The following is a 56,450-nucleotide window of genomic DNA, read 5'->3' on the forward strand; positions in this document are numbered from 1 at the left end:
ACGCCGGATGGCAGACTGCAGGTATACAATGCCATCCTTCCTTTTGAACCTGGTATCAGGAAACCCACGGAAGTGAAAGCAGAAAACGAAGTGTTTAATAACCGCTCCCTGGATAAACCTGTATTGCTGAACAGTACGTTGCTTACCACATCTTCGGTAGAAAATAAAAACAACAGCATTGTTATCCACGTGGGTCCTTTACTGGGTGGTAATATGCCGGTTGACATCCCGCTTCCGCCGGGCGATCTTCCTGTGCAGATCACATTTCCCTATTACCAGGAAAAACGCGTGATTGTGCCGGTGCCGGCGGGTTATAAAGTAGCGAATAAGGGAGATTTTTCGGCAGAAATAAGTGATAAAGGAGCCGATCCTGCGCTAGGTTTTAAAATGCGGTGTGAACAGGACGGCAACCAGCTGCGCATTTTTGTACTGGAGTGGTACAAACAGACTGATTTCTCCGGAAGCAGTAAAGCGGTATTCGGTCAATTGCTGGAAAGGATCCATACACTCCAGCAGCAGGACCTGATACTGGTGAAAGAATAATTTTATACGCCGTCTACATCCGGTATGATCACTACCGAACGGAACCTTTTTTCCGTTTTCAGCTGGATAATAAACTCCTGTAATACTCTTTTGATATGAGTGATCAGCCTGGCTTCACGTGGCAGTTTGATCAGCATTTCCTGTAAATAATTATTACGTACCCTTGCTACCAGCGGAGCTGCTGGTCCTACCAGTTGTGCACCGATATGCGGCTGCAGCCAGCTGGCCAGGATCTGCGCCGCCTGTTCAGCTGTTTGCTGGTTTTTATGCCGGATAGTAAGCTTCAGTAAACGGAAAAAGGGTGGGTAACCAAATACCTGCCGTTCAGCGATTTCTGCTTCAAACATGCCTTTATAGTCGTGCGCCATTACATAATGCAATACCGGGTGCCGGGTGTTGCTGGCCTGGATCAATACTTTTCCCAGCCCGTTTTTACGGCCGGCACGGCCGCTTACCTGTTCCATCATCTGGAAGGCCCTTTCATTCACCCTGAAATCGGGGAAGCCCAGGAGGTTGTCGGCGCTGAGGATGCCTACCAGGTTCACGTTTTCAAAGTCCAGCCCTTTTACCACCATCTGCGTGCCTACGAGTATGTCTATACTGCGATCCTCCAGCAGCTGGATGAGCTTATTGTGGCTGTCTTTGTTCCTCACCGTATCCACGTCCATACGGGCGATACGAGCTTCCGGGAAGGCCACCTGGAGGTCGTCTTCTATTTTCTCGGTACCAAAGCTTTTGGGTTCAATGGTTTGCGAGCCGCAGGCTGCGCAGGTATGTACGTATGGGTACCTGGTGCCGCAATAGTGGCAGTGCAGTTTATCCTGGTTTTTATGATAGGTGAGGGAAACATCGCATTGTTTGCAATGCGGGATCCATCCGCAGGTAGTACATAGCAGGAAAGGTGCATAACCACGGCGGTTCTGGAACAGGATCACCTGTTTACCATCGGCGATAGTTTGTGTGATGGCTGCTTTCAGGGCGGAGGTAAAATGGCCGTCCATTGTTTTTTCCGCCATTTCTTTTTTGATATCCACTATTTCTATCGCCGGCATTTCTACACCACCGAAGCGTTCTTTCAGTTCAACAAGCCCATATTTTCCCTGTTGGGCGTTAAAATACGATTCCAGGGAAGGTGTGGCGGAGCCGAGGAGCACTTTGGCCTTAAAGAGGCCGGCATAATAAATAGCGGCATCCCTTGCATGGTAACGGGGAGCCGGGTCCTGTTGTTTATAGGAGGCATCGTGCTCTTCATCGAGGATAATAAGGCCCAGGTCGCGGAAGGGCAGCAACAGGCTGGAACGGGCGCCCAGTATGATTTGCAGCTCCCCTGTTTTCACCTTGTTCCATATTTCCACGCGTTCGTTGTTATTGAACCGGGAGTGATAGATACCAATGCTGGTGCCGAAATGCTTCTGCAGGCGGCGGATGATCTGCGCTGTGAGTCCTATTTCGGGCAACAGGTACAGCACCTGTTTGCCCGCAGCCAGGCATTCTTCCATCATCTTCACGTATACCTGTGTTTTACCACTGGAGGTAACGCCGTGAAGCAGGGTTACCTGTTTATCTTTGAAGTGTGTTTGTACTTCTGCGAAGGCAGCTTCCTGTGCAGGGCTCAGGTCAAAATCGATCTGTGTATCTACCTTACCGGTGGGAATCCGGTCTACCGTGCGTTTTTCTATCCAAAGGATATTTTTATCTACCAGTCCTTTTAACTGGGCGGTGGTGGCGCCGGATTTTTTCAGCAGTTCTTTCTGCAGTACCACGCCCTGTGTTTTGAGCAGGTGGAGATAAGCGAGCAGCAGCTCCATTTGCTTGGGTGCGCGGCCCATATCGTTGAACAATGCAGCCAGTTGTTCTTCTTCCTGGTAGTCCGCATGCAGCTGTACATAATTCTCCTGTTTCTCGCGGTATACTTCTTTCAGTTCTTCATATACCAGCAATACTTTTTTCTCTATCAGGGATTTGATAACAGAGTAAACTTCTGATTTATCGAGAATCAGCTGTACTTCTTCGATGCGCAGTTCCTTGCGGATGAGGAGGGCTTCCGCGATGAGGTATTCATCATCGTTGAGGGAAGTGAAGTCGTCACCGAAGGCATCGTTGAAGAGCAGGAGTGTTTCGCTGGACAGCTTGAGATGGGCTGGCAGGGCGGCATTCAGCACTTCCCCTTCCGTACACATATAGTAAGCGGCCACCCATGTCCAGAAGGCTAACTGTGTGGGATACACGATAGGTTCTGCATCCAGCATATCCAGCAGCGGCTTGGTTTTATACAGGGGGGCCTGTTCGTGAATGGCTTTCACAATACCGGCGTACTTTTTTTGTTTCCCTAGCTGAACGGCTACCCGGCTTCCTACCTTGAGGGTGGACATATTTTCGGGAACCGCGTAAGTATAATTTTTTGGTAACGCCAATGGCAATATTACGTCTGCGTACTTCATCCTATTGGCTGCAGGGTTGGATATTTGTGATACTTGCGTAATTCGGTGTCCATTGCATCAAACACCTGTTGTTTGAGGGTGTTGATATCATCGAGTGTCATTCCTGTTACGGGTATTGGTGGCAGGAATACCACGCGGCATTTGCCGGGGGAGATGTGCATAGGTCCTTTATGTGGTAAGCGGTGGCCTGCATCGAGGTAGAGCACCGGTTTGATTGGTTTTTGCAATTCGATGGCCATACGGAATGCACCGTTATGAAAGGGGCGTAATGGCTGATCGGTATCGTTGGTGGTGCCTTCCGGGAACACGAGGATGGAAATACCTGCTTTGAGGGCGGTCATCATTTCCCGTACGCTGCGGGCCCTGGCGGCTGCGCTGGAACGGTCCACCGGTACTACTGAATTTTTATAGATAAAACCGAAGAAAGGAATTTTAGACATTTCTACTTTTCCCAGCGGGCGGAAAGGGAGGCGCATTACTTTTACGGCGATGGCTGCATCAAGATAAGAGCGGTGGTTTACCACATAGATGCAGGGTTCATTGTCGCGTTCGCATAAATATTTGCGGGTAACCCACATGCCTACCAGCGGAAACCAGGTATGTGCCCAGAAGCGCAGGAAATAAAATATGATGTTACCTCCTTTTTGCCGGCCCAGTAAAGAGGCCAGGAAAATGGGGGGCAGTATCAGGAACATGATGCCCAGGAAAGTAGCGGCGGCGTATATCACATAAATAACACGCAACGGTTTCAGTAAAAAATTCATAAACGCCTCGAAAGGTTTAATATGGCGGAAAACTACGAAGAAAATTACTAATTACACCGAACCGGTGGCCGATTTAATCGCAGTGGCAGACCCAGTCCTTATCCAGGTCGATGCAGGTAATTACTTTGGCGTGCTGTGAATCGCAGGGCGCAAAAACGATCCGCAGGTGCTGGCCTTCACTGGAATAACCTTCCAGGGCATACGTTGGGCAGGGGCGGTCTTCCGGGTTAGACTTTTCCGCGTTGATCTTGCCTTCCGCCAGGATCTCCTCCACTTCTGCGGTTGTCACCTGACGGCAATCCATCCGACAAATGGCATGTTTGGTATATTCAAGATGGGCATGCCTGTTAATTACCTCATTGGCGATAGCGGGACTGCTGGAGTTATTGCGAACCACTACAGGGCGGCTGCCTGGGGAAGGAGCTGCGGGCGCGCTTTTCCACCACTTCTGCTGCCAGCCGGCAAGCAATAAGATGGACAACAGGAAGACGGGCAGGTATTTTTGCATTGATTTCATAAAACAATAGAACGCCGCGCAAAATAGTCAAAAATTCCTTACCTAACTATGACATAAAAAGTTCCTACCTTTGCCTCCCTTTATGGAACAGGTAAAAACAGTAGCATTTCATACTCTCGGCTGTAAGCTGAATTTCTCAGAAACCTCCTCAATAAGCAGGTTGCTGGAACAGGATGGGTTTGTAAAAACGGATTTTGACGGAACAGCGGATGTGTATGTAATCAACACCTGCTCTGTAACAGATAATGCTGATAAAGAGTGCCGTATGCTGGTGCGCCGCATACAGCGCCGCGCACCCGGCAGCATGGTAGTAATCACCGGCTGCTATGCCCAGCTGAAACCTGAGGAAATTGCTTCTATTGAAGGGGTGGACCTGGTACTCGGCGCCGCTGAAAAGTTCAACATCGCCGAACACCTGAAAACGCTCACCAAAGGCGACAGCGCTAAAATCTGCTCCTGCGATATTGACGAGGTGAATAGTTTTCGTGCTTCCTATTCTCTTAACGACCGTACCCGCACCTTCCTGAAAGTACAGGATGGCTGTGATTATACCTGTGCCTTTTGCACCATTCCAATGGCGCGGGGCAAAAGCCGCAGCGACAGTGTTGCCAATGTAGTAAAACATGCGCACGACCTGGCCGCTACCGGCGTAAAGGAAATTGTGCTCACGGGTGTAAACCTGGGTGATTTTGGAAAAGGCTTTGAAGGCGGCAAGAAAAGGGAAGAAACCTTTTTTGAACTGGCACAGGAGCTGGATAAAGTAGAAGGTATTTCCCGGTATCGCATTTCTTCTATAGAACCTAACCTGCTCACTAACGAGATCATTGAATTTGTGGCCAACAGCCGCAGGTTTATGCCTCATTTCCATATTCCACTGCAAAGCGGCAGTAATGAGATCCTTGGCCTGATGCGCCGCCGTTACCGCCGTGAGTTGTATGCAGAGAAAGTAGCGCTGATCAAACAATTTATGCCACATTGCGCCATCGGTGTAGATGTGATCGTAGGCTTCCCGTCTGAAAGCGATGCGCATTTCCGTGAAACGTACGACTTTCTGCATGAACTGGATGTATCTTATCTGCACGTATTTACCTACTCAGAACGCGCCAACACTGGTGCGCTGGATATTAAACCGGTAGTACCTGTGCATATCCGGAACGAACGCAATAAAATGCTGCGTAACCTCAGCCACAAAAAACAGCAATACTTTAATGAGCAACACCTGCATCAAACCAGGAAGGTGCTGTTTGAATCGCTGGGAAAAGATGGTATGATGGAAGGTTACACCGATAATTACATCAAAGTAACAACTCCTTTCCGCCAGGAATGGCACAATCAGCTGATCGACTGGGATCTGCGCTAACCGGATTTTCTGCGGAGTAAAAATCCGCGGAAATGGTCATGCCACGAAATCAGGTTGCCGATCAGGTAATAATCTTTCAGGTTATTTTTAATACTGCTGCGCATAATGCGTACGACTATACTTTTGCCCACTTCTCCCTTTTCCTGCACCAGCAGCAGCAGTTCCAGTGATATCAACGACAGGATGGCGCTAATGAGGAACAGGAAATTCCATTGATGCAGGGCCAGCAGGTGCAGCACCTTTGATTTGTGTGGACCCGTGAATGTTGCATCAATCTGTATATGTCTTAACTCAAAAAAGTCGGCCAGGATACCACCAACCAGCGGCGCCAGGGCGGAAAAAACGGCGGTAATGATGTTCCTGGCGGATAAGTATACCACCGCATCCTTTACCGGGGCCAGTTTAAGCCCGATATTGGTTAACGAGAGATTGATACCTGCATTGGCAATACCAGTGAAAATATGGATGAGCACCAGCAGGATTATATTAGCATACATCTCCGAATAAATTCCAACAAAACACCACCCGATCACGCAAAAAATATATAACGGACCGCTGATGGCCAGGATGGTTTTATTGCTGTACCTGTCTGCAAACACGCCCCACATCCGGAAAGTAAATACTCCTGTGAGCTGGCTTACCATCAGCAATATGGTGATAACAGACAGGGACAAATGCATCCCCTGCATCATGAATACCGTAAAAAAAGGTGTGGCAATATTCAGGGCAAACACCCAGGCTGAATTGAAAACGAGCAGCCGGAGAAAATTATTGTCGCGCAACGGGCGCAGCAATAATTTGAAAAAATTTTCCTTGTCCATATACGACTGTGGTTCCGGCGCTCCTGCCAATATAAAAGCCCCCGCGATGCCGGCAACACCGGCAGCAATAAACATACAGTAATAGGTAGTAAGTTCATATGCGGGGTAATGCCTGCGGATATAATCCACGCCAAAAGCGGCTGCCAGGCTCAGTACTACGTTTAGTCCCTGCGTATAGCTGCTTCGTTTGGCAAAATAGGTGCCCATGATCTGTTCCGGGATAAGGTCTTTTATCCAGGCGTTCCAGCTGGGGCCGGCGATAGAGCCAAAGAAGTAGAAAAAGAAAAGAAAGAAGATGAGGAAATTGATATTGCCTGTTTGCGGGAACATCAGAGGAATAGCGCCTATCAGTAACAGCGGTATCCTTGCCAGCAGGGAACACAGCACTGTTACCATTCTCCGGTTGTTGGTGCGCCGCACCAGCCAAATGGATATTAATTGAAACACGTTGGTGAAAGTGGGTAAGGCAGACAACAATCCTATCTGCAGATTATTGGCGCCCATGAGCAGTGCCATTGCAATCAGGAAGGCGCCGCCGGTGAGTGTGATCATGGCTTCCGCCGCCAGCCCGTCGCCTATGATCAGCCTCATGCCAATTTTCCTTTCGGGTTCAGTAATGTCGGTGCGCGGTCTCAGATTCATACTTTTGTATTTCAGTATAAACAGATACACGTGCACCGGCAATGATTATACCATGCCAACAGCAGGGATGGCTATATTACTTCGGAAAACCGGGATCAGCTTTTACTTCTTCCAGCTGTTGTGTGTGCCGGTTAGTATGCGCCGCATCCAGCAATAGTAACTGGTAAGCATCTACTGGTCCCAGTGCCGGGTGATCCATAATATGATCCCGCAACGCATCTTTTGTGTTGGTGACATATTCAATCAGTTTATCCCGCTGGTCTGTAAAAGCTTTTATAGTTTCTGCATTAGAGGAATAAGTGTGTTTTGGAACACCATATTCGGGCGCCTTTACTTTATGGCTGCGGTCTTCCACATTCTTAATAATCTGTTCGTCGGTGGCTTTAATATCCTTTTTTCTTTCAGGATTGGCAGGTTGTTGTATGAGGTGTTGTTCCCCTTCCATAATTGCTTTTTCAATCAGGGTAATATGCTCCACGCACTCAATCACTGACCAGCGATCGGCGGCGGGCTTATATTCCAGCTGTGCATCGGTAAGTCCCTGCACATCTTTGAGGAGCTGTTCCTTTGTTTGTTGCAGTTGATTGAGCAGAAGGGACCTGTCTTCCCTGGCGCTGGTTACAGGCTGGAATGCGGTAACAGCAGAAAAGACTGCAATAGCAAACAGCAGCGATAGCTTTTTCATCGTGGATTACATTTAGGAGTTAAAAAGAAGATAGGTAAGTTACGAAAAACCAATGATCTCCAGAAATTCCTCGCGGGTAATAAAACCTGCGCCCAGCGAGGCCAGGTGGTCGGTATGCACCTGGCAGTCGATCATTTCCAGTTCGTGTGCATAAGTTTGCACAAAGGTGATAAAAGCTGCTTTGGAGGCGTTGCTCACAGTGGCAAACATCGACTCGCCAAAAAAGAAGGGACCTGTTTTAACACCATAAAGACCGCCCACCAGTTCGTCGTTTTGCCAGCACTCCACCGACATCGCGTAGCCGGCGTGGTGCAGCCGGATATAGGCTTCCTGCATTTCGGGCGTGATCCAGGTACCGGTTTGCCCCTCCCTGGGAATGCTGCTGCACCGGGCAATTACGCCTGCAAAATCTTCATTGAAGGTAATCCGGAACTGTTTTTTGCGCAGTACCTGTTTCATGCTGGCGGATACCTTTAATTCATCCGGAAATAATACGAAGCGGGGATCAGGGCTCCACCATTGGATAGGCGGTTCATCGTACCAGGGAAAGATCCCGGAACGGTAAGCGAGCAGCAATCTTTCTACCGACAGATCACCGCCCACGGCGAGTAGTCCGTCCGGCTCCGAAAGCTGAACAGGGGGGAAAATCAGTTGTTTGTTAAGACGGAAAACGGACATATCAGGAATCAGCTGCCTGCCATTTCTTCAATAGTAACGCTTAGTCCTCTCTCCTGCAGGGCTTCACACAGGGGACGCAGTTTCAGGTATTCTCCCTGTTTTACGGCATACTTTCCATTAAAATGAATGATCAGCGCGCACTGCTCTGCCTGTTCATGCGTGTGACCACATACCTCCATCAGTGAAGCAATGACCCAGTCGAATGTATTCACCTCATCATTCCAGACTACCAGGCTGAACGGAAACTGTTCATCTTCCGCCACCAGCACATCTACCTCTTCCTCCGGTAATCCTTTTGTACTTGTACGATCGCTCATCTTTAATAAAAGCTTTATGCAAAATTACATGGATTATTCGTTAATTTATCCATATTTAGCAGAGATCTGTTGATTTCAGGATACTTCCGAATTTAAAAAATGGTTATGATGAACGGACTGGTTTTATTGATGAATACAAATTTACCGCTGAAAGATCCGGTGCCTATCTTTTCGCTGGTGTTGTTTATAATATTGCTGGCGCCCATCCTGTTACGTAAACTGCGGATACCGAGTATCATAGGGCTGATTATTGCCGGTATGCTGATCGGCGATCATGGTTTTAAAATTATACAGAAAGACAGTATTGACCTCTTTGCCAAAGCCGGGCTATTGTATATTATGTTTCTCGCGGGGTTGGAGCTGGACATGACAGAATTCCGTAAGAACCGCTACCGCAGCATGGTTTTCGGCGCTTTTACCTTCTTTATTCCTCTTACAATGGGGTTTGTGGTATGCACCTATGTACTGCAATTTAACTTCATGGCTACCCTGCTGGTATCCAGCATGTTTGCTACTCATACGCTGGTGGCATATCCGCTGGCAAGCCGGCTAGGTATTACAAAAAACGAGGCCGTTACCGTAGCCGTGGGTGGTACCATTATCACCGACACTGCGGTGTTGCTGATACTGGCCGTGATCACCGGTGCGCAGGCTGGCAACCTGAATACTTATTTCTGGGTGCGGCTTGGCATTTCACTGGCCATTTTTGCCGCCATCATCCTCTGGCTGATGCCTATGCTTGGCCGGTGGTTTTTTAAAAAGATTAAAGACGATAAAACTTCACATTTCATTTTTGTGCTGGCGCTGGTATTTGCATCCGCATTCCTGGCCGAGCTGGCCGGCGTAGAAGGTATTATCGGCGCCTTCCTGGCGGGGCTTGCGCTTAACCAGCTGATCCCACATACTTCCCCGCTGATGAACCGGATTGAGTTTGTGGGCAACGCTATTTTCATCCCGTTTTTCCTCATCAGCGTAGGTATGCTGGTAGATTTGCGGGTATTACTGAAAGGCCCTGAAGCCCTGATCATTGCCGGCGCGCTTACCCTGATGGCGCTTAGCAGCAAATGGCTGGCCGCCTTGTTTACACAACTGGTTTTCAAGTACAGCGCCAACCAGCGCAAAGTGATCTTTGGACTCAGCAGCGCGCACGCCGCTGCTACCATTGCGGTAATACTGATTGGGTACAACATGCATATCGTAGATGAACATGTGCTGAATGGCACCGTGATACTCATTCTCATTACCTGCCTGGTGGGCTCTTTTGTAACCGAAAATGCCGGCCGCCGGCTGGCCATACAGGAAGCTGAAGGCAAACCGGAAGTGGACGATCAGCCAGAGCGCATACTGGTGCCGGTTTCCAACCCCGACCGTATTGAGGCCCTGCTTGACTTTGCAGTAATGATCAAAGACAGTAACGCCCCTACTCCTATTTACCCGTTGGCGGTAGTTCAGGATAATGAAGAGGCGAAAGAGAAGATCCATCTCACCAACAAGATGCTGGAAAAAGCGGTGATACATGCCGCTGCCACGGAAAGTGACGTGCAGGTGGTGACCCGCATAGACCTCAACGTTTCCGATGGCATTACGCGTGCCACTAAGGAACTGCTGATCAGCGATGTGATATTGGGCTGGACGGATAAAACAAGTACCACCGACCGTTGGCTGGGCAACATCTTTGGTACCACCCTCGATAACGTGTTACAGCGGGTATGGGAAACCGTGTATGTGTGCAACTTCCACTCACCGCTGAATACCACCAAAAAAATGGTGCTGGTGATGCCGCCCAACGCTGAATACGAGCTGGGCTTCCTGCATTACATGCAGAAAATGTTTATGCTGGCCAAACAGGCAGGCGCCAGGTTGCTGGTTTTCTGTAATGAAAAAACACAAACGATCACCACCGCTTTTGCAGAGCAAACGAAGATGAGCGTGGACCTGGGTTTCCGCCAGTTTGATACCATCGAGGACTTTCTGGTTCTTTCCAGGGAAATTACCCGGGACGACCTGGTAGTGGTGGTTACCGCGCGTAAAAGCACGCTCTCCTATCATGCATATATGGATGGTATTCCTGCTAAATTAGAGCGGCATTTTAAGGACAATAATGTAATCCTGCTGTACCCGGAGCAAAGAGAGTTTGATTCACTGGAAGCGGGCCTTCAATCGGAAGATCTGACGCTGGCGCCTATACAGGAACAAATTGCCAACCTGAATAAACTGGGTAAAGCGGTAAAACGGATATTTAAGAAATAACTATTACAGTCCTTAGTGGCTAAACGCAAAAAGGTCCCGCATTGCTGCAGGACCTTTTTATTTGTGTGTAGTGTGGGAGCTACTGGATTCGAACCAGTGACCCTCTGCTTGTAAGGCAGATGCTCTGAACCAGCTGAGCTAAGCTCCCGTAAAGATCTTTTGGAGGTAGGTGTAGTGTGGGAGCTACTGGATTCGAACCAGTGACCCTCTGCTTGTAAGGCAGATGCTCTGAACCAGCTGAGCTAAGCTCCCTCTTTAAGATCTTTGGAAATATGTCAAATTACTATTGTGTGGGAGCTACTGGATTCGAACCAGTGACCCTCTGCTTGTAAGGCAGATGCTCTGAACCAGCTGAGCTAAGCTCCCTCTTTTGTTTCTTTCCTATCGTCCCTTTCGTTCGATTGGATCGCAAAGGTATAAACTATTTTTATTCTACCAAATATTTTTTAAAAAAACGCGGGGATCGCCTTCGGCGATTTTAAATTGTCTTGGGCACTGATTACGCCGATTATACTGATTTGCTTGATTTTTGTTCATTGGATTTTTTGGATTTTTTTTAAAAGATTCCTAAAAAGATTTGGGAAGATACAAGCAAATCTATTCGCTTATATCTTCCCAAATCTTTTTAAAAATCCTTTATAAAATCAAAAAAGTAAAATCAAACGAATCAGTATAATCAGCGAGAAAGACAACATCCGCGTTATTTCTTTTTCTTCTTCTCCGCCTTCTTCGCGAAGCCGCCTTCAAAGAAGCATTTGATGCCGCGATAAGCGCCGCAGCCGCCTATTTCGCGGATATTCACCCGGTTGCCGGTGAACTGGAAGGCGATACCACAGGAAGATTCCTTGTCTTTGTATTCGCCCCGGTTGCCACCAATATAATGTCCCCGGCCGCTCAGTTCTCCCTTGCAGTTACCGTTATCTTTTGAGAAGGTGATGAAGAACTGGAAGGATTTTGGATCATCACCATCCCTGATGGATACAATGCTCATGTCGCCGGCTGTATAATCGCCGGAAAATTTGTGTTTGCGGGGTAATGTATCAATCGGGTTGAAGATCTGGCCGGCGTTCGTAGGTCCGTTGGAGTTAGTCATGATAAGTGTTACCGATCCATCAGGATTCACCATGTAAAAATCTTCTTTCAATGCGCTCCGGCTGCCCGACAATTTTGTTTCGCTGCTGATCTTCACTACATTTTTACTGTCTATCAGCAGGGAGGTAACTGTACCGTCCGCACTACCTGTGTTGGCTACACGGATCCGGTTGAGATACTTGCCTTTTTTATCCAGGAAGCAGAGATAACCTACCGATTGTGACCTGCCGGCAGCTTTTATAGTCATATAGTTCACAGTGTTGCCGGGAATCCGCTGCAGCGGGAAATATTTCACCGGTTCGTTTTTACCGAAATCACCTTTCGTCAGCGTATCTGTTAAAAACCGCATGGCGGCTGTATCCAGTCGCAGTGAATCCGGTTGTTTCAGTTGGAGCGTATCCGGTGTAAGCCGGTATGGCAGGGTACCAGGTGTAAACAATGCCTGGAAGTCTTCAAATGTCATGGGCTCAGTGCCGCTGCCTGATTTCTTCTTCGATTTGCAGGCTGCTAAAACTCCGATTGCCAGTAATAATAAAAGGAAACGCTTCATTAGAAAAGTTAATTCTGGGCGAAAAGTTAGATATAATTTTTATATGTGCGCGTTAAAAATCAAAAAACATACCGGATAGAGAAATGTTCAGAATTATTATTTAGATTTGTCTAAATAATATTTTAGATAGCATGAATTTATCTATCGCAGAGGAAAACCATATTAAGTCGATATATAAGCTGCAGGAAGGCGACGCTGTTGTAACCACCAACGCGCTGGCTTATGAACTGGAAACCAAGCCTGCATCGGTAACAGACATGGCCAAGAAGCTGAAAGAGAAAAAGCTGATTGAATATGAAAAGTACAAAGGCATCACACTGTCGGCAGACGGCAGGAAAGCAGCCCTGCAAATTGTGCGGCGACACCGCCTGTGGGAGTGTTTCCTGGTAGATAAGCTCTCCTTCAGCTGGGAAGAAGTGCATGAGCTGGCGGAAGAACTGGAACATGTGCGCAGTGAAAAGCTCACCAACCGGCTCAGCGAATTCCTGGGCAATCCCGTGATAGACCCGCACGGCGACCCGATTCCCGACGCCAATGGCAAACTGGCAAAACCTCGCCCCCAAACTTCGCTGGATCAGGCCAACGCCAAACGGCTGGTGGTAACAGCCGTATCAGATCAATCTACCGCGCTGCTGGCCTTTCTCAACGCCAAAGGGATTAAGCTGGGTACTCAGCTGGAAATAGTGGCGCATTACGAGTACGACAATTCTATTGAAATAAAAGTAAAAGGACAACCGGCCATCACCATCAGTGAACAGGTTGCAAAAAACATTATGGTCAGACCCGTTTAATTATCAGCAATATACTATGAGCATCGAGCATACACATTCATCAGCATCGTTAAGTGAGGTACATCAGAGTGTAGAAACGAGTGGAAAATCCAGGTGGAAAAAGATCTTCGCCTTCTTCGGCCCCGCCTATCTCGTAAGCGTTGGTTATATGGACCCTGGCAACTGGGCCACCGATCTGGCCGGCGGCAGCCAATACGGCTACAAATTATTGTGGGTATTACTCATGAGTAACCTCATGGCCCTGCTGCTGCAAAGCCTGAGTGCCCGGCTGGGCATTGTGCGCGGCCGCGACCTGGCACAGGCTAACCGGGAAACCTATCCGCCGGTAGTGAATTTCATCTTATATGTGCTGGCGGAAATCGCCATAGCAGCTACCGACCTGGCAGAAGTACTGGGGATGGCCATTGGTATTCAACTGCTGACGGGGCTGCCACTTGTATGGGGCGTAAGCTTAACCGTACTCGACACTTTTCTGCTCCTCATATTGCAACGTTATGGCATCCGCAAAATGGAAGGATTTATTATCAGTCTCGTTGCCATTGTGGGCGCTTCTTTCCTCGTGGAGCTGATCCTCGTGAAGCCGCAAATGCATGAAGTAATACGGGGCTTTATCCCAGGCATCCCCGATAACACCGCGTTGTATATTGCCATCGGTATTATCGGCGCCACCGTAATGCCGCACAACTTGTACCTCCATTCGGCACTGGTACAAACACGGAAAATAAAAAGGGACGATGCGGGTATCAGGCAGGCCATTAAAATGAACTTTATCGACAGCACCATTGCACTGAACCTGGCGTTCCTGGTAAATGCTGCTATCCTGATCCTTGCTGCCGCCGTATTTTTCAAAAGTGGCAGAACAGATGTGGCGGAGATCCAGGATGCACACCGCCTGCTGGATCAGCTGCTGGGAAGCAAACTGGCTCCCATCCTGTTTGCCGTGGCATTGATTGCGGCCGGTCAGAGTTCCACAGTAACCGGCACCCTGGCCGGGCAAATTGTAATGGAAGGCTATCTCCGCCTGCGTATCAACCCCTGGCTGCGGCGATTGATCACCCGGCTGCTGGCCATCATCCCTGCCCTGCTGGTAATCCTTATTGCCGGCGACGAAGAGGTAGGTGCGCTCCTGGTGTTCAGCCAGGTATTGCTCAGCCTGCAACTGGGCTTTGCTATCATCCCCCTTATCCATTTTGTAAGCGATAAAAAAACGATGGGCACGTTTGCCATTAAACCTGTTACCAAAATTTTCAGCTGGCTGGTCACCAGTTTATTGGTGTACCTTAATATGCGGATGGTATTATCAGAAGCCTTTGATTATATGTCTGGTACCGGGAATATTTTTGTAGACGGATTAATTATGGCCGGCTGCCTCGGCTTCGTGGTGTTGCTACTTATCACCATTGTATACCCGCTGCGCCGCCGTTACCGCGAAGATGCTGCGGCAGGCATCCATACTACCCAGGTTACACTGGGAGAAATGGAAAAGCCCACCTATCAGTGTATTGCCATGGCCCTCGATTTTTCGCAACGCGATAAAGATATTGTAACCAACGCTATCGCTCACGGTAACGAACACACGCAATATATCCTCATTCATATCGTGGAAAGCGCTTCCGCCAAATACTTTGGAAAAGAGTCGGACGACCTGGAAACACGCCGCGACCAGGAACAGCTGGACACCTACATTGCGCTGCTGAAAAGCCGCAACATCAGCGCCAGAGGCGTGCTCGGCTTCCGCAGGCGCGCACGTGAAATTGCCCGCATCGTACACGAAGAAAAAGCAGACTTCCTGGTATTGGGCGGCCACGGCCACAGGGGCTTTAAAGACTGGCTGTATGGTGAAACAGCTAACCAGGTAAGACACCAGGTAAAGATCCCGGTACTGGTAGTGCAATAAAATTTAAAAAGTATGCTTCCGTTATTCAAACCCGGTGATACCAAACATTTCAGCCGCACCGTGCGGCAGGAAGACTGTGCCTCTTTTGACAGCGGCCAGGTTCATCCCGTATATGCCACCTTCGCACTGGCGCGGGATGCAGAATGGTGTTGCCGCCTGTTTGTGATGGAAATGAAGGAAGCACAAGAAGAAGGCATTGGCACCCGCCTTACCGTGGAACACCTCTCCCCCGCTTTAGCCGGCAGCCAGGTGGACTTCACCGCAGTGATCACTGAAATACAACACCACGAAATCACCTGCAGCTACGAGGCCGTTTGCAATGGCCGCGTGATTGCTACAGGCATACAGGTGCAGAAAATTCTTCCCAAAGCAAAGCTGGATCGGTTGTTTGCTGGATTGTAGCGAGTTTTGTCTTTCCCGCTACAATCCCAGCGCCGCCTTCAGTCGCGGGTAACCGGTTTTGCTCACCAATACCCTCGCGCCACTGCGGAGAATGGCCAGGTGGTTTTCTTTTTCGTAGGGGTCTATACGGGTTACCTGGTTTACGTTGAGTATGTAAGAGCGGTGTACCCGTGTGAATTGTTGCGGGTCCAGCATTTTTTCGAAGAACGACATGGTTTTATTTTTCAGGAAGCTGCCTTCCTGAGTTACTATTTTTACGTAGTCGTCTGCTGCTTCCAGGTAGTGGATATCCTGTACCGGGATAATTTTAATTTTACCGTTAATCTTTATTACCACGCGGTTGCTTTGCAAAGGGGTGGTGGCGGCGGTTTCCAGCAGGGCTTCTGTGTTGGTGGCGGCGGGTGTTTGAAAATGATCCAGCCATTTTTGTACGGCCTTATCAAAGCGATCGCTGGAAAAAGGTTTCAGCAGATAGTCGACCGCATGTACTTCAAAGGCCCTGATGGCATGTTCTTCAAAGGCCGTGGTAAAGATCACTGCGGGCATATTTTCCACGAGTTCCAGCATTTCAAAACCGGTGATCTTTGGCATCTGTATATCCAGGAAGATGATATCCGGCTGATGCTGTTGTATGGCCTTTAGTCCTTCAAACCCATCATTGCATTCCTGCACCACTTCTATTTGCGGGAAGCTTAACAGGTATTCCTTCACCACTTCACGGGCCAATGGTTCATCATCAATTAATACTGCTTTTATCATGCGATTGTGGTACTTTAATAATGGTAGTAAAAATATTGTCAATGGCGGTGGTTTCCAGCAGGTCTTGCCGTGCAAACAGCAGGTACAGCCTGCGTTGTATGGAAGTTAAGCCGAAACCGGTTCCTTTGTTTGGCTGTTGCAGTTCGTTGTCGAACGGATTTTGTATGGCGATATACAACATGTTATCCTGCAACCATGACCTTATGCTGATGGTGATATCACCGGTGGTATCGTATAGTCCGAATTTAATTGCATTTTCTACTACGGGCTGCAGCAGCATTGGCGGCATCATCATTTTATCCGCTTCTTCGTAAGGGATAACGTTGGTGGTTAAACGATGCCCGAAACGCACTTTCTCTATATCCAGGTACAGCTGCAAATAGTTTAGTTCGTCGGCTAGTGTGATCCATTGATCATCCTCGCGCTTCAATGACCCTCTTAAAAAATCGGAGAGCTTCAATACCATCTCGCGAGCTTCTTTTGGCCGCAGCATGATGAGTGCGTTGATGGAGTTGAGGCTGTTAAACAGGAAATGCGGCTGCAGTTGCTGCCGCAGTTTAAAGAGCTCTGCTTCTCTCACTATCTTTTCCGTAGCTTCCTGGCGCTGGCGGTATTCCTGTTGTTCTTCCGCATCGTACCACATCTGGCTTCTGAAGCCGATACCTGCAATCAGCATGCACCCTACGATGGCGTGAACGGGGATGGCGTTGTTCAGCCAATTGAGATACAGCGGATCAGCGGGAAATGCGGATACCAGTATCCAGCGGCTCAGGCATACCCACAAAACAGACAGGGCAAAGCTTACTATAGCTACGTAGCCAAACTTCATGGTGCCGTCTGCCGGGCGGTAGTAAGCCACGTTATGGCTTATTACAATACCGGCGGCCCCCAGGAGTATAACGTGCACTGCACTGTCTGTGGCCGATAGCCAGATGGGAAGGTCGAACCAGTACCACAGCAGCCCGCCATAAAGGAACATCCAGATGGCGAAGGATGCGAGGAAAGCCCACCAGGCGTTACCTTTAATCATTTGTTTTACCAAAGAAGGTGATTTATCAGTTATACGTTAAGCTCAAAGTATTGTTGTCCCTGTAACTGGGCAGATTTCATCTGCAACCAGGCGATGTAGGAATTGGGGTCTCCCGGTTCTTCAATGCGGGAGTACAGTTCCATGCCGTCTGTCAGCTGATCCAGGGTATATACTTCCGGTACGTTGATGAACTTCCATTGTACCAGTTCCTGTTGTTGATTTTTAAAAGCATATTGTTCCTGCATACCAATTTCGCGGGCTTTATCGCAGGCGTCTTTCTTGGTAACAGCGCTGATTAATCTTAATTGTTCATCAAATTGCGGGGTATGATTGCCTTCACCGCAGATGATCTGGTATACAACTTTCGCAACAAACCAATGCATAAAATTAAAATTTAAAAGTTGGAGAAGATAGAATACAGGTTGAGAGATATGGATGTTTTATGATCAGTAACTTTTTATTTCTACACCACCGAATACGCAGGATCCTTTCAGGACCAGCAGTTTCTCAATGGATCCGTTAGACATCATGCCGGTGTGACGTTTGTCTTCCACCCCGCCGAGCACAACATCAATATCCACCTGAACTTTCCAGTGGGCCGGCACAATGATTTCACAACCACCGAAAACGGCTGAAACATCCATCACAGCGGTGCCATTGATATCTGCATTCATGAAGTTGATAACGGCGCCTCCAAAGACAGCGCTTACATCGCCTCCTTTAAAGTTTTTAGACATCACCATTTTATTCACACTGCCAAAGATAGCGTTGGCACTCAGCGTATCCTCGCCACTGGCAAATTCCTGGCTGGAGCCGAAGGCGTGTTTTTTGAATGTCCAGCCCGTACCGTGATAACTCTTTTTAAAGATCAGCACCACACCTACCAGGATCAGCACTACCGGCCATATAAACTGGGCGGTGGCGTATGGCAGCTCGAGTATTTCGTTTGCCATGAAAATTCCGCCTACCAGGACCATCACAATCCATCCCCCGAACCTGAATTTATGTTTTGCCCCTACAACGATACCGATAGCGATCAGGATCATTTGCCAGGAGAACAGCCAGTGGGGCAGATTAAGATCCAGGCGTTGCAATAACAGGCAGGCACCAACGATGATGAAAACTGCACCGCCTATAAAGCGGCCTTTTCTTTTTGATGCTTCGATATCCTCGTTTTTCATTTGTTTTACTATTTATGATACAAATGTAGAACGGCGCACTGTTATTGGAAACAGGGTTTAGGCTAATAAAGTACCCTTACCGGTAAAAAGCAGGAAATCGCCGGTGAAAACGGCGGGCTATATTTCTACCGTTACCAGGGCATCGTTTCCGGCCAGTTTTACCAGGATGGCTTTCAACTGCTGTACCATAGGATCGGGGCCACAGATATAGAAATGTTGGTTGAAATCACTGATCTTCTCTTTCAGGTAGCTTTCATCGATGGTGTGGTGGTCGTAGCCCGGCACTTCCTGTGCTGTCAGCGTATTAATAAAGCGGTTGCTCAGCATGGCTTCAAATTCATCTTTCAGAATAATATCCGACAGGGTTTTATTAGAGCAGATCAGCTGGTTGCTGCCCAGTTGGCCTTTGTGCTGCAGGTCACGCAGGATGGCGATGAAAGGGGTAACGCCTGCGCCGCCGGCGATGAAGGTGCCTTCTCCTTTATACTGAATGGTCCCCCATACATCGTGCAGGATAAGTTGATCGCCGGCTTTCAGGTGCCCGAGTTCGCGGGTAACGCTGTTATGGTCGTCGTAGCTCTTGATCGTGAATTCCAGGTGATCCCATTCGGTGAGACTGGTAAAGGTAAAGGGGCGTCTTTCTTCTTCCCATCCGGGTTTATTAACGGCTACTTCTGTAGCCTGACCGGGTACAAAGGTATATCCGGCGGGCTTTTCCACGGTGAATTGACGGACGTTGTGTGTTACGGGGGTAACGGCCAGGATTTTTACAATATGGCTTTCCATTGGTTCAGGTTTTCTTTAAGATGAATGTAGGATATTTTTTTTCTCAGTGCAACGCTTGTAGCAACAAAGGCAGCAGGGCTTTGGCCCAGCGGCTGTAGTCCTTTCCGGAAGGGTGCAATCCGTCGCCTGCCAGCAGTTCGGGATCCTGAGCGGCTTCCCTGGTAAAGTGCGTGATATCCAGGTAAGGCACCAGCCACTCTTCCGCAATGGCTTTATTGACCGCGTTATACGCATCAATTTCCCGGCGGATCAGTTCCCGGTCGCGGCCGGTGGCAAATGGCGTTACGCCCCAGTCGGGAATAGACAGCACTACCACATGTGAAGGATTGTTGCCGGCAAAAACGATGGCCTTTTGCAAAAGGGCGGTAAATGCTGTTTCATACTCTTCCACGGAACGGCCACGGTATTGGTTATTTACACCTATCAACAGTGTTACTATATCGTAGGTTTTACTTATATGTGCTGCGGCAATGCCGGCTTCCAGTTCGTCGGTGGTCCACCCGGTGGTGGCGATGATCTGCGGATCTGATACGTCAAAGCCTTGTTCCCGCAACAAAGCGGCCGCCTGCACAGGAAAACGTTCGGAGGGGGAAACTTGTTCACCTATAGTATAACTATCGCCGAGGGCGAGGTACGTAACAGGAATCATGATGGTATGTAAGATTTTGTTGCTGCGAAAAATGACCAGCAAAATAACATTAATCCTAACATAAGCAAAAAGTTATATGTAGGTGTTAAATTTGGGGAATAAAGGGTAAATGTTCCCCCTGCGTAAACGGAAAAGCCTTACCTTTGCCCGCGATTACAACAATTACGTAACGCATAAGAAACCGTTTTATGCCGGCAGAAAAAATATCGATGAACAATGGCCTGTTACAGGTCCCTGCACACCCCATCATTCCATTTATAGAAGGCGACGGAATAGGTCCGGACATCTGGAGAGCCAGTGTACGTGTATTCGACGCAGCTGTAGAAAAGGCTTATGGCGGTGACAGGAAAATTGAATGGAAAGAAGTACTGGCAGGTGAGAAAGCCTTCCAGCAAACAGGTGAATGGCTGCCAAAGGCTACACTGGATGCGCTGAAAGAATACCTGGTATCTATCAAAGGTCCCCTGTCTACTCCCGTTGGCGGTGGCATCCGCTCCCTGAACGTTGCCATGCGCCAGGAGCTCGACCTCTACGCCTGTGTAAGGCCTGTACGCTGGTTCAACAAAGTACCTTCCCCGGTGAAACACCCGGAGAAAGTGGACATGGTGATTTTCCGCGAAAATACGGAAGACATCTATGCCGGCATTGAATATATGACGGGTACGCCTGAAGCAAAGAAACTGCTCGATTTCCTGCAAAATGAAATGGGCGTTAAAAAGATCCGGTTCCCGGAAACCTCTTCCCTGGGTATTAAACCGGTATCTATTGAAGGTACGGAAAGACTGGTACGCGCCGCTATCAGCTATGCGCTGGAGCACAAACGTCCGTCGCTCACCCTGGTGCACAAAGGCAACATCATGAAATTCACCGAAGGTGGTTTCAAAAACTGGGGCTATGCACTGGCAGAAAGAGAATTCGGTGATAAAGTATATACCTGGGAACATTGGGAAAAAACCAAGAAAGACCTTGGCGAAGAAGAAGCCAACAAAGAACTGAAAGTAGCCCTGGCAAAAGGAAAGCTGCTGATCAAGGATGTAATTGCGGATAACTTCCTGCAACAGATCCTGCTGGCACCACAGGATTATTCTGTAGTAGCCACACTGAACCTGAACGGCGACTACATTTCTGATGCACTGGCCGCTGCGGTAGGCGGTATTGGTATTGCCCCAGGCGCCAACATCAACTACCTGACCGGCTATGCTGTATTTGAAGCCACACACGGTACTGCACCCCGCTTCGCCAACACCAACACCATGAACCCATCCTCCGTGATCCTGAGCGGCGTAATGATGCTGGAATACATGGGCTGGAAAGAAGCGGCTGAAATCATTGTTCACGGCCTCAGCACCGCCATCATGCGCAAACGTGTTACCATCGACTTCTACAACCTGATGGACGATGCCACCCTGGTGAAAACCAGCGAATTTGCGGATGAAGTGATCAAGCAGATGCTGCATTAAGCGCGAATTTTGTCTTTCGCGAATTTTGTCTTTCCCGCTGATTACGCTGATTTTACTGATTTAGGGATTTGATCATTTTAGATTTAAAATGATTTGAGGAGATATCAGCGAGTGGATTTAAAATAATTCCGAGAAAATATAAGTGATATTTTTTTTGGGGAGATGTAAACGGATATATCCGCTTATATCTCCCCAAATCATTTTAAATCTAAAATGATCAAATCCGGGTAATCAGTAAGATCAGCGTAATCCTGAAAAAGACAAAATTCGCGAAATTTTGTTTTTTTCACAGCTATTCGTATTTTTCGTGATTATCCCAATTGGGACTCGCTTGAATAATTGTTGTGAAATGCTTTTAATTTAATTTTAAAAAACCCGAAATGGCAGAAAAAATTAAAGTTGCTAATCCGGTAGTTGAACTGGATGGTGATGAAATGACACGAATCATCTGGAAATTCATCAAGGATAAACTGATACTTCCATACCTGGATGTTGAAATTAAATATTACGACCTTGGCATGGAGCACCGCGATGCTACCAACGACCAGGTTACCATTGATGCCGCCAATGCTATCAGGGAAGTAGGCGTAGGTATCAAATGCGCTACCATTACGCCCGATGAAGATCGCGTAAAGGAGTTCAACCTGAAGCAGATGTGGAAGTCCCCCAACGGCACCATCCGTAATATCCTGGATGGCACTGTATTCCGTGAACCAATTGTAATGAGCAATGTTCCCCGCCTGGTGCCTAACTGGACTGCCCCGATCTGTATTGGTCGTCATGCTTTCGGTGATCAGTACCGCGCTACCGATTTCGTTACAAAAGGAAAGGGTAAACTTACTATTAAGTTTGAAGGCGAAAATGGCGAAGTGATCGAACACGAAGTATACAACTTCAAAGGCGATGGCGTTGCATTAGCCATGTATAACACCGACGAATCTATCAAAGGCTTTGCCCGTGCATGTTTCAACCAGGCACTGATGAAAAAATGGCCTTTATACCTGAGCACCAAGAACACCATCCTGAAAAAATATGATGGCCGTTTCAAAGATATCTTCGAAGAAATCTATCAACAGGAGTTTAAAGCTGAATTCCAGGCAAACGGCTTAACTTATGAACATCGTTTAATCGATGACATGGTGGCCAGCGCACTGAAATGGCATGGTAACTTTGTATGGGCCTGTAAAAACTACGATGGCGACGTACAATCTGATACCGTTGCACAAGGCTTTGGCTCTCTCGGCCTGATGACTTCTACCCTCATTACCCCCGATGGTAAAACAATGGAAGCAGAAGCCGCACATGGTACTGTAACCCGTCACTACCGCGATCACCAGGCAGGTAAACCTACCTCCACCAATCCCATCGCTTCCATCTTTGCATGGACCCGCGGTCTGGAATTCCGTGGTAAACTGGACAACAACGAGCAACTGATCAAATTCTGCCAGGCACTGGAACAGGTTTGTATTGAAACCGTTGAAAGTGGTAAAATGACCAAAGATCTGGCTGTTTGTATCCACGGTAACAAAGTAGAACATGGTAAACACTACCTGTATACAGAAGAATTCCTGGAAGCACTGGATACTGCGCTGAAAGCGAAACTGGCGTAAGTTCATAAAGACAATAAAAAAAGCAGCGGATAAAGTATCCGCTGCTTTTTTATTTTAACCAGATGGGTTGCTTACAACTTCATCCTCTTTCTTAATATTTTATCTTCTCCATAAATATCATCGTAAAAAACAAGATTACCATTTTGTCCTTCTGCAGTAAAATACCGCAGGTAAATAGGAATATGTTTAGGCAGATCTACCTGTTTCTTTTCCTCCCTCGCCAGCCATACGCGAACACTGTCTCCAACATGCCGTAAGCTATCCGCCCGCACCAGGTACTGCGCCAGGCTATCCCATTGCTGCACCCGCACACAACCATGACTCATGGCGCGCATGGAATTTTTAAACAGTCCGCGGTTATTGGTATCATGCAGGTATACGCTGTACTTATTCCTGAAGTTAAATTTCATGATGCCCAGTGAATTATCTATTCCATCCATCTGGCGTAACACATAAGGAAAATGCCCTTTACCGAGTTTCGACCAGTCGATGGTATAAGGATCTACTGCATTGCCATCTCTATCTATTACTTCCAGGTTCTTAGCCGCAAGATAGCCGACATTCTTTTTAATAGCCGGCAGCATTTCCTTAAATACAATACTGTAAGGTACCCGCCAGTAAGGGAACATCATGAAGTTGGTCATATAGGAATTGAGCAACGGCGTGCGGGTACGGGGTGTACCCACAATTACGCGCGATTCCAGCACCACTTCCCCACTATCCACTACCTTCAGATTGTAGCCGGGCAAGTTTACCATGATATACCGGGACGGCAATGTATCCGGCAGCTTACGCCATCGGTCGAGGTTTACAGCGGCCTGCATGATCCAGTCGTGCATAGAGCGGTTCATTGCCATCACTGTTCTCTTTCCTGCTACGCCATCGGCATAAATATTAAATTCTTTCTGGAAAGTTTTTACACCGGTTTTCAGTAAGGCTGAATCCAGCTCCCGGCCCGTGGTATCGAGATGGCCGCTTTGTACCAGCCGGTTGATCACCAGTTGCCGGAACCCAAGCGTGTCGGTATAATTGAGCGGTAAGGTATCCCAGTGATAGTTTTCGTATTTGGCTTTGAAAGACTGGATCCCTTCTTTCAGGGCGATATACCCTTCATGCGTAGGCTCCAGTGAATGCAGGATGTTTGCTACATTTTTTTCGTTCAATGCCTGCCGCAATTGTGTGATCAGTTGTTCGTCGGTAAACGCTGAATCCTTTTTAAGGGTGATGCTGTCACGCGGAGCAACGCCGTAGCGGAGATCGGACGCCATTTTCATGAAGGCGTCTGTCATCAGCACATCGACTTTTGCCCACAGGGCGGCATCTTTTTTTGCGGTAGCATCGTTGGTAATCTGTTCCCAGGCAGCTGTTAGCGCGGGCTCATGATATTGCGCAGGCAACAGCCCCACGTCTTCCGCGTGCTGGATCATATACAGCATGGAATCGGCTGCGGGATTGGTAATCCCGTTCTTTGACCATTGGCTGGACGGTTTATCGGCTCCGTAAAAATCCTGTATAGCTGATGCACGGAAAGATTGCAAACTGTCTTCCAGTTCGCCATCATTATCTTTCAGGGCCGACAATCGTTCGGTGATACTCTCCGTGATCACTTCATCCAATTGTTTGATGTTTGCTACAATCTGTTTTTGTTTGGGGGCGGTATGCTTTTTTTTATTTACACAGGCTAACAACAAGCACATTCCAGATCCGCATAACAAACTGATAATAAAAATTTTGTTCTTCATCTGCAGTAAATCGCTATGGTAAAGATAGGAATTTACAAATACTGTGCTGAAAATTTTTGGAGAACGGGAAATGGAAACAGTTAGCCTTCTACTACGGCTGCCACTATAGAAAATGAATGTTTTCCGGTTTACAACTATGAATCATGAAGCATGTTACATAAAAAATTGCAGTGAGGAATATGACGTTGAAGGGTTTGCTGGATTCTTTTGCATAAAGTGAGAAAACCAACTTTTACCGGAAATGGTAATCCGGATCAAAGTTTTACACTATAATCTTATATTTTAATCATGAGTAAAGAAAGAAAAGAAATGGTTTTACATGATGAGGTATTAATCAGTAAAATCTATTATATCAAGGGACAGGAGGAAGTGGAAAGCATGGTATCGCAAAATGCGATACCATCCAAAAAGCACCTTGGTGGCTATCTTCCATATGTTTTTACTGAACATGGTGTGTTAATGCTGGCAAATGTATTACGCAGCGAAAGGGCTATACAGGTGAGCATCCGTATTATTGAAATCTTCGTAAAAATGCGGGAAATGTTGTCTACGCACAAAGATATTTTATTGAAGCTGGAGCAACTGGAAAAGAAGCCCGGTAGCCACGATGCTGACATACAACTGATCTTTGAATATCTCAGGGAATTACTGAGTCCACCCCAGCAGCCGCGTAATATGATTGGCTTTAAACGGCATGATGAAGCAGGAGGATAGTCTCCCACAAAACCCTTTCTGCAACAATCCTGCTTCACAAAAAGCGACCGAGTTGGTATCCTACTAGTATATTTAGCTGACTTTGCTTTATCCTCCCTTTTATTTTGCTTGCATTCGCTACCAGTAAATCATAATGCCCGCTTTAATTTACCTACGCAGACAACACACATATCATTTATTCGCCATCTGAAACGGGACATAGTGTATTGGGAGTGCATGGGGAGTGCATCAGGAGTCCATGAGGAGTGCATGAAGAGTCCATGGATTCCCCATAACATACGCATGTCTGAAGCATGGCTGAGGCATCTGCGAAATAACAACGCGCCAAAATACAAAAGCCGCAGACACTACATCTGCGGCTTTAAAAATCATTCTCCCTGCTATCTATCTGCAACAATCCTTCTTCACAAAAAGCGACTGAACAAATTTCAATATGCTTATAACAACTTTCTTCATGTCCGGATTTTTTAAAAAGAGAAGCCACGATGTGCAGCAGCTTCTCTTTAAACTAAAACTAAAACAACTAACTTCTATATCTTATCTAATGGTATACGCTCAGGCGCTTTCAATTGTTTGAATTTACTTGGCGTGAGACCCGTTACTTTTTTGAACTGTGCTGAAAGATGGGCCACGCTGCTGTATCCCAGCTTGTAACTAATTTCACTTAAGCTTAATTCATTGTATACCAGCAACTCTTTTACCCGTTCTATTTTCTGCTGAATAATATACTGTTCAATGGTAGTGCCTTCCGTTTCAGAGAAAAGATTGCTCAGATAGTGATAGTCCTTCTGCAACTTTCCTGCCAGTAAGGTGGAAAAGTTTTCTTTCATTTCATCCAGCTCTGAATGATGCACCGCCTGTACAATAATACTTTTTATGCCGGCAATCAGCTGCTGTTTTTTATCATCTATCAGTAAAAATCCTTCCTGCTGAAGCGCTTCGGACAACTGCTGCAGCTGTTTCTCTGAAACATTACCTGCAACGGTTACCTTGCCCAGTTGTATATCCTCAACGTCCAGTTGCTGCGCGGCAATGGTGGTAGTAACCACTTTGATGCAGCGCGGACAAACCATATTCTTTATAAACAGATCTGTTGTTGCCATCGGTTACTTTTTGATATTAAAAATGTTATGCTCCACCCTGATTAAAAAAGAGTTGGAGGTATTCCTAGCCATATCTCCGGTTAACTGGGTGCGGTAAGACAAGTCCAGCCTGGTGGTGCTGTTAAAAATAAACTGCACTGCGGGCGCTATGTCCAGATAGGAACCTCTGCCCACCGCGTCTGTATTGGTTTTGCCCAACAGTTCCACGTAAAGGTTTAAATTGGTTTGCTGGAAGCTTTTATACTTCACCGGCAAAACCAGGTACCCTGCAGAGAGACTATAATTTACGGAACTCCGGGAGAAGTCGTCCGGGATTTCATCCTTCACATTGTTCATATAACGGGAGTAGCCCAACGTTGTGGACAACGCCAGTTTATGTAACAGTTGTGTAGCAATAATCCCCCCGTTTACACCCGAAGTAGCTCCTTCCAGATCCAGTTCCTTATTGTCGTACGGTCGCATGGCATGTGAGCCGTCGGGCATTTCCGGGTAATATGGATTGTTGATCACGGCGCCTCTTACATAGGCAGCCATGCGGAAATGCGCGTGCTGCTGGTCCAGCGACAGGAAACGGTATTTGGCGTATACACCACCACCTTCGAGTTTTACAGAGTTCTGCATCATATTGGACGCATATCCCAGCACATGCAGCATGAGCTTTTTATTAGCGCCCCACATTACTTCCGGCTCAAAGCGCATTCCGTTATCGCCCGAATGCTTCATGTTGAAAAATTTATTGGTGAGCCTGATCCCCAGTGAGTTGGCGGGCATATTGCTCGCCGGTTCTGTATTTACATACAATTCCTGGGCAGCTGCTATGCTGTTACCCGCCATGATGATCGTGGCTATTATTAAAATTCTTTTCATATACCGGCCAGCTATTAAATGGTGACGTGATAAATTCTTTTGGAAGCAGCAGCGCCATCAGTCTTACAGCAGTCGCCCATCATACCTGTTTTATAACAGGGCATAGTGGTTTCAGTACTGAATTTTTTAAATTGTTTGGAAGAAATAAAGTCTTTGTCAATTACGGTGATGTCCTTATCCCCGGATAATACCTGGTTCTTTACATCCATAAAATGGAGGGTGCTGCCGGAAAATGCCACGTGCGTATCGTTTTGCACGCTTACAGCATCGAAATTAGCAGTCATCACCAACTTACCTACAGAAAAACCGGCATCTTCCACTTTACCTTTAATGGCATCAATGCTCACCGGTGCACCGGTTTTGAAGGTAAGAATGAAAGTGGTGTTATCGAGGTCGGTATCTATTTTATCAACAAAAGGAAGTGATTCCAGGGCCTCATATGTAGCTTTTGAACACATAGCGCAGGTAAGGCCGGTGGCGTGTACGCTGGCTTTTTTAAATTGCGCGTTTGCGCCGAAAGATATGCCCAGTGCGAGCAATATAATGGATACTATTTTCATGATCTGATGAAATAAAATTGAATAATAAGATGAATAACAGTCAAAGCAATAGCGGTGCTGTCTTACAGCAACCAACACTACATTAAAAACTGCATCAGATCAGGAAAGTACAATTGCGGAGGAAAATAGGCGCAGACGGAATGTCTGGCGGATCGTGGGGGCGGCTCACGAAAAATAGTTCCTGCGCCGGCAAAGCGGAAACAGGTAAAATCCTTACGGGCAGCTTCATATCTGTGGCAGGGCTGAAACCGGCTTGCAGCGCTTTGGCGGCCTGGTGCGATTCAGTAACCTTACAGAACTTAAACTCATCTTTACAGCAATCCATGCCTTTTGAAGGCTTTCCGCATTTTCCACAGTGGTCAGCCGGAGCTTCCTGCAGATCTACAGAGGCCAGTTTGCCCATGCAATAATGCACGTTTACTGCAAACCCGCTGGTGAGCGTGATATACAGTACTGCAAATAATATGGCGAAAAATTGCTTCATGATGAATTACAAAGATAAGAAAAAAAATGACCGGGATTGCGTCGCCACAATACCGGTCATCATATAGTTATATGTAATAGCTAGTTAATAAACCACCATCTGAGCCCCAACCTGAAGGCGAAGTTATTATACGGGTATAATGGTCCCGCATAATTGTTATCACCCAGGAAAGTATTCAGGTTTTCTGCACGCACATATGCGGAGAAGGATTTGATCCGGAAGTTGGCGAATGCTGCAATATCCGGCAAAGCGTTGCTGATCTTGGTGGCATTCTGGTAAATAAACTGACCGGTGAGCGGGGAATAGTCATCTGCATAATAACCGGTGTTATAGCGCAGTTCGATCCCTGTCATGAGGTTCAGGTTTGTATACAGTCTTTTTTCGAAGGCAAACCGGTTACGGGTCCAGAAAGTGGGCACGTTCAACGGGCCGTTGCCATGCAGCTGCTGGAAGGCGATATCTACATACCAGGCAAACGGCTTGATGTTAAACTTCTTGCTAAACGTTATTTGTAACAGGTTAAACAGCGAGTTATACTGTTCGCTGTGATAATAATCTTTAAAATAGGTGTAATTGGTAAACAAGAAATAATTGGCCGCCAGGCTGTAATTCAGCTTTTTGTTTTCGGTGGCAAACTGCAGCTGGGTAATATTTTCCTTCGACAGGCCCGTATTATACCAGGCATCATTTGTACTGTTAAAATATTTGAAGACGTAAGAGGGTTCCTTATTTACGTTGCTGACCGACAGGCGGACATCCCCAAGGAAGTCGTTAATATGTCTCCTTAACATTCCATAAAAACCATAATCCCCGATATTCTGTCCTACTACATAAAACTCACCTCTTGCAGAGAAATCCCATTTCTGGTTGCGCGTTTTATTGCGGTATTCTCCATGCACGGCCAGGTTGGTAAAATTAATATCTGCGTCCAGGAAGGTACCGGTGAGACTTTCGAAACGAGCGCCAATGTTAATAAAGTGTCCCTGGTTACCGAGTACAGGGAACTGGATCAGCGACAGGTCGTTGGAAATCATTTTCCACTGGTGCTTGGATGCTACCGTATCGCCAGGTAAAAAGTTATAGTGACCGGAATAAAAAGCGGTATCAGGGCTGCTATCCAGGAATTCGTAGTTGTTACTCTGATAATTGAACGTGTATTGTACACGGAATATCGGATCATACTTATAATAATCGGTGGTATCGTTTACGTGGATACTGTCGCCGCGGCCCCAGTCGTACTGCTGCTGGATCAGGAACCCTGTTTCGCGGTAGTTGGATTTCACCGGTATGCTGCCTCCAAAGAAAGCATATGTTGTTGACGCATCATTACCCAGGTTTACCGGGATAGTTTTGCGTTGTTTGTAAGTGCTGATGTTCATGAAGGAATCGTTCCTGATCCCTCCGTTCTCCCCGCCGTTGATCTTATTAAAGTAAAAGCTCAGGTAGGTATGGGCGCGTTTATTTTTGCTCTGGTACCGGGCCGTAAAGCGGTAGATATCGTGATTGGTATTTTGCGAGCGAAAATAGCCGGGGGCGTTTATTTTGCGGTAGTCGAATGCAAAGTTGAAGCGCTCCGTCCGGTTTTGGGTATGGGAAAGCCCGATAATCTGTTCCTGTTTGCTGCCTACCAGGTACTGCAGCTCTGTGTAAGGGCGTGTAGTATAGTAGAAGCGGGCATCCTTATGGGAATTGGAATATACGTCGTACGCGTGAAAGCCGGCGTCAAAACCGGGTTTCATGCGTGGTGTATAAATCATGTTATAAGCTGCGCTGCCGGTGTTACCGAGCGTGGTGTACGAGGAAGGTACTTTCAGATAATTGGTCTGAAAATCGGCCACGGAGGAGTCGAGCTTATAATCGGTGGGTTCACCGAGGATACGGTAGGTTAATGTCAGCGTATCCGGCTCGTGTTCATGTTTCCCTGTATCCCGCTGCATTTTGCTGGTGCCGCCGCCGCCACCGCCCATATTGTTGATGCGTCCCGAGTTAAACTGGGCCATTAATTGATTCCCGCACAATAACAGCAGGGCTATGAAAATGAAAATTTGCCTCATCCGAAAGTAACAAAAGCGTTTATAGTTGCCGGATTAATTCACTAAATATCAGCGTAAGCTTAGGTTCTGCTGCTTTTGCAGCTGCCAGTACTTCTTCGTGGGTGATCACATTTTCTTCTTCACGGATACCGATATCGGTGATCACACTCATGGCAAATACTTTCAAACCGGCATGTGCCGCTACAATTACTTCGGGTACGGTACTCATCCCAACGGCATCGCCGCCGATGATGTGCATATATTTGTACTCTGCCCGTGTTTCAAAGGTAGGCCCCTGAACGCCTACATATACGCCGCTATGTAAAGATATATTGTTGGCCGCAGCAATTTTATTCGCTGCATCGATCAGTGTTCTGGCATAGGGTTCACTCATATCCGGGAAACGTGGACCCAGCGTGTCCTCATTTTTGCCCCGCAGCGGGTGTTCCGGCTGCAAGTTGATATGATCCCGGATGATCATCAGATCGCCTACCAGGAAAGATGGGTTCATCCCCCCGGCGGCGTTGGAAATAAATAAAGTATGGATTCCCAGGGCCTTCATGACCCGCACAGGAAAAGTTACCTGCTGCATGGAAAATCCTTCATAAAAGTGAAAACGCCCTGCCATAGCCACTACCGGCTTCCCCTGCATGAATCCGAGGATCAATTTGCCGGAATGCCCTTCCACCGTAGATTCGGGGAAATGGGGTATGTCGCTGTATGGAATTTCAATGCTATCCTCAATTTCCCCTGTCAGGTTACCCAGGCCGCTGCCCAGGATAATGCCCGCCACTGGCTTGTTTTGCCAGAATTTGCTGATATACTCCCCCGCTGCCGTGATCTTTGCTGTTAATTCACTCATCTGTTTATACATTAAAAAAAGCCGGATTTAAAAAACAAACCCGCGCAAAGTTATTTTTTAATTCACAAATGACTGCAGTTTTATATTTAAATCATAATGACCTATTTTAGCGGCAAATTTTATTCCGATGAACTTACACGAGTACCAGGCTAAAGAACTGTTGAAAAAATATAATGTACCGGTACAGGAAGGTATCCCGGTGGATACCCCTGAAGCGGCTGCGGAAGCATACAAGCAGCTGAAAGTGCAATTTGGTAATGAATTTGCCGTTGTAAAAGCCCAGATTCATGCGGGCGGACGTGGAAAAGGTAAGATCCGTGGTACGGAACAGAGAGGTGTGGCAGTAGGAAAAAATGCAGAAGATATTAAAAATATAGCAGGAAATATCCTGGGAGGCACCCTGGTTACCATTCAAACCGGCGATGCTGGTAAACTGGTAAATAAAGTACTGGTAGCACAGGATGTTTATTATCCGGGCGCTAACCCTGTAAAGGAATTCTACCTGTCCATCCTGCTGGACCGTGCTAAAAGCCAGAACGTTATCATGTATTCCACTGAAGGTGGTATGGATATCGAAGAGGTAGCACACAGCACTCCTGAAAAAATATACAAAGAGTGGGTAAAACCAAATATGACCCTGCAGCCGTTCCAGGCGCGTAACATCGCTTTCAACTTCGGTTTGAGCGGCGAAGCGTTCAAAAACATGGTGAAATTTGTAACCAACCTCTATAACGCATACGTAGGACTGGATTGCAGCATGCTGGAAATTAACCCGCTGTTCAAAACCAGTGATGAGAAGATCATTGCCGTGGATGCCAAAGTAAACCTGGACGACAACTCCCTGATGCGTCATCCGGATCTGGAAGCCCTGCGTGATATTTCTGAAGAAGATCCTACCGAAGTAGAAGCCAGCAAATACAACCTGAACTTCGTGAAACTGGACGGTAACGTAGGCTGTATGGTAAATGGCGCCGGTTTGGCCATGGCTACTATGGACATGATCAAACTGAGCGGCGGTGAACCGGCTAACTTCCTGGACGTAGGTGGTACCGCCAACGCACAAACCGTGGAAGCAGGTTTCCGTATCATCCTGAAAGATCCTAAGGTAAAAGCTATCCTGATCAATATCTTTGGTGGTATTGTTCGTTGCGACAGGGTTGCCCAGGGTGTTATTGATGCTTACAAATCTATCGGCAACATCACCGTGCCTATCATTGTACGTTTACAGGGCACCAATGCTGCTGAAGCAAAAGTACTGATCGAAGAAAGCGGTCTGAAAGTACAGTCAGCCATCCTGCTCAGCGAAGCAGCTGCGCTGGTAAATAAAGCCGTTAGCTGATAATAATTGTCAGAAGATATAAAAAAAGGAGCACAGGTCATCTGTGCTCCTTTTTTTATGTTATCTCCCGGAGATCAGCTTCCCAGCTTTTCCAGTTCTTTTCTGTAATTGTCTGCCGGCTGTCCCATAGCAGTAGCTTTGGATACCGCCCAGGTGAAGTATTTCTTTGCCTGCTCCTTATACCCTTCCCGGCACATATACGCCATCATGGAGATGGCTTCCAGGCTGGAGTTTTCTGTAAGAGCCGGCGCCGCCCAACGCACATACAAATCTTTCAGTTCCGGTTGTTTTTCCAGCTCCCCCGCCATATAAAAGCGCATGTAACGCACCCGGTTATCGTTCAGATCCTTATGGGCGATGGCAAACTCCAGGAATGCCTTTGCGTTTTTGCAGGTTTTAAAAAGATAATTTTCTGCGTAGTACATCTCTATTTCGTGCCAGTCGGCCGCACTGTATACCTGCTGCTGTTTTGCCAGGAATGCCTCAAATGCCATCGTATCCAGTTGTTTGGGCAGGGCAGCCAGGTCCTGCCTGAGCAGGCCGTTTAATATGTTCTTATTCAGCTCCACGCCAAAACGATCCTGGTAAGCAGTCCTGTTTTTTATATAGAACTCCCTGTAGTTAGCTGGCAGGTTGCGGCATACCAGCATTACCTTGAATACGGATTCCTTAAACAGGTCTTTTTGTTTTAACAGGTATTCCTTTACCACGGCGCTATCCGGATACTTCCTGTCCTTTGCAAAAAAGAAGGTTCGATAAAATTCCGGGTCATCGGTTTTCAGGCTGTTGCCAAAACCGCCCAGGTACTCACCCGCTTTATATCTGGCAATATTATTTTCCAGGAATTGCAGGAACTGCGGTGGTTCCTGGTAACCCATACCGGTATTGATCAGCTTTCCTTCCCCGGAAATGATCAGGTAAGTAGGAAATCCGGTCATGAAGTACTTGGCGCAGAGTTCCTTCCCAAACTCCTCTTTAAATACATCATAACCGGTGCAAATGAAGTGCTCGTTCATGTACTTCTTTACTTCCGGTCGTGGAAATACTTTTACTTCCATGTCTTTACAGGCATGGCATCCTTCAAAATACGTGTCGATGAAAATGGGTTTGTGTTCCTTTTTTGCTTTGGCGGTGAGTTCTTTCCAGCTTCCCTTGATAAACTGGGTGCTGTCCTGCGCAGCCGATGCCAATGGCAACAGGCCTGCCAGCAGCAGTGCTTTGATTGCATTTTTCATTGTACTGTTTTTTTAATGGTTTGGTGGGGCGAAGCTAATAAATAAGTGCGGATTTTGTCTTTCTCGCTGATTACACTGATTATAATGATTTGCTTGATTTTGCTTTTTGGATTTTATAAAGGATTTTAAAAGATTTGAGGAGATATAAGCGAATACATCCACTTATATCTCCTCAAATCTTTTAAAATCAAAAGTGATCAAATCTCCTGAATCAGTATAATCAGCGTAATCAGCGAGAAAGACAACCTTCGCTCACTCGCCTTTTTTGGGCGCGGGCGGCATGGTAGCTTTCGGCTTGTTTTCTTTATTGTCTTTGTGTTCTTCTTTTGGCTTTGCGGGCGCGGGTTCCTGGCTGTCGGCGCCAGGGGTGGCGTAATCGCTGGCATCGCCGGAGCCGTAATCGTCGGCGGAACCGTTGCCTACGTTTTCAGATTCAGCGCCCGGTTTTACATTGGAATCGTAATTCATGTAAATATCGTCTTCGCTCATATTGGGCGGTACCGGGAAATGATCGTTGGAGCTTACTTTCAGGGTTGGATCGGCATACACTTTCTGCATGAAATACGCCCAGATGGGTAAGCCGGTATTGGCGCCCTGACCAATGGCGGTGGTGCTGAAGTGGATAAAGTTGTTTTCGCAACCTACCCATGCGCCGGCCAGTATTTTAGGCGTATAGCCCATGAACCAACCATCGGTGTTATCGTTGGTGGTACCGGTTTTACCGGCTATTTCACCCTGAATGTTAAAGCGGGAACGGACACGGGCGCCGGTACCACCTGGTGCTACCACGCCTTCCATCATTTTCACCATGGTATAAGATTCCCTTTCGCTGATCACCTCGCGTTTCACCGGCGCGAAGGTTTCCAGGATGTTACCATTCCTGTCTTCTATGCGGGTGATGTAAATAGGTTTGGTATTAATACCTCTGGCGGGGAACATGGTGTACCCTTGCAGGAGTTCATACAGCGACAGCTCCACGGCGCCCAACGCAATGGCCGGGTACGCAGGGATATCGCTGGTAAAGCCTACTTTATTTTTAGCGAAATCAGCGAACGGCTTGGCCCCTATCTGTTTGATCAGGTAGGCGGCCACCAGGTTCAGTGATTTTGCCAGTGCGCCCGCCATCGTAATGCTGCCACCGGTGCTGCCTTCCGAATTATGCGGCGTCCAGCCGTTGATGGTAATCGGTTCGTTTGGCAAAATAGTATTTGGCGACATGCCATTCATAATGGCGAAGCAGTACAGGAAGGGTTTAAATGTAGAACCCACCTGGCGGCGTGTTTTTGCCACGTGATCATTTTTGAAGTAGCGGAAATCCGGTCCGCCTACCCAGGCCTTTACTTCACCACTTTCAGGGTCCATTGCCATAAAGCCTGCCTGTAAAATGGCACGCATATATTTAATGGAATCCAGCGGGGTCATGGTGGTATCTATTTCATTCAGGTCTGGTTCGGTAGAACTTCTCCAGCCAAATACCTTCATGCGTACCGGCGTATTGAATGCCCTGGCAATGGTAGAATCGTCTGCTTCGTCCTCTTTCATGGATTTATACCTGTCAGATTCCTTCATGTACTGATCCAGGAATTTGGGCCATTTCTTCCAAACATTGCCAGTTTTGATATCGTTTTGTGCAGAGAGTGATTTTTGCAGCACCGCAAGGTGCTTGGCCACCGCTTCTTCTGCATACAACTGCATTCTCGGGTTGATGGTCGTATATATTTTGAGTCCATCGCGGTAGAGGTTATACTCTGATCCGTCGGCTTTCTTATGCACTTTGCACCAGCTCTTCAGTTCATCGCGCAGCACTTCCCTGAAATAAGGAGCCAGTCCTTTGTTGTGATCAATTTTATTATAGTGTAGTACAATCGGTTTGCTTTTCGCGGATGCGGCCTCCGCTGGCGTAATAAAGCCGGCTTCCTGCATATTGCTGATCACGGTGTTACGGCGCTGGAGGGCATTTTGCGGGTTCCGGCGCGGGTTATACAGGGTGTTGCCTTTAAGCATTCCCACAAGGATAGCAGCTTCTTCGATAGATAAATGGCCGGCATCTTTGCTGAAGAATGTTCTGGCCCCGTTTTCAATACCATATACGTTATCGCCGAAGGCAACGGTGTTCAGGTAGAGGGTAAGGATTTCCTGTTTGGTGAAGTTCCTTTCCAGTTTTACGGCAATGATCCACTCCTGCACTTTCTGAAACGCCCTGCCAATCGGGTTACCGGAGCGTTGTTTTCCCAGATTATCCGTTTGCAGGTTCAGAGCCAGCTGCTGGGTAATGGTACTGGAACCACGTTTTTTACCGATGAGCAGGTAAAAAGGGATAGCCAGTGTGCCTTTGGGGTCGATACCGGAGTTATCATAAAAACGGGTTTCTTCTGTTGCTATCAGCGCGTTGATCACGTTTTTGGAGATCTCATTATAGTCGCTGCTGGAACGATCCACCTGGTAGTACTTACCGAGAATGGTACCGTCGTCGGCAATTACCTCTGCGGCCAGTGCTGCCCGCGGATTTTCCAGTTCTTCCATCGACGGCATGCTGCCGATGATCCGGAAGTTAATGAGTAAAACTAAGAGAACAATTAATGCTAAGATACCAAAAGCCACCCGCCACAATATTTTCACCGATTTTTTCATGCGCTTATTTAATTTGTTTTATGGCCAGATTTTGCCCGATTTCTTTATATGAAAGACAATTTATCACTATCTGTTGGCTATATATATAATTTTTTCAATAAAGTTTATATGCAATAAACAAGCCTGTTTATGGCAGCCCGACCGACAAAGCTATTTAAAATTCCAAAAATACTTACTGGGTCACATAATTATCTGTAAAAAACTTACGGTAACCGGCCAGGTCTTTGGTGCTGTTTAATAAGATGAAATTATCCCTGGAAATCACAAAGAAATTGTACTCTGTGGGTCTTATCCGGGGAATGATATTCGCAGCAGCCTCATCTCGGATCTCATCGAAGTAGGCCAGGGCTTTGTCTTCGTTGGGGAAAAGCCGGAAAATCAGCATCACGTCGTTAGGGGTGAGCACAAAACTGCCGACTTCAATTTTATCAGTGGCATGTTTGGCAGCGTTATAACGTGTAAACTGGTTAAGGCCCTCATCCATGAGCTCCTTAGACACGCGCTGGAAGGAAAGCACTACAAAAAACGGGTTGTCGGGCGATATTTTATAGGGCGTTACCGGTTTTGGCGGTGCGATGGGCACTATGGGCGCAGGCAGTGTGCCAGCCATACCGGCGGCTATTTTAGCCGAATCGACCGGCGTTTTGGCGCCGTTGATCCTGTCGGCCAGTACCGGTTGTGGATTTTGCCAGGGGTATCGCATAGAAACATCTTCATCCAGCAATACGCCGTTGGCGTCCTTCTTCCTTACTTCCAGCTTGGCGAGATAGTCGGAAAGTTCTGCGCGGTGGTTCAGGGCATCCATAAGAGCCTGTGCCTGAGCGCGTACCGGCTCATCCGCGGCGTACTTGGTAAGTACTGCCTGTACTGCTTTACGCGACAACTGCAGAGTATCGGTGGCGTACAGGGTATCTGTTTTCACGATCAGCATTGCTTCCAGCAGATCGAATTTGGACTGGAGGAAGTTAACGCCGAAGGTGCTGTCGGCCTGTTTTTTCATAGCCATCGATTCCGCATAGTTACCGTGGCGGAAGGCTTCATAAGCGGCGTCATAAGCGGCGCTGATCTCTTTCTTTTTCTGGCTGTCGATATCCCTTAACCCGCCTGAGCGGATGATGTCCGCAAAATTGGTATTACCGTACTGGTTCAGCACCATTGATTTATAGTGATTAGCCTGGGCGGTATGATTGAGTTTGCTATGCCATACATACAGGGAATACAATACCTCCGGTTTCTTTGGATGATCCGGGTAGAGGATCAGCAGGGAGTCGTAGGTTTCTATGCCCAGTGAATAGTTTTCCAGTTTATCGTGATATAATTTGCCGAGATCGAACCAGGCTTCGTGTACTGCTTTTTGTGAGGCGGCCAGTTTTTCCGGTGTCAGCGGCAAGCCTGCGGCAAGGGATGCCGTGCTGATCGTGTCTGCCGGCACGTCGCCCAGGATGACAGACTTTGTTTCCTCTGTAATTTCTATCGGGCCGGCGCTGTTGGTAGCATTTACCACGCCGTTCTGGCTGCGGCGCCAGTTGTCTACCGGCTGCCGGCTGCCCCATCTGCGTTTGAATTCAGAATAGCCGGCTGATTTACTGCCTGCATTATAAAAATACCAGTCGCCTTTTTCTTCTTTTGGTGAATAGGCGGTGCCTGCTCCGGTCATGCTGAAGGAGGATGCGCTTTCCTGCGGATTGGCGGCGGCCAGTTTATCTTTCTTTCTCTTTTCGGCGGCTTCACTTTCCATGACGGCCACCATTTTCGATAACACAATGTTCCGGTCGGACGGGGACATGGCGGCTAATTTCTGGAGACTGTCTTCCCGGTGAATGGTTTCCAGCCGTGCCACCACTTCCGTGAGCACTTCTTTGCGGGTTTCCACGGTAGGGGCGTCTGCAAAATCCTTTGTCATTACACCCGCGGTGCTGTCGTAATATTTTTTTGCATCGGTATAATTGCGCTGGTCGTAGTAAATATCCGCCATGCCTTTGTAGGTGATGGTGCGCTGCATGAGGTTGTCACTGGGTATTTTCAGTGATTGTTTCATATAGTTAAGCGCCGCTTCCGGGTGATCGGGATATTCGAGCACGCCCATGGTATAGTAGATCCCGTCGCGGAACCGTTCGAACCGTTGCTTTTTGAGCATGCGGCGGAGGCCTGCTATGCTGCCTGCTATGTTACCGGTGGTTTCCGCGTTGGTTCTGGCAATCTGTAACCGGGCCTGGAAATCCATCATAGGATCGGGTTTCATGCTGATCACGTTGCGGAACTGGTCGAGGGCAGAATCCGGGTGCTGCTGCTGCAGGTAGAGCTGGCCGAGGATGTACGACATCCTGGCTTTGGCCACTTTATCATGACTTTTATCGATGGCCACTTTCAGCGGTTCTATTGTTTCGGGGTACCTTTTCTGGATATAGTGGCTGTAGGCACGTACTTCCGCCAGGTCGCCGTCGAGGCGGTGGGGGAAGTTAGGATCATTGTTCAGGATATTGAGCAGCGCCTGTACTTCATCGTATTCCTGTTGTTCCAGCAGGGTACGGGCCCTCCACAGGAAAGCGTCGTTACGTGCTTTGGTATGTTTAAGGCGGCCGAAGACACCTTTTCTTTTTTCTTTTGTGGCGATGGAGATCTGGTCATTTTCATGCGCTCCCACTACTGTTTTGTATTCCGACTTCGTTTTGGGTGCGAAGGCAATATTGATGTACTGGAATGTTTTATTGGCATTTTCGAGGTCGCCTTCATAAAAGTAGGCGCGTCCCATGAGCAGGAAGCAATCGTCGATCCATTTTACCGCGGGGGTCATGGAGCTGGATGGCCATGTTTGTTTTATCGATCACGGAGTCCAGTTCACCTTTGCTGAAGCCCTGGCTCTGAAGACTGAAGGGATAAAACGGCAGGAGGATATTATAATTATCCTGGCCGTCGCGGTTAGCGGTTTTCACTACCCGGTCGAGTTTAACCCTGGCATGAAAGTAATAGTTGAAGCGGGTAGCCATGTTCTGGAAGAATTGTCTTTTCCAGGTCCATTTCTTTTTCTCCAGCATTACTTCAGAAGGGGGACGACGGTCCTGCACGCGTTGTTCGCGCGGTTTAAAAAGGGGCTTGACGGCAGGCTTTTGCTGCTGTTGCTGTTTACCGGGGGCCTGGCCCTGGGAATTTGTTTGCGGAGGCTGATTTTGAGGGTTATTTTGTGCCCGGGCAGCCTGCAAAACCAGGCAACATGACAAAATTATTATTCCCGAATATTTTGGTAGCAGTTTGATGATGCAATTCATGGATGCCAGGGTGTATAGGCTAAATATATATAACTTACAGTTTGAAAAAATATTTTAAAGATAGGATAAAATAGTTGATTGAATATGCGTCTGGAAGAAGTGATGCAGACTTTTTCCGGTAGCAGATACATTTTAATCGGCTGGTTTTCAGATAAAAAGACTTCTTTCTGCCGGCAATCCTCAAAACACTGTTTCCTATTTTACAATAATGATTAACTTTAGCCCGCCTTAAAAGAAATAGCATTCTTTAAGAAGTACCGCAAAACATGGCCAAGAAGGGGAATAAAAACAGCAGACGAAACCTGGAAAAACTAAGTCATAAATACCGTCTGGTAATTATGAATGACGATACCTATGAAGAAGTGACCTCATTCAAACTCTCCCGGATGAGCGTGTACATTGCCTTCAGCACCCTTTTTGTGTTACTGGTAGCCATTACGGTAGCTACGGTGGTATTTACGCCGCTGCGTTATTACATCCCAGGTTATGGAGATCTGAAACAACGAAAAGAGTTTATCCATCTGAAAATGAGGGCTGATTCGCTGGAAACGGCTATCAATGCCCGCGACCAGTATCTGAACAATATCAAAAAGGTAATTAACGGCGATTTTACCGGGAAAGTGGACACCACGATGTTAAAAGTGCCTGCCGTAGATAACAGCACCTATTAGTATATAAATACAAAAATTTTATATATATTTATTTATATTACACACTAAACTTGAAAAACCTAACTCCCTATGTTTAATAGCAATCAAAAATCGAAAGGTGACAGCAAGTCCATGTTGCCAACATCAACGGTTAATATTATAGGCAATGGCACTTCTATCCAGGGCGACATTGTATGTGAAGGCGATATCAGAATTGACGGACAGGTGAATGGCCTGGTATCTACCAAAGCTAAGATAGTGGTAGGACCTGAGGGTGAAATCACCGGTGACCTGGTATGCCAGAGTGCTGACATCCTGGGCAGGGTAACAGGAATTATCAAGGTAGAAGAATTATTATTTCTGAAAGGGAATGCATTAGTAAAGGGCGATGTATACACCGCTCATTTTGAAATGGAGCCTTCTGCTAAGTTCAATGGCCGTTGCTACATGGACGATCAGCAGCCGGCTGATAACCAGAAACATGGAAAAACCGTCCTCCAGGAAGCCGAATAACCGAAATCTCCTCTTACGATATGCCGGATTAGCCTTCCAGATGATGGCTACACTGGGTTTGGGAGTATTTGCGGGATATAAACTAGACCAATGGATTGGCTGGCGGTTCCCGGTATTCCTGATCATTTTTTCTTTAATTGCTTTAGCCATACTTTTGTGGCAAATTATAAAAGACACCCGACGGCATGAGTGATAGATTTTTTATACGGTTATTCGCAGTTTTTGGAATTCTAAACGGACTTGTTATCATATTCAAACCCAGGTTGCTGGACCTTGGCACACATGTGAATGTGCTGATGGCCGGTAACCTGATCATGGCTATTATCTCCCTGGTGTCTTATATTATGAGCCGCCGGGGACTCGCTTCTTCCAACCACAATGCATTTATCAGGGCCGTTTATGGCTCTACGCTCAGCAAACTTTTTCTTTGCGTCATTGGTATAGCTGCTTACGTGCTTATTTATAAGCCCAATGTGAGTAAGCTCACCATTTTCATGCTGTTGTTCCTGTACCTGGTGTATACTGTATTTGAAACAATCAGCCTTTTCCGGCTGACAAGGCTAAAAAAATAATCTATTTGAAAAAAGAGGCGCCCTTAAATGCACTAGCGTCCTACTTACCGGAAGGAACTTTCGGACAGGTAATGGATTTTCTGAGTACCTATAAGGTACACCTGACGGTTACACGCGAACGGTCGAGTATACTCGGCGACTACCGTCATCCCGATGGGCAGGGCAAAGGACACCGGATCAGTGTAAATGGCTCCCTGAATAAATACGCTTTCCTGCTCACCCTGCTGCATGAAATTGCACATCTCACCACCTTTAATAAATACGCCAACCGCGTGGCGTCGCATGGCAAGGAATGGAAGCAGGAGTTCTCCTTTATTTTGCGCGACTTTGTAGGTAAAAGCCTGTTGCCACCCGATGTGGAAACTGCGGTGCGCCAGAGCATGGCCAATCCCGCTGCCAGCTCCTGCGCAGATGAAAACCTGATGCGGGTATTGAAAAACTATGATCTGCAGAAAGAAAACCATTTCTTCGTGGAACAGGTTCCCTTAAACGGACTGTTTAAAACCAAAGACGGACGCGTATTCCGCAGAGGGGATAAAATAAGAAAACGCTACCGCTGTGAAGAGGTAGCGTCTAATAAATGGTTTCTTTTTAGCCCGGTATACGAAGTAGAACTTATTTCCTAACTCTTCTCCCCTACATAATGCAATACCGGGAAAGCCATGGCACGGTTGATCAGCTGAATTTCCAGCTGCACGATGCCGGCTTCTGCTTTGGCCTGTAACTTAGGCGCATCATCGGTAGGTTTATGATAATCGTCGTGACCACCGGTATGGAAAAACATCACCGGTACCCCGCTTATATAGAAATTATGATGATCAGAAGCGCCTTTCCCCGCTGCATCTGTAAAGTATTTAATGCCCGGTTGCTGTACATCTTTGAACACCGCAGGCCACTCTTCTGCGCTGCCATAGCCACCAATCCCGATGCCCCTTTCCGGGTTGTAGCGGCCAATCATATCCATATTGAGCATGAAATGCACTTTATCCAGCGGCATCAGCGGATGTGCCGTGTAATATTTTGAACCCTGCAACCCCAGCTCCTCCCCACCGAAAGCGATAAAGAGGAAGTTAAAGGGCTCGCGGCCCTGGTTCTTTACATAGTGCCGCGCCAGTTCCAGGAGGCCTGCCACGCCGGAAGCATTATCATCTGCACCGTTGTGGATTTCACCGATGGGATACTTTCCATCGAATAAAGCGGCCGTTCCGAGGTGATCATAATGGGCGCCAATGATAATCGTACGTGCGGCGCCGTTATCGAGATACCCGATTACGTTCCTGCTGGGAATATCTTTATGTTCTTTCCGGGTAAATATAAAATCCTGGAAGAAGCTGTTGCCGTTTACCGGCTTCAGTCCCAGTTTTTTAAACTGTTTTGCCACGTAGTGGCTGGCTGTTTTCCCGCCCTTTTCTGCGGTGCCCCTGCCTTTCAGTTTGTCGGACGCCAGGTAGTTCACTATTCCCTGAATGCGTGCAGCATCAGGAATAGTGTCCTGTGCCTGTGCGGCGGTGATTGTACCGGCGGCGCACATCAATAAAAACCATCTCTTTATCATATCCGTTCAAAAATAGAGAAGGCTTCCTTAACGGGAAGCCTTCTGCGAAAAAATATTATTGAAATGTTCAGATTGTATTAATCCTACTTTTTCTTCTGTATGTCCTGCTGGCGTTTCTGGACTTCTTCCAGTTTCTCCTGCCATTTGGATTTGCTCTTTGGTTTCTTTTTATTTTCCTGGATCTGTGCGTGGATTTTATCATGGTTGATGATAAACTTCTGGATCACAAACTGTAACAGAATACTGATCACGTTAGACAGGAAGTAGTAGAAGGTAAGTGCCGCAGCAAGGCGGTTGAAGATACCCAGCAACATTACCGGCATTACGTAAGGCATGTATTTCATTACCGGGTTGCTCTGGTCGGTCATTCCACGATTGTAGAACGCCAGGATCAAGCTGGTGATGGTCATGAGGATGGTGAACAAGCTCACGTGGTTGCCATAGAACGGTATGTTGAAGCCAAGGTTCAGGATAGAATCATAAGTAGACAAATCCTTTGCCCATAGGAAGCTTTCCTGGCGCAGCTCAATGGAAGACGGGAAGAAGCTGTACATCGCCACCAGGATAGGCAGCTGCAGCAATGCGGGTAAACATCCGCCCAGCGGGTTTACGCCTGCACTCTTGAACAGTTTCATTTGTTCCACACCGAATGCCTGCTGGTCGTCGCCATGTTTTGCTTTCAGCTCATCAATTTCAGGTTTCAGCACTTTCATTTTAGCCTGGGGAAACATAGCTCTGGTAGGTAAAAGGAGCTATCAACAGGCGAATGAAGAGGGTGAGCAGGATAATGATGATACCGTAGTTGCTGATAAATCCGCTGAGGAAGTTAAACACCGGGATAATGATAAAGATGTTTACATACTTCACAAAAGCAAAGATACCGGTACCCAGCGGAATGATCTTCTGCAGGCCGATATCAAAAGATTTCAGTGTTTTATAGTGGTTGGGACCATAATAGATCTCAACCGGGAAGGAGAAATCATTGGTGCGGCTATACGGAATCTGTATAGTGCTGAATGTTTGTCCTACGATATTAGGGCTTACCGGCACTTTCGTGTTTACATCCACGTTAGTGAACAGTTCCTTTTTAGCGATCAGGGTGGTGTTGAAGAACTGCTGTTTTACGCTCACCCATTTCAGTTTGTTTTCCAGTTTTTCATGACTGGTGCGGCTGAGGGTGAAGTAATCATGTTTATCATTTTCCAGCATATAATGCACCTGGTTGTTCAGGCGCTCATTTTCAAGATCGTGTTCCTGTTTGTCTTCCTGGCTGTTCCACTGGAGGCTCAGGTAGTTCTGGTTGCCTGGCAGTAAGCCTTGCATACCAACCGCGTGAATGGTATAATCCACTACGTAGCTGCCTGGTTTCAGGGAATAGATAAATTCCAGGTAAGAAGCCGGGTTATTGGTATTGAGACGGTATGCGATTGTTTTTACGCCACCTGCGCCTTCCTGGGGTTGGCCGGCGGTGAAGAACAGATCCGCGCTGTTCAGCATTTTTGTTAAGCTGGCAGGCACTTCAACCGAAAGGCGGTTAAAAGAGCCTTCCACGAGCATCAGCGGACCACCATCATAAGTTTTGTATTTTTTCAGTTGTACACTTGCCGGTTGGCCACCTTTATTGGAAAAAGTGATCTTTACCACATCGTTTTCCAGTACTGTGTTCTGCATGTTGCCGGTGGCAGCAGCGGCAAATACGCCAAATTCGCCGTTTAACAGCGCCTGGTGGGCTGAATCCAGCTGGCCTCCTGCGGCGGCTGCAGCAAGACTGACAGTATCTGCTAAAGGTGTTTTAGGCTTGTTAAGCTCTGCGATGGAATCTTGCCTGGCTTTTTCCCTTGCGGCTCCTGCCTGTTGTTTCTGGTTGAAGAATATATATCCTACCAACAAAACGCCCAACAGTAAAAACCCAATGACCGAATTTCTATCCATGAAATGCAATTAAAATTTAGGCAGCAAAGGTAAGCAGGATTTTATGAATTGACCATGCTTTTTAGGTGAAACCCCTGTTAAATGCGGTTAAAATAATAAATAAGTAAAGAAAATGCGTATTATGTTGAGGATCAGAGCGGGTTTTGTCTTTCTCGCTGATTACGCTGATTATACTGATTAAGGGATTTGAACACTTTTGATTTTAAAAGATTTGGGGAGATATAAGCGGATATGCTTATGTCTCCCCAAATCTTTTAAAATCACCGGTAAGTATAAGGGAGATAAGAGCGATGTATCTGCTTCTATCTCCCTTAATCCTTTATAAAATCCAAAAAGTAAAAATCCGGTTAATCAGTATAATCAGCGTAATCAGCGGGAAAGACAACCTCCGCGCAGGTTACTTCGCGATGGTTTCTTCCATTTTGGCTTTGCCGTTTTTGGCTTCTGCGTACTGTTTGGCGGCCTTAATAAAAGACACGAAAACAGGCGCCGGGCTTTCCACGGTACTTTTCAGTTCCGGGTGGAATTGTACGCCCACGAAGAACGGATGGGTAGGCAGTTCGATGATTTCAACAAGACCGCTTTCCGGGTTTTTACCGGAAAGAACGAGGCCTGCGTCTTCAAACTGCTGGAGGAAGTCGTTATTAAACTCGTAGCGATGGCGGTGTCTTTCACTGATGTTGGTGCCACCGTATATTTCGGCTGCTTTGCTGCCTGGTGTGAGTTCACAGGCATAAGCGCCCAGACGCATGGTACCGCCTTTAGCTGTCACTTTCTTCTGCTCTTCCATGAGGTTGATCACCGGGTGAGCGGTGTCAGGATTCATTTCCACGGAGTGTGCATCTTTCCAGCCGAGTACGTTACGGGCATATTCCACTACGCTCATCTGCATTCCCAGGCAGATACCAAAGAAAGGCAGCTGATTTTCACGGGCATACTGGATGGCGATGATCTTTCCTTCAATGCCGCGATGACCGAAGCCCGGAGCTACCAGGAGCCCATCGAGGTTCTTCAGCTTTTCACATACATTTTCAGGTGTAATATGTTCTGAGTGGATATTTTGTACCACTACTTTGCATTCGTTCAGGGAGCCGGCATGTATAAATGACTCCAGGATAGATTTGTAGGCATCCTGTAATTCCACGTATTTACCGATCAAACCGATGGTAACTTTGGATTTAGGATATTTCAGTTTATCCAGGAATTCACGCCATTTAACCAGTTCAGGTTCTTTTTCCACAGGTAATCCCAGTCTTTTCAGTACAGAAACATCGAGTTTCTCGCGCATCATTTCCAGCGGTACTTCATAGATGGTAGGAACGTCGTTTGCTTCGATCACGGCATCTACCTGTACATTACAGAACAGGGCGATTTTCTTTTTCAGATCGCGGTACAATGGTTCTTCTGTACGGCAAACGATAATATCCGGGTGCACGCCATATTCGCTCAGCAGGCGTACAGAGTGTTGCGTAGGTTTGGTTTTCAGCTCTTTAGCTGCACGCAGGTACGGGATCAGTGTAAGATGCACTACCAGGCAATCTTCTTCACCCAGCTCCCATTGCAACTGGCGAACCGCCTCAATGTAAGGGAGTGATTCAATATCACCTACGGTACCACCAAGTTCTGTAATAACGATATCGAATTTGCCATCCTTACCAAGCAGGAGGATACGGCGTTTGATTTCGTCCGTAATGTGAGGGATTACCTGTACGGTTTTACCGAGATAAGCTCCTTCCCTTTCCTTATTAATTACTGTCTGGTAAATACGGCCGGTGGTAACATTATTGGCCTGAGACGTGGGCGTATTCAAAAAACGTTCGTAGTGTCCGAGATCCAGATCGGTTTCTGCGCCATCTTCCGTTACATAACATTCACCATGTTCATAAGGGTTTAATGTACCCGGATCCACATTGATATATGGATCAAATTTCTGAATAGTCACTCTAAAGCCGCGTGCCTGCAATAATTTTGCAAGGGAAGCTGCTATAATTCCTTTACCCAAAGAAGATGTAACACCTCCTGTAACGAAGATATATTTTGCCATAAAACTAAAATTCTGCTAAGAATACTTGACCTATAAACGGGGAAGTGCCGGACTGCGTTTGGTGTAAAACCGATCAAGTAAACTACTTCCGAAGGTCATGCAAAGTTACACAAATTTGCGTCGCTCCCAAGTTTTTTACGGCAGCGCTTTATTTGTTTGTTAATTTTTTGGAGATAATATTCAGCTCTCATCACTTATCTACAGGGCGTTTTAAAGAATTTTCAAGTACCGGAAATTATTTGTTAAAAACCTTTATCTGCCAACGCTGTTCTGTAAATGCGTACGCGACTATAAATATATAAACAGTAAATTTGCGTCCGAAATACATAAAAGATGACTTTAACGCCAAAGAGAGCCCAAGACTCGCTGATACAGATGACCGAACTGGTTTTACCGAATGATACCAATACATTCGGTAACCTCATGGGAGGCCGTTTGATGTACTGGATGGACATTGCCGCGGCACTGGCCTGCATGAAACACTGCAGCGCACCCGTAGTAACCGCTTCTGTAGATAATATATCTTTCGAAAATCCCATTAAACTGGGAAACGTGGTACATATTGAATCTAAAGTAAGCCGGGCCTTCAATACTTCCATGGAAGTACACATGAGAGTTTGGGGAGAAGACCCGGTACAACAGTACCGCTATAAATCCAACGAAGCTTTCATGACCTTTGTAGCCCTGGACCCCAACGGCAACTCCCGGCCGGTACCTGGCATCTTGACCGACACAGAAGAAGAAAAAAAGTTATATGAAGGCGCTTTACGCCGCCGTCAGCTGCGCCTGATCCTGGGAGGCAAAATGAAACCCGAGGATGCGGATGAGCTGAAAGCACTGTTCTTCGAGAAGATATAGCGGATGTTGTCTTACTCAGGATTACACTTATTACACTGATTACGCTGATTTGATCATTTTTTGATTTTAAAAGATTTGGGGAGATATAAGCGGATATATTCGCTGATATCTCCCCTGGTCTTTTAAATCATTTACAAAATCAAAAAAAGTAAAATCAAGGTAATCAGTATAATCAGCGTAATCAGCGAGAAAGACAACCTACGCTTCCCCCTCCCACTCTTTGTAAAACCGCTCCAGGAATGCTTCCATAAATGCGTGTCTTTCTTCAGCCAGTTTTTTACCGGTAGCGGTATTCATCCGGTCTTTCAGCAGCAGTAATTTCTCGTAGAAATGTGTGATGGTAGGAGCGCTGCTGTTTTTATATTCCTCTTTTGTCATTTGCATATTGGGCTTTATGGCAGGATCGTAGAGCGACCTGTTTTTGAAACCGCCATAATTAAAAGCCCTGGCGATGCCGATGGCGCCGATAGCGTCGAGCCGGTCGGCGTCCTGTACCACGGCTAACTCTGCAGAGAAAAATGTTTTTTCCTGGTTGCCTCCTTTAAAAGAAATGTGACGGATAATATTCTCCACCTGTGTGATGATACCGGCCGGCACTTCCAGTGATTGCAGGAAAGCCCCTGCTTTTGCCGGGCCTATATTTTCATCGCCGTTATGAAATTTTGAGTCTGCAATATCGTGTAGCATGGCGCCCAGTTCTACTACCAGCATATCGGCTGTTTCGGTGGCGGCAATATGTTTTGCCTGTTGCCATACCCTGTAAATATGCCACCAGTCGTGGCCCCCTTCTGCTCCTGCTAATTCCGTTTTTACAAAATCCACCGTTGCGGTGATGATCTGACCGTGAGTTATCATAGGTGCAATGATATTAATTTTTGGGAAGACGATGGAGGAAAACAATACGGTTCCTGTGAACGTTATGTAAATATGTTACAGGTTAAACGGATATACGAAGATTATGCAGATACCGATGGCTACCGCATCCTGGTAGACCGCCTCTGGCCGAGGGGTATTTCAAAAGAGCGGGCCCATGTTGATGAATGGGCAAAAGAAATCGCTCCCAGCAACGAACTGCGCGAATGGTTTAACCATGACCCGGCGCGGTTTGCTGAGTTCAAAACAAAATATAAACATGAATTACAGGAGAAAAAAGAGTTGCTGGCCGGTATTAAAAAGAAGGCGCAACATCAGCGGGTAACATTGCTGTACGGGGCTAAAGACGAAACACACAACCAGGCACAGGTGCTGCTGGAGTTGTTGAAAAAATAATTACACACCTTCACTTTCGGGCTTCACCAGTACCTCTGTGATGCTGTTCAGCTTTTTTACTTTGCTGGCAAAATCACCGGTCAGTTTTTCGCGGATCAGCGATAATTTGTTCAATACTTCATCGAGGGTATCCGGGATGGCTTCCTGCAGCACCTGTTTCAGGCGTTTGGCAATGGTGGGTGATTTACCATTGGTAGAAATAGCGATCTTCAGATTTCCCTTTTTTACGATAGAGCCCAGGTAAAAATCACAAAGCTCAGGGGTATCAGCTACATTGATCAGCACTTTGCTGCCTTTGGCTTTTTCCCACACGTAATAATTAAAGTCCTTGTTGTTGGTGGCTGCTATTACCAGGTCTTTCCCCAGCAGGTCGCCACATGAAAATGATTTCTGAACAAGGGTAATATTGGGATACTGGTGTGTTAACGCCTCCAGTTCAGGCAAAAAATCCAACGACACTACTGTAATGGTTGCATCTGCGCAATTTTCCAGCATGGCATTGGCTTTTTCCAGTCCGATATTACCACCACCCACAACGAGTACATGCAGGCGGTGTAATTTGAAAAACACCGGGAATAAATGATTTTCTTCCATTATACGGCAATTTTTAGTTCCTCTGACACCTTGTTCTTCAAGGCCTGGAAAGCTTCATGGAAGCTCACCACTTCGCCTATCACCAGAACGGCAGGATTATGCAGATCGTGCGTAGCGGCTATTTCCAGCAGATCGGCCACGTTGCCCACTCCCATTTTCTGGGTTGGCAAAGTGCCATTCTGGATGATAGCGGCGGGGGTTTCCCCTTTTCCTGCTGCGCTGTAGATCCCTGCAATCTCTGCGAGTTTGCTCATCCCCATCAGTATGATGACCGTGGTATTGGCCCTGATGGCGTGATCCAGATCTCGGGATAAATTCCCGTTCTGTGTATTACCGGTGATCACCCAAAAACCTTCACTTACGTTACGTGCAGTGACCGGAATTTTGTTGACGCCTGGTACAGAGATTGCGCTGGAAATACCGGGAATCACTTCTGCGGTAATTCCAAACTGCTGAGCAAAGGCAATTTCCTCCTGGCCACGGCCGAAAACAAAGGAGTCGCCTCCTTTTAAGCGGACAACGCTGCCATAAGTTAATGCATATTTTACAATCATCCTGTTTATTTCGTCCTGTGAATATACATGCATTCCTGCACGTTTACCCACAAAACGACGGAGGCAGTTAGCCGGCGCATGGTCCAGCAGTTCATTGCTGGACAATGCGTCATAAAGGATTACCCTGGCGTTTTGAATAGCCTTTAACCCTTTAACAGTGATCAATTCCGGATCACCTGGGCCTGCACCTATCAATGTGAGTTTGGGTTGTATCTTTTGCATGAGTGGTCGTGTTTTTGATAAATAAATAATTAAGCCTGCACCAGTTCGCTGGCTCTCTGACGGTATACCTGTGCAGCATTATAAAATGACTGCGCCTGCTGGAAATAAGTTTTTGCAAAACTTTCCGTAGGCTCGTTACCGTTAATCTGCAGCACTACTGTTTTAAAATCAGGCTCAAAGCTGAATTTACCGGTAGCCACAAAATGTTTATCGAAATCGTTCATGATACCGATCTGCGTATTACCGCTGATGGCTTCGCCGAGTAACAGTGCTTTTGCGCCCTGCACAAAGGAAGAATAAGCGTGATAAATTCCATCTGAATAGGCGCCTTTAATAATGGCGGCACTGCTCAGTTCCAGTTTTTCTTCTGCTTCCAGCAGCAGCGTAGCCACCAGGTCGATGATTACACCGGCGCACTCTCCCACGCCGATAGCTGTAGCGTAGTCCTGCGCCTGTCCCCAGTCGATAAAGTCGCCCGCGGTGAGGGAACTGAGATCTGCCAGTGGTTTCAGCAATTCGTAGAAATACTTTTCACCTTTACGGTCGTAGTACTCGTTGAACAGTTCATTTTCCTGGGCATTGATTTCATAGTCGTGCAGCAGGCTGCGTAATACGTCCGGGCCGCGGCGGCTTGGTACCTTAATTACTTTATCGGCAACGCGGCCTGCGCCATCGCCTACAATACCGCCACCGAGCAGTACCTGCAGGGCGGGAAGTACTTTACCGGCGCTCTTCATGGAGCTGCCGTGGAAACCAATGCTGGCAATACCGTGCTGACCGCAGGAGTTCATACATCCGCTGATCTTTATTTTGATGTCTTTGTTATAAACGAGATCCGGGAATTCATCGGTGATCACATCTTCCAGTACTTTGGCGATGCCGGTGCTGCTGGAGATGCCGAGGTTGCAGGTATCGGTACCAGGGCATGCCGTGATATCTGCGATGCTGTCGAATCCGGGATCTGCAAAGCCTGCTTCTTCCAGTACGCTGAAAACATACGGGAGATTTGCCGGCAGGATGTATTTCAGTAACAGGCCCTGGTTGGCAGTTACACGTACATCGTCGGCTATTACGGGGCGCAGCGCTTCGATAAGTTTGCGGCTGATCGCTGAACCGATGTTACCCAGTGTTATTTTAACGTAAGCCGCGAAGTATCCTTTTTGTTTTTGCTCAAAGGTGTTGGTAGCTTTCCAGGCTTCGTATTTCTTTGGATCTTTTATGCTGTAAGCCGGTGTTGGCACTGCGGGAGGCGGTGTTGTTGCCAGCCATGCGTCTGCATCTACCGGTACGCTTTTTACTTTTATGGCTTTGTATTCTTCTTTAATGAGGCGCTCAAATTCTTCCATTCCAATTTTCTGGATGAGGAACTTCATGCGGGCTTTGTTCCTGCTGGTTCTTTCACCATAGCGGTCGAACACGCGCAGTACGTTTTCGATATATGGAATAAGCTGATCTGTTTCGAGGAACTCGTATACTACTTTAGCGAGAAAGGGTTGTGCGCCCAAACCGCCGCCTACCAATACTTTGAAGCCACGTACTTCTTTACCATCGATGATCTTTACTTTGGGGATCATGCCAAAGTCGTGCATAAATGACCAGGCTGTATCTTTTTCAGAAGAGGAGAAAGAGATCTTTATTTTGCGGCCCATTTCCTGGCTCACCGGGTTACGCAGGAAGTAGCGGAAGGTGGCATCGGCGTATGGCGTAACGTCAAATGGTTCATCCGGATCGATACCGGCGCGGTCTGATGCGGTGACGTTGCGAACGGTGTTACCGCAGGCTTCGCGGATGGTGATGCCATCCTGTTCCAGTTTAGACCATAATTCGGGTGTTCTGTCGAGGCTCACGTAGTGGATCTGTACGTCCTGGCGGGTAGTCAGGTGCAGATTACTGGTGGCATATTCATCTGAAATTTCGGTAATGCGGTGCCATTGTTTCAGGGTCATTTTACCGTATGGCAATTTGATGCGGATCATTTGCACACCGGGCTGACGCTGACCGTAAATACCTCTGGCCAGGCGGAGGCTGCGGAACTTTTCGTCTGACACGGCGCCTTCGCGGAACAGGCGGATCTTCTTCTCCAGGTCTATAATATCTTGTTCAACGATTGGATTTTCTAGTTCTGTTCTGAAGCTTTGCATAAAAAGTATTTTCAGTGGTGGTAAAGCAATTATTTAATTCTGGTTTGGGGGTGTTGGTCGTTTTTTAAATAAAAAAGCCCCCGGATTGTTAGCGGAGGCCTCGTATAATGTTGATTTACAGCAAGATGATCACTGATTTTCCATATTACACGCGCCTCATGGGTGTTGATGAACAACAACTGTTTCTACGACAATTCCTTCTATCATTACCCATATTCCCTATAATTTTAGTAGAGTAATACAAAGATATAAATGCAGGGCATCTTTCCAAAACTTTTTTCAACATTCAATAAGGCCCCAAAAAGGGGGGAAATTAGCAGAGGCCGCAGGTTTGCAGCGGGCAGGCGGCGTAAACGCCGGTCTGGGACGGATTGGCGGAGAGCGGCCTGCCTGGTTACCGCAGCAATGCGATAACCAAAGTTTATGGCGTATAACTTATTGTTATGGGATAACGCGTGCCGGTACGCTGGTACGGGGTTAAGGGGAAGCATCCCCGGCGTATACCGGAAGTAAAGGTGGACTTGAAGCCCAAATGCAGGCTGGCAAACAGTTAGCGGCCCACTGCAATCTCCCCGCATAACTTCTTATCTTTGCCGCGCATAAATGGAAAACATATGATAGATACGGTAATATTTGATATGGATGGCCTGCTGATAGACTCAGAACCTTTATGGGGCATCGCCATGCGGGAGGTGTTTGCAACGGTGGGGGTAAACCTTTCGCCGGAGCTGACGCATCTGACCACGGGGCTTCGCACCAAGGAAGTGGTGAGTTACTGGCATAATTACTATAAATGGGAAGGAAAGAGTGCAGAGCAGGTAGTAAATGAAATTATTGACAGCGTAATACAAAAAATTATAGCGGAGGGCTATCCTATGGAGGGGTTATCGTATATCCTGCAATATTTCCGGGAGAAAGGGTTCAAAATGGGGCTGGCTTCTTCTTCCCCGCTGCGCCTGATTAATGCGGCACTGGAGCATTTGCAGATAAAAGACGCTTTCCAGGCGGTATATTCTGCTGAGTTTGAGGATTATGGGAAGCCGCATCCGGCTGTGTACCTGGCCTGCGCCAAAGCCTTGGGCAGTGATCCGCTGGACTGCATCGCTTTTGAGGATTCTGTAACGGGTATGACTGCTGCCAAGGCGGCGCGGATGACTACGGTGGTGGTACCGGAGGCGCATAACCGGCATGATCCGCGGTATGCGTTGGCTAATATGAAACTGGACAGTTTGCTGGAATTCAATGATGCGAAGCTGTCGTTGCTGATGAAGTAAAGACCGGTAACTATTATAAAAAAATCCCGCTCCGATGTTACTCGAAGCGGGATTTATTATTTAATGAAACCGGATCTTATTGCGCGCTTTTTTCTTCGCCGCCTTCGGATTGTTTCAGTTTTTCTCTCAGTTCAGCTAAAGCGCCGAGATCACCTAAAGTGGCTTTCTCAACTTTACCCTGGATGTTTTTCACAGCCTTACGGGTTTTATCAGCTTCTTCTCTCTTCTCTTTCACTACAGCCTGTTTTTCTTCCGCCTGTGCTTTTTCCCAAACCCTGGTATGAGAAACGAGGATACGTTTTTCGCTGCGATCGAATTCGATGATCATGAATTCTTTCACATCTTCAACGTTGATTGGTTTTTCATCTTCAGTTCTGAGGTGACGTGCAGGAGCGTAAGCTTCCAGACCGTACTGCAGTTGAACCGTAGCGCCTTTATCATCTTTCTTCACAACGGTACCTTCGTGTACAGAGTTGATCGGGAAGATAGTTTCAAAAGTGTTCCATGGATCTTCTTCGATCTGTTTGTGACCGAGGCTCAGTTTACGGTTGTCTTTATCAATACCCAGGATTACTACATCTATTTCGTTACCTACTTTAGTGTATTCAGATGGGTGGTTAAAACGTTTGATCCAGCTCAGGTCAGAGATGTGGATCATTCCACCGATACCAGTTTCCAGTTCAACGAATACGCCATAAGGAGTGATGTTTTTCACGATACCTTTGTGACGGCTTTCAACCGGGAATTTAGTTTCGATAGTAGACCATGGATCTTCTGTCAGTTGCTTGATAGACAGGCTCATTTTGCGTTCTTCCTTGCTCAGGGTAACTACAACGGCTTCGTATTCTTCTCCTAATTTGAAGAATTCTTTAGCGTTGATTGGCGTAGAAGCCCATGAGATTTCAGATACGTGAACCAGACCTTCCACACCTGGCATGATTTCCAGGAATGCACCGTAGTCTTCAATGTTTACAACTTTACCTTTTACTTTAGCACCTTCGGTGATAGTAGCTGGCAAAGTATCCCACGGATGCGGGGTCAATTGTTTGTAGCCGAGGCTTATGCGACGTTTTTCGTCATCGAAGTCAAGCACAACAACGTTGATTTTCTGATCCATCTGCAGTACTTCGCTCGGATGGGAGATACGGCCCCAGCTGATATCTGTGATATACAGCAAGCCGTCCAGACCACCCAGGTCGATGAACGCACCGAAGTCGGTGATATTTTTGATGGTACCTTCCAGCACCTGGCCTTTTTCCAGTTTGCTGATGATATCCACTCTCTGTTGTTCGATATCGCTTTCGATGAGCGCTTTGTGGGAAACAACGGCGTTGCGGATGGTTTCGTTTACTTTCACCACCTTGAATTCCATTGTTTTGCCTACAAACTGGTCGTAATCTGTAACTGGTTTCACATCGATCTGAGAACCCGGCAGGAATGTTTCCATACCATATACATCTACGATCAGGCCGCCTTTGGTTTTGCTGGTAACGGTACCAGTAACCACTTCGCCTGTTTTGTAAACTTCCACGATTTTTTCCCATGCACGTTTCTGGCGAGCCTGTTTACGGCTCAGGTGCAGGTTACCATCGCGGTCTTCTTTTTCTACTACCAGCACTTCCACTTCATCACCGATCTTCAGACCTGGTAAATCACGGAATTCGTTCAGAGAAATCAAACCATCAGATTTGAATCCGATGTTGATCACTACATCTGTGTTGGTTAAACCTACAACAGTACCTGTCAGCAGGCTGTTTTCTTCAAACACCTTGAAAGTGCTGTCGTAAGTAACATCGTACTTTTCTTTTTCCTCTTTGCTGTAAGAAGAAACGTTACGTTTGTCAACGCTCCAGTCAAAATCGTCGTGTGCCGTTTCAACTTTTGCTACAGGTGCCTTTGGTGTCGCTGTTTCAACCACAGCAGCTTCTGCTTGTGGAGCCTGTTGTTCAGCGTTTTGTTCGTTAGAAATGTTGTTTTCGCTCATAAAAAATTAAAATTTTACCCGGAATACCCGGATACCCTGTTTTATGGGACGGCAAAAATACGAAAAAATACCCGTTTATACGTATTTTTATTGAAGAAATCCACCTTCCGCTGCGGTATTGGCTGGTCTTCTCAGATATTTTTTAATTGCATTATTAATAATCTTACTACGACAAAAAATTAAACTGCGTAAACGGCATTTTTTTTGCCGCAGGAAGAACCAGTATC

Annotated in this window: 52 protein-coding genes and 3 tRNA genes (1 of these 55 cut by a window edge); 18 read left to right on the forward strand and 37 right to left on the reverse strand. The window is 47.0% G+C overall.

What is annotated here, in order from left to right; translation table 11 throughout:
• Positions 1-543, forward strand: the 3' end of a protein-coding gene (locus QFZ48_RS04640) for a hypothetical protein (RefSeq protein ID WP_429061321.1). 1,428 nt of this gene lie to the left of the window's left edge; the window shows 543 of its 1,971 coding nt (coding positions 1,429-1,971); its start codon lies beyond the left edge, outside the window; its stop codon occupies positions 541-543.
• A gap of 2 nt (positions 544-545) precedes the next feature.
• Here QFZ48_RS04640 and priA read toward each other — a convergent pair whose 3' ends face one another.
• The 3 genes from priA to QFZ48_RS04655 form a co-directional block, all read right to left on the reverse strand.
• The gene (priA, locus tag QFZ48_RS04645; RefSeq protein ID WP_429061324.1) at positions 546-2,984 is read right to left on the reverse strand and encodes a replication restart helicase PriA; all 2,439 of its coding nucleotides are present in this window, start codon (positions 2,982-2,984) and stop codon (positions 546-548) included.
• Positions 2,981-3,748: a lysophospholipid acyltransferase family protein gene (locus QFZ48_RS04650; protein WP_079469018.1), complete on the reverse strand. Its 768-nt coding sequence runs from the start codon at positions 3,746-3,748 to the stop codon at positions 2,981-2,983. The genes priA and QFZ48_RS04650 overlap by 4 nt, the downstream gene beginning before the upstream one ends.
• Before the next feature lie 73 nt (positions 3,749-3,821).
• Complete coding sequence (locus QFZ48_RS04655; protein WP_429045375.1) at positions 3,822-4,265, reverse strand: DUF4258 domain-containing protein; 444 nt, start codon at positions 4,263-4,265, stop codon at positions 3,822-3,824.
• A gap of 82 nt (positions 4,266-4,347) precedes the next feature.
• Between QFZ48_RS04655 and mtaB the strand changes: the two genes are divergently transcribed.
• Entirely contained in the window at positions 4,348-5,625 is a 1,278-nt protein-coding gene (gene mtaB, locus QFZ48_RS04660) for a tRNA (N(6)-L-threonylcarbamoyladenosine(37)-C(2))-methylthiotransferase MtaB (RefSeq protein WP_429061328.1), read from the forward strand.
• Here mtaB and QFZ48_RS04665 read toward each other — a convergent pair.
• The 4 genes from QFZ48_RS04665 to QFZ48_RS04680 all read right to left on the reverse strand — a co-directional run bounded on the left by QFZ48_RS04665 (position 5,622) and on the right by QFZ48_RS04680 (position 8,768).
• The gene (locus QFZ48_RS04665) at positions 5,622-7,088 is read right to left on the reverse strand and encodes an MFS transporter (RefSeq protein WP_429061330.1); all 1,467 of its coding nucleotides are present in this window, start codon (positions 7,086-7,088) and stop codon (positions 5,622-5,624) included. The two genes, mtaB and QFZ48_RS04665, sit on opposite strands and share 4 nt — an antisense overlap.
• Positions 7,089-7,164: 76 nt before the next feature.
• On the reverse strand, positions 7,165-7,773 hold the full coding sequence (locus QFZ48_RS04670) for a DinB family protein (RefSeq protein WP_429045369.1): 609 nt from the start codon (positions 7,771-7,773) through the stop codon (positions 7,165-7,167).
• A gap of 39 nt (positions 7,774-7,812) precedes the next feature.
• The gene (aat, locus tag QFZ48_RS04675) at positions 7,813-8,451 is read right to left on the reverse strand and encodes a leucyl/phenylalanyl-tRNA--protein transferase (protein ID WP_370909690.1); all 639 of its coding nucleotides are present in this window, start codon (positions 8,449-8,451) and stop codon (positions 7,813-7,815) included.
• An 8-nt stretch (positions 8,452-8,459) separates the two neighbouring features.
• The gene (locus tag QFZ48_RS04680) at positions 8,460-8,768 is read right to left on the reverse strand and encodes an ATP-dependent Clp protease adaptor ClpS (RefSeq protein WP_079469023.1); all 309 of its coding nucleotides are present in this window, start codon (positions 8,766-8,768) and stop codon (positions 8,460-8,462) included.
• Between the two features lie 105 nt (positions 8,769-8,873).
• On the opposite strand from QFZ48_RS04680, the gene QFZ48_RS04685 reads away from it, so the two are divergent.
• Positions 8,874-11,018, forward strand: a complete 2,145-nt coding sequence (locus tag QFZ48_RS04685) for a cation:proton antiporter (RefSeq protein WP_429045366.1) — start codon at positions 8,874-8,876, stop codon at positions 11,016-11,018.
• 73 nt (positions 11,019-11,091) lie between these two features.
• Here the strand turns inward: QFZ48_RS04685 and QFZ48_RS04690 are convergent.
• From QFZ48_RS04690 to QFZ48_RS04705, 4 genes are all read right to left on the reverse strand, one after another.
• A tRNA-Val gene (locus QFZ48_RS04690) sits at positions 11,092-11,166 on the reverse strand.
• Between the two features lie 29 nt (positions 11,167-11,195).
• Positions 11,196-11,270 (reverse strand) — tRNA-Val (locus QFZ48_RS04695).
• A gap of 39 nt (positions 11,271-11,309) precedes the next feature.
• Positions 11,310-11,384: transfer RNA gene (locus tag QFZ48_RS04700), tRNA-Val, on the reverse strand.
• 334 nt (positions 11,385-11,718) lie between these two features.
• Positions 11,719-12,660 carry a hypothetical protein gene (locus QFZ48_RS04705; protein ID WP_429045365.1) on the reverse strand — a complete coding sequence of 314 codons (942 nt, stop codon included), beginning with the start codon at positions 12,658-12,660 and terminating at the stop codon, positions 11,719-11,721.
• 131 nt (positions 12,661-12,791) lie between these two features.
• Between QFZ48_RS04705 and QFZ48_RS04710 the strand changes: the two genes are divergently transcribed.
• Genes QFZ48_RS04710 through QFZ48_RS04720 form a run of 3 tightly spaced genes read left to right on the forward strand, consistent with a single transcriptional unit; the run spans position 12,792 to position 15,750 of the window.
• Positions 12,792-13,451 (forward strand): metal-dependent transcriptional regulator, encoded by a 660-nt coding sequence (locus QFZ48_RS04710; RefSeq protein ID WP_370909687.1) that lies wholly within the window; start codon positions 12,792-12,794, stop codon positions 13,449-13,451.
• Between the two features lie 16 nt (positions 13,452-13,467).
• The gene (locus QFZ48_RS04715; RefSeq protein WP_429045363.1) at positions 13,468-15,348 is read left to right on the forward strand and encodes an Nramp family divalent metal transporter; all 1,881 of its coding nucleotides are present in this window, start codon (positions 13,468-13,470) and stop codon (positions 15,346-15,348) included.
• 12 nt (positions 15,349-15,360) lie between these two features.
• The gene (locus QFZ48_RS04720) at positions 15,361-15,750 is read left to right on the forward strand and encodes a thioesterase family protein (protein ID WP_429061332.1); all 390 of its coding nucleotides are present in this window, start codon (positions 15,361-15,363) and stop codon (positions 15,748-15,750) included.
• Between the two features lie 18 nt (positions 15,751-15,768).
• Here QFZ48_RS04720 and QFZ48_RS04725 read toward each other — a convergent pair whose 3' ends face one another.
• From QFZ48_RS04725 to QFZ48_RS04750, 6 genes are all read right to left on the reverse strand, one after another.
• The gene (locus QFZ48_RS04725) at positions 15,769-16,509 is read right to left on the reverse strand and encodes a LytR/AlgR family response regulator transcription factor (protein ID WP_429045359.1); all 741 of its coding nucleotides are present in this window, start codon (positions 16,507-16,509) and stop codon (positions 15,769-15,771) included.
• On the reverse strand, positions 16,487-17,539 hold the full coding sequence (locus tag QFZ48_RS04730; protein ID WP_429045357.1) for a sensor histidine kinase: 1,053 nt from the start codon (positions 17,537-17,539) through the stop codon (positions 16,487-16,489). The genes QFZ48_RS04725 and QFZ48_RS04730 overlap by 23 nt, the downstream gene beginning before the upstream one ends.
• Positions 17,540-17,568: 29 nt before the next feature.
• On the reverse strand, positions 17,569-17,922 hold the full coding sequence (locus QFZ48_RS04735) for a DUF4288 domain-containing protein (RefSeq protein WP_079469030.1): 354 nt from the start codon (positions 17,920-17,922) through the stop codon (positions 17,569-17,571).
• Positions 17,923-17,985: 63 nt separating this feature from the next.
• Entirely contained in the window at positions 17,986-18,720 is a 735-nt protein-coding gene (locus tag QFZ48_RS04740) for a LiaF transmembrane domain-containing protein (protein WP_429061334.1), read from the reverse strand.
• A gap of 117 nt (positions 18,721-18,837) precedes the next feature.
• On the reverse strand, positions 18,838-19,506 hold the full coding sequence (locus tag QFZ48_RS04745) for an FAD-binding oxidoreductase (RefSeq protein ID WP_429045353.1): 669 nt from the start codon (positions 19,504-19,506) through the stop codon (positions 18,838-18,840).
• Positions 19,507-19,549: 43 nt separating this feature from the next.
• The gene (locus tag QFZ48_RS04750) at positions 19,550-20,155 is read right to left on the reverse strand and encodes an SGNH/GDSL hydrolase family protein (protein ID WP_429045352.1); all 606 of its coding nucleotides are present in this window, start codon (positions 20,153-20,155) and stop codon (positions 19,550-19,552) included.
• 188 nt (positions 20,156-20,343) lie between these two features.
• Between QFZ48_RS04750 and icd the strand changes: the two genes are divergently transcribed.
• On the forward strand, positions 20,344-21,615 hold the full coding sequence (gene icd, locus QFZ48_RS04755; RefSeq protein WP_370909679.1) for an NADP-dependent isocitrate dehydrogenase: 1,272 nt from the start codon (positions 20,344-20,346) through the stop codon (positions 21,613-21,615).
• Between the two features lie 380 nt (positions 21,616-21,995).
• Positions 21,996-23,225, forward strand: a complete 1,230-nt coding sequence (locus QFZ48_RS04760; protein WP_370909678.1) for an NADP-dependent isocitrate dehydrogenase — start codon at positions 21,996-21,998, stop codon at positions 23,223-23,225.
• Between the two features lie 71 nt (positions 23,226-23,296).
• Here QFZ48_RS04760 and QFZ48_RS04765 read toward each other — a convergent pair whose 3' ends face one another.
• On the reverse strand, positions 23,297-24,922 hold the full coding sequence (locus tag QFZ48_RS04765) for a L,D-transpeptidase family protein (protein WP_429061336.1): 1,626 nt from the start codon (positions 24,920-24,922) through the stop codon (positions 23,297-23,299).
• 333 nt (positions 24,923-25,255) lie between these two features.
• On the opposite strand from QFZ48_RS04765, the gene QFZ48_RS04770 reads away from it, so the two are divergent.
• Positions 25,256-25,681: an ORF6N domain-containing protein gene (locus tag QFZ48_RS04770; protein ID WP_429061338.1), complete on the forward strand. Its 426-nt coding sequence runs from the start codon at positions 25,256-25,258 to the stop codon at positions 25,679-25,681.
• 530 nt (positions 25,682-26,211) lie between these two features.
• Here QFZ48_RS04770 and QFZ48_RS04775 read toward each other — a convergent pair.
• From QFZ48_RS04775 to QFZ48_RS04800, 6 genes are all read right to left on the reverse strand, one after another.
• Positions 26,212-26,784, reverse strand: coding sequence for a helix-turn-helix domain-containing protein (locus tag QFZ48_RS04775; protein ID WP_429045346.1), 573 nt, complete (start codon positions 26,782-26,784; stop codon positions 26,212-26,214).
• 3 nt (positions 26,785-26,787) lie between these two features.
• Positions 26,788-27,651, reverse strand: coding sequence for a hypothetical protein (locus QFZ48_RS04780; RefSeq protein ID WP_429045345.1), 864 nt, complete (start codon positions 27,649-27,651; stop codon positions 26,788-26,790).
• Between the two features lie 14 nt (positions 27,652-27,665).
• Positions 27,666-28,211, reverse strand: coding sequence for a heavy-metal-associated domain-containing protein (locus QFZ48_RS04785; protein ID WP_429061340.1), 546 nt, complete (start codon positions 28,209-28,211; stop codon positions 27,666-27,668).
• 94 nt (positions 28,212-28,305) lie between these two features.
• Complete coding sequence (locus QFZ48_RS04790; protein ID WP_429061342.1) at positions 28,306-28,695, reverse strand: HYC_CC_PP family protein; 390 nt, start codon at positions 28,693-28,695, stop codon at positions 28,306-28,308.
• Between the two features lie 80 nt (positions 28,696-28,775).
• Positions 28,776-30,695 carry a putative porin gene (locus tag QFZ48_RS04795; protein WP_429045339.1) on the reverse strand — a complete coding sequence of 640 codons (1,920 nt, stop codon included), beginning with the start codon at positions 30,693-30,695 and terminating at the stop codon, positions 28,776-28,778.
• Positions 30,696-30,768: 73 nt separating this feature from the next.
• A complete protein-coding gene (locus QFZ48_RS04800; protein ID WP_429061344.1) occupies positions 30,769-31,590 on the reverse strand; it encodes a purine-nucleoside phosphorylase in 822 nt (273 codons plus the stop codon).
• Positions 31,591-31,717: 127 nt separating this feature from the next.
• Between QFZ48_RS04800 and sucC the strand changes: the two genes are divergently transcribed.
• Complete coding sequence (sucC, locus tag QFZ48_RS04805; RefSeq protein WP_079469042.1) at positions 31,718-32,929, forward strand: ADP-forming succinate--CoA ligase subunit beta; 1,212 nt, start codon at positions 31,718-31,720, stop codon at positions 32,927-32,929.
• A 74-nt stretch (positions 32,930-33,003) separates the two neighbouring features.
• Here sucC and QFZ48_RS04810 read toward each other — a convergent pair whose 3' ends face one another.
• The 4 genes from QFZ48_RS04810 to QFZ48_RS04825 form a co-directional block, all read right to left on the reverse strand.
• On the reverse strand, positions 33,004-34,164 hold the full coding sequence (locus QFZ48_RS04810; protein WP_429045336.1) for a thioredoxin family protein: 1,161 nt from the start codon (positions 34,162-34,164) through the stop codon (positions 33,004-33,006).
• 252 nt (positions 34,165-34,416) lie between these two features.
• Positions 34,417-36,795: a penicillin-binding protein 1A gene (locus QFZ48_RS04815; RefSeq protein WP_429045334.1), complete on the reverse strand. Its 2,379-nt coding sequence runs from the start codon at positions 36,793-36,795 to the stop codon at positions 34,417-34,419.
• Between the two features lie 172 nt (positions 36,796-36,967).
• Positions 36,968-39,589 (reverse strand): tetratricopeptide repeat protein, encoded by a 2,622-nt coding sequence (locus tag QFZ48_RS04820; protein ID WP_429061346.1) that lies wholly within the window; start codon positions 39,587-39,589, stop codon positions 36,968-36,970.
• Positions 39,525-40,061: a hypothetical protein gene (locus tag QFZ48_RS04825; RefSeq protein WP_429061348.1), complete on the reverse strand. Its 537-nt coding sequence runs from the start codon at positions 40,059-40,061 to the stop codon at positions 39,525-39,527. Before QFZ48_RS04825 ends, QFZ48_RS04820 begins: the two co-directional genes overlap by 65 nt.
• A 266-nt stretch (positions 40,062-40,327) precedes the next feature.
• On the opposite strand from QFZ48_RS04825, the gene QFZ48_RS04830 reads away from it, so the two are divergent.
• The 5 genes from QFZ48_RS04830 (at position 40,328) to QFZ48_RS04850 (ending at position 42,422) form a co-directional block, all read left to right on the forward strand.
• The gene (locus QFZ48_RS04830; protein ID WP_370909667.1) at positions 40,328-40,732 is read left to right on the forward strand and encodes a hypothetical protein; all 405 of its coding nucleotides are present in this window, start codon (positions 40,328-40,330) and stop codon (positions 40,730-40,732) included.
• Positions 40,733-40,801: 69 nt separating this feature from the next.
• Complete coding sequence (locus tag QFZ48_RS04835; protein WP_370909666.1) at positions 40,802-41,224, forward strand: bactofilin family protein; 423 nt, start codon at positions 40,802-40,804, stop codon at positions 41,222-41,224.
• Positions 41,193-41,417: an AtpZ/AtpI family protein gene (locus tag QFZ48_RS04840; RefSeq protein WP_079469048.1), complete on the forward strand. Its 225-nt coding sequence runs from the start codon at positions 41,193-41,195 to the stop codon at positions 41,415-41,417. The genes QFZ48_RS04835 and QFZ48_RS04840 overlap by 32 nt, the downstream gene beginning before the upstream one ends.
• On the forward strand, positions 41,410-41,796 hold the full coding sequence (locus QFZ48_RS04845) for a hypothetical protein (protein ID WP_079469049.1): 387 nt from the start codon (positions 41,410-41,412) through the stop codon (positions 41,794-41,796). The genes QFZ48_RS04840 and QFZ48_RS04845 overlap by 8 nt, the downstream gene beginning before the upstream one ends.
• 5 nt (positions 41,797-41,801) lie before the next feature.
• Positions 41,802-42,422 (forward strand): SprT-like domain-containing protein, encoded by a 621-nt coding sequence (locus tag QFZ48_RS04850; RefSeq protein ID WP_429045326.1) that lies wholly within the window; start codon positions 41,802-41,804, stop codon positions 42,420-42,422.
• Here QFZ48_RS04850 and QFZ48_RS04855 read toward each other — a convergent pair.
• The 4 genes from QFZ48_RS04855 to QFZ48_RS04870 form a co-directional block, all read right to left on the reverse strand.
• A complete protein-coding gene (locus QFZ48_RS04855) occupies positions 42,419-43,351 on the reverse strand; it encodes a M20/M25/M40 family metallo-hydrolase (RefSeq protein ID WP_429061350.1) in 933 nt (310 codons plus the stop codon). The genes QFZ48_RS04850 and QFZ48_RS04855 overlap by 4 nt on opposite strands.
• Positions 43,352-43,434: 83 nt before the next feature.
• Positions 43,435-44,082: a membrane protein insertase YidC gene (gene yidC, locus QFZ48_RS04860; protein WP_429061352.1), complete on the reverse strand. Its 648-nt coding sequence runs from the start codon at positions 44,080-44,082 to the stop codon at positions 43,435-43,437.
• A complete protein-coding gene (gene yidC, locus QFZ48_RS04865; protein ID WP_429061354.1) occupies positions 44,066-45,283 on the reverse strand; it encodes a membrane protein insertase YidC in 1,218 nt (405 codons plus the stop codon). Before yidC (QFZ48_RS04865) ends, yidC (QFZ48_RS04860) begins: the two co-directional genes overlap by 17 nt.
• Before the next feature lie 397 nt (positions 45,284-45,680).
• Positions 45,681-47,327: a CTP synthase gene (locus QFZ48_RS04870; protein WP_429045322.1), complete on the reverse strand. Its 1,647-nt coding sequence runs from the start codon at positions 47,325-47,327 to the stop codon at positions 45,681-45,683.
• 333 nt (positions 47,328-47,660) lie between these two features.
• Here QFZ48_RS04870 and QFZ48_RS04875 point away from each other — a divergent pair, with 333 nt between their 5' ends.
• Positions 47,661-48,185: an acyl-CoA thioesterase gene (locus QFZ48_RS04875; protein WP_370909659.1), complete on the forward strand. Its 525-nt coding sequence runs from the start codon at positions 47,661-47,663 to the stop codon at positions 48,183-48,185.
• Between the two features lie 198 nt (positions 48,186-48,383).
• Here the strand turns inward: QFZ48_RS04875 and QFZ48_RS04880 are convergent, their stop codons facing one another.
• On the reverse strand, positions 48,384-49,040 hold the full coding sequence (locus QFZ48_RS04880) for an HD domain-containing protein (protein WP_429061356.1): 657 nt from the start codon (positions 49,038-49,040) through the stop codon (positions 48,384-48,386).
• 72 nt (positions 49,041-49,112) lie between these two features.
• Here QFZ48_RS04880 and QFZ48_RS04885 point away from each other — a divergent pair, with 72 nt between their 5' ends.
• Positions 49,113-49,454: a DUF488 domain-containing protein gene (locus tag QFZ48_RS04885; RefSeq protein ID WP_429045319.1), complete on the forward strand. Its 342-nt coding sequence runs from the start codon at positions 49,113-49,115 to the stop codon at positions 49,452-49,454.
• Here the strand turns inward: QFZ48_RS04885 and QFZ48_RS04890 are convergent, their stop codons facing one another.
• The 3 genes from QFZ48_RS04890 to QFZ48_RS04900 are packed head-to-tail and all read right to left on the reverse strand — an operon-like array spanning position 49,455 to position 52,965.
• On the reverse strand, positions 49,455-50,048 hold the full coding sequence (locus QFZ48_RS04890; protein WP_370909656.1) for a precorrin-2 dehydrogenase/sirohydrochlorin ferrochelatase family protein: 594 nt from the start codon (positions 50,046-50,048) through the stop codon (positions 49,455-49,457). It lies immediately after the preceding gene.
• Entirely contained in the window at positions 50,048-50,824 is a 777-nt protein-coding gene (gene cobA / locus QFZ48_RS04895; RefSeq protein ID WP_370909655.1) for a uroporphyrinogen-III C-methyltransferase, read from the reverse strand. The genes QFZ48_RS04890 and cobA overlap by 1 nt, the downstream gene beginning before the upstream one ends.
• Before the next feature lie 29 nt (positions 50,825-50,853).
• Complete coding sequence (locus QFZ48_RS04900) at positions 50,854-52,965, reverse strand: nitrite reductase (RefSeq protein WP_429061358.1); 2,112 nt, start codon at positions 52,963-52,965, stop codon at positions 50,854-50,856.
• A gap of 614 nt (positions 52,966-53,579) precedes the next feature.
• Between QFZ48_RS04900 and hxpB the strand changes: the two genes are divergently transcribed.
• Complete coding sequence (hxpB, locus tag QFZ48_RS04905; protein ID WP_429061359.1) at positions 53,580-54,239, forward strand: hexitol phosphatase HxpB; 660 nt, start codon at positions 53,580-53,582, stop codon at positions 54,237-54,239.
• A 76-nt stretch (positions 54,240-54,315) separates the two neighbouring features.
• Here the strand turns inward: hxpB and rpsA are convergent, their stop codons facing one another.
• Positions 54,316-56,223: a 30S ribosomal protein S1 gene (rpsA, locus tag QFZ48_RS04910; RefSeq protein WP_370909652.1), complete on the reverse strand. Its 1,908-nt coding sequence runs from the start codon at positions 56,221-56,223 to the stop codon at positions 54,316-54,318.
• Positions 56,224-56,450 lie beyond the last annotated feature (227 nt).

It is taken from the genome of Chitinophaga sp. W2I13 (genome assembly GCF_050434005.1).
GTDB lineage: Bacteria > Bacteroidota > Bacteroidia > Chitinophagales > Chitinophagaceae > Chitinophaga.

What these genes read in the sequence shown, in the direction of transcription:
- priA (WP_429061324.1), bottom strand. Translation starts at nt 2,984, where the DNA reads ATGAAGTACGCAGACGTAATATTGCCATTGGCGTTACCAAAAAATTAT.
- QFZ48_RS04650 (WP_079469018.1), bottom strand. Translation starts at nt 3,748, where the DNA reads ATGAATTTTTTACTGAAACCGTTGCGTGTTATTTATGTGATATACGCC.
- QFZ48_RS04655 (WP_429045375.1), bottom strand. Translation starts at nt 4,265, where the DNA reads ATGAAATCAATGCAAAAATACCTGCCCGTCTTCCTGTTGTCCATCTTA.
- mtaB (WP_429061328.1), top strand. Translation starts at nt 4,348, where the DNA reads ATGGAACAGGTAAAAACAGTAGCATTTCATACTCTCGGCTGTAAGCTG.
- QFZ48_RS04665 (WP_429061330.1), bottom strand. Translation starts at nt 7,088, where the DNA reads ATGAATCTGAGACCGCGCACCGACATTACTGAACCCGAAAGGAAAATT.
- QFZ48_RS04670 (WP_429045369.1), bottom strand. Translation starts at nt 7,773, where the DNA reads ATGAAAAAGCTATCGCTGCTGTTTGCTATTGCAGTCTTTTCTGCTGTT.
- aat (WP_370909690.1), bottom strand. Translation starts at nt 8,451, where the DNA reads ATGTCCGTTTTCCGTCTTAACAAACAACTGATTTTCCCCCCTGTTCAG.
- QFZ48_RS04680 (WP_079469023.1), bottom strand. Translation starts at nt 8,768, where the DNA reads ATGAGCGATCGTACAAGTACAAAAGGATTACCGGAGGAAGAGGTAGAT.
- QFZ48_RS04685 (WP_429045366.1), top strand. Translation starts at nt 8,874, where the DNA reads ATGATGAACGGACTGGTTTTATTGATGAATACAAATTTACCGCTGAAA.
- QFZ48_RS04705 (WP_429045365.1), bottom strand. Translation starts at nt 12,660, where the DNA reads ATGAAGCGTTTCCTTTTATTATTACTGGCAATCGGAGTTTTAGCAGCC.
- QFZ48_RS04710 (WP_370909687.1), top strand. Translation starts at nt 12,792, where the DNA reads ATGAATTTATCTATCGCAGAGGAAAACCATATTAAGTCGATATATAAG.
- QFZ48_RS04715 (WP_429045363.1), top strand. Translation starts at nt 13,468, where the DNA reads ATGAGCATCGAGCATACACATTCATCAGCATCGTTAAGTGAGGTACAT.
- QFZ48_RS04720 (WP_429061332.1), top strand. Translation starts at nt 15,361, where the DNA reads ATGCTTCCGTTATTCAAACCCGGTGATACCAAACATTTCAGCCGCACC.
- QFZ48_RS04725 (WP_429045359.1), bottom strand. Translation starts at nt 16,509, where the DNA reads ATGATAAAAGCAGTATTAATTGATGATGAACCATTGGCCCGTGAAGTG.
- QFZ48_RS04730 (WP_429045357.1), bottom strand. Translation starts at nt 17,539, where the DNA reads ATGATTAAAGGTAACGCCTGGTGGGCTTTCCTCGCATCCTTCGCCATC.
- QFZ48_RS04735 (WP_079469030.1), bottom strand. Translation starts at nt 17,922, where the DNA reads ATGCATTGGTTTGTTGCGAAAGTTGTATACCAGATCATCTGCGGTGAA.
- QFZ48_RS04740 (WP_429061334.1), bottom strand. Translation starts at nt 18,720, where the DNA reads ATGAAAAACGAGGATATCGAAGCATCAAAAAGAAAAGGCCGCTTTATA.
- QFZ48_RS04745 (WP_429045353.1), bottom strand. Translation starts at nt 19,506, where the DNA reads ATGGAAAGCCATATTGTAAAAATCCTGGCCGTTACCCCCGTAACACAC.
- QFZ48_RS04750 (WP_429045352.1), bottom strand. Translation starts at nt 20,155, where the DNA reads ATGATTCCTGTTACGTACCTCGCCCTCGGCGATAGTTATACTATAGGT.
- icd (WP_370909679.1), top strand. Translation starts at nt 20,344, where the DNA reads ATGCCGGCAGAAAAAATATCGATGAACAATGGCCTGTTACAGGTCCCT.
- QFZ48_RS04760 (WP_370909678.1), top strand. Translation starts at nt 21,996, where the DNA reads ATGGCAGAAAAAATTAAAGTTGCTAATCCGGTAGTTGAACTGGATGGT.
- QFZ48_RS04765 (WP_429061336.1), bottom strand. Translation starts at nt 24,922, where the DNA reads ATGTGCTTGTTGTTAGCCTGTGTAAATAAAAAAAAGCATACCGCCCCC.
- QFZ48_RS04770 (WP_429061338.1), top strand. Translation starts at nt 25,256, where the DNA reads ATGAGTAAAGAAAGAAAAGAAATGGTTTTACATGATGAGGTATTAATC.
- QFZ48_RS04775 (WP_429045346.1), bottom strand. Translation starts at nt 26,784, where the DNA reads ATGGCAACAACAGATCTGTTTATAAAGAATATGGTTTGTCCGCGCTGC.
- QFZ48_RS04780 (WP_429045345.1), bottom strand. Translation starts at nt 27,651, where the DNA reads ATGAAAAGAATTTTAATAATAGCCACGATCATCATGGCGGGTAACAGC.
- QFZ48_RS04785 (WP_429061340.1), bottom strand. Translation starts at nt 28,211, where the DNA reads ATGAAAATAGTATCCATTATATTGCTCGCACTGGGCATATCTTTCGGC.
- QFZ48_RS04790 (WP_429061342.1), bottom strand. Translation starts at nt 28,695, where the DNA reads ATGAAGCAATTTTTCGCCATATTATTTGCAGTACTGTATATCACGCTC.
- QFZ48_RS04795 (WP_429045339.1), bottom strand. Translation starts at nt 30,695, where the DNA reads ATGGCCCAGTTTAACTCGGGACGCATCAACAATATGGGCGGTGGCGGC.
- QFZ48_RS04800 (WP_429061344.1), bottom strand. Translation starts at nt 31,590, where the DNA reads ATGAGTGAATTAACAGCAAAGATCACGGCAGCGGGGGAGTATATCAGC.
- sucC (WP_079469042.1), top strand. Translation starts at nt 31,718, where the DNA reads ATGAACTTACACGAGTACCAGGCTAAAGAACTGTTGAAAAAATATAAT.
- QFZ48_RS04810 (WP_429045336.1), bottom strand. Translation starts at nt 34,164, where the DNA reads ATGAAAAATGCAATCAAAGCACTGCTGCTGGCAGGCCTGTTGCCATTG.
- QFZ48_RS04815 (WP_429045334.1), bottom strand. Translation starts at nt 36,795, where the DNA reads ATGAAAAAATCGGTGAAAATATTGTGGCGGGTGGCTTTTGGTATCTTA.
- QFZ48_RS04820 (WP_429061346.1), bottom strand. Translation starts at nt 39,589, where the DNA reads ATGACCCCCGCGGTAAAATGGATCGACGATTGCTTCCTGCTCATGGGA.
- QFZ48_RS04825 (WP_429061348.1), bottom strand. Translation starts at nt 40,061, where the DNA reads ATGAATTGCATCATCAAACTGCTACCAAAATATTCGGGAATAATAATT.
- QFZ48_RS04830 (WP_370909667.1), top strand. Translation starts at nt 40,328, where the DNA reads ATGGCCAAGAAGGGGAATAAAAACAGCAGACGAAACCTGGAAAAACTA.
- QFZ48_RS04835 (WP_370909666.1), top strand. Translation starts at nt 40,802, where the DNA reads ATGTTTAATAGCAATCAAAAATCGAAAGGTGACAGCAAGTCCATGTTG.
- QFZ48_RS04840 (WP_079469048.1), top strand. Translation starts at nt 41,193, where the DNA reads ATGGAAAAACCGTCCTCCAGGAAGCCGAATAACCGAAATCTCCTCTTA.
- QFZ48_RS04845 (WP_079469049.1), top strand. Translation starts at nt 41,410, where the DNA reads ATGAGTGATAGATTTTTTATACGGTTATTCGCAGTTTTTGGAATTCTA.
- QFZ48_RS04855 (WP_429061350.1), bottom strand. Translation starts at nt 43,351, where the DNA reads ATGATAAAGAGATGGTTTTTATTGATGTGCGCCGCCGGTACAATCACC.
- yidC (WP_429061352.1), bottom strand. Translation starts at nt 44,082, where the DNA reads ATGTTTCCCCAGGCTAAAATGAAAGTGCTGAAACCTGAAATTGATGAG.
- yidC (WP_429061354.1), bottom strand. Translation starts at nt 45,283, where the DNA reads ATGGATAGAAATTCGGTCATTGGGTTTTTACTGTTGGGCGTTTTGTTG.
- QFZ48_RS04870 (WP_429045322.1), bottom strand. Translation starts at nt 47,327, where the DNA reads ATGGCAAAATATATCTTCGTTACAGGAGGTGTTACATCTTCTTTGGGT.
- QFZ48_RS04875 (WP_370909659.1), top strand. Translation starts at nt 47,661, where the DNA reads ATGACTTTAACGCCAAAGAGAGCCCAAGACTCGCTGATACAGATGACC.
- QFZ48_RS04880 (WP_429061356.1), bottom strand. Translation starts at nt 49,040, where the DNA reads ATGATAACTCACGGTCAGATCATCACCGCAACGGTGGATTTTGTAAAA.
- QFZ48_RS04885 (WP_429045319.1), top strand. Translation starts at nt 49,113, where the DNA reads ATGTTACAGGTTAAACGGATATACGAAGATTATGCAGATACCGATGGC.
- QFZ48_RS04890 (WP_370909656.1), bottom strand. Translation starts at nt 50,048, where the DNA reads ATGGAAGAAAATCATTTATTCCCGGTGTTTTTCAAATTACACCGCCTG.
- cobA (WP_370909655.1), bottom strand. Translation starts at nt 50,824, where the DNA reads ATGCAAAAGATACAACCCAAACTCACATTGATAGGTGCAGGCCCAGGT.
- QFZ48_RS04900 (WP_429061358.1), bottom strand. Translation starts at nt 52,965, where the DNA reads ATGCAAAGCTTCAGAACAGAACTAGAAAATCCAATCGTTGAACAAGAT.
- hxpB (WP_429061359.1), top strand. Translation starts at nt 53,580, where the DNA reads ATGATAGATACGGTAATATTTGATATGGATGGCCTGCTGATAGACTCA.
- rpsA (WP_370909652.1), bottom strand. Translation starts at nt 56,223, where the DNA reads ATGAGCGAAAACAACATTTCTAACGAACAAAACGCTGAACAACAGGCT.